This is a genomic window from Limimaricola sp. AA108-03 (assembly GCF_050847355.1).
Classification (GTDB): domain Bacteria; phylum Pseudomonadota; class Alphaproteobacteria; order Rhodobacterales; family Rhodobacteraceae; genus Limimaricola.
In genome coordinates this window covers 163493-217965 of the sequence record NZ_CP193755.1, presented here as the reverse complement: position 1 = coordinate 217965, position 54473 = coordinate 163493, and the positions used below count along the sequence as shown (strand labels likewise).

At 66.5% G+C, this 54473-nt stretch carries 63 protein-coding genes and 1 tRNA gene (2 of these 64 running past the window's edge); 11 read left to right on the top strand and 53 right to left on the bottom strand.

Going from position 1 to position 54473, the window contains the following annotated elements; genetic code table 11:
• The 41 genes from ACRAQ3_RS01165 to rpsL form a co-directional block, all read right to left on the bottom strand.
• Window positions 1-724 carry the 5' portion of an amino acid ABC transporter substrate-binding protein gene (locus ACRAQ3_RS01165; protein WP_085894957.1) on the bottom strand. The gene continues 296 nt to the left of window position 1, outside the view, so only the first 724 of its 1020 coding nucleotides appear in the window; it begins with the start codon at window positions 722-724; its stop codon lies off the left edge, out of view.
• 259 nt (window positions 725-983) lie between these two features.
• A complete protein-coding gene (locus ACRAQ3_RS01160; protein ID WP_432255366.1) occupies window positions 984-1691 on the bottom strand; it encodes an ATP12 family chaperone protein in 708 nt (235 codons plus the stop codon).
• On the bottom strand, window positions 1691-2362 hold the full coding sequence (locus ACRAQ3_RS01155) for an HAD-IA family hydrolase (protein ID WP_432255365.1): 672 nt from the start codon (window positions 2360-2362) through the stop codon (window positions 1691-1693). The genes ACRAQ3_RS01160 and ACRAQ3_RS01155 overlap by 1 nt, the downstream gene beginning before the upstream one ends.
• Window positions 2359-3417, bottom strand: a complete 1059-nt coding sequence (locus tag ACRAQ3_RS01150; protein WP_432255364.1) for an RluA family pseudouridine synthase — start codon at window positions 3415-3417, stop codon at window positions 2359-2361. The genes ACRAQ3_RS01155 and ACRAQ3_RS01150 overlap by 4 nt, the downstream gene beginning before the upstream one ends.
• Window positions 3414-3767 (bottom strand): fluoride efflux transporter FluC, encoded by a 354-nt coding sequence (locus ACRAQ3_RS01145; RefSeq protein ID WP_269395587.1) that lies wholly within the window; start codon window positions 3765-3767, stop codon window positions 3414-3416. Before ACRAQ3_RS01145 ends, ACRAQ3_RS01150 begins: the two co-directional genes overlap by 4 nt.
• Window positions 3768-3877: 110 nt before the next feature.
• Window positions 3878-5227 carry a replication-associated recombination protein A gene (locus tag ACRAQ3_RS01140; protein ID WP_432255363.1) on the bottom strand — a complete coding sequence of 450 codons (1350 nt, stop codon included), beginning with the start codon at window positions 5225-5227 and terminating at the stop codon, window positions 3878-3880.
• 91 nt (window positions 5228-5318) lie between these two features.
• Window positions 5319-5930 carry an autoinducer binding domain-containing protein gene (locus ACRAQ3_RS01135; RefSeq protein ID WP_432255362.1) on the bottom strand — a complete coding sequence of 204 codons (612 nt, stop codon included), beginning with the start codon at window positions 5928-5930 and terminating at the stop codon, window positions 5319-5321.
• A gap of 154 nt (window positions 5931-6084) precedes the next feature.
• On the bottom strand, window positions 6085-6504 hold the full coding sequence (gene rplQ, locus ACRAQ3_RS01130; RefSeq protein ID WP_432255361.1) for a 50S ribosomal protein L17: 420 nt from the start codon (window positions 6502-6504) through the stop codon (window positions 6085-6087).
• A gap of 109 nt (window positions 6505-6613) precedes the next feature.
• Window positions 6614-7630 carry a DNA-directed RNA polymerase subunit alpha gene (locus ACRAQ3_RS01125; RefSeq protein ID WP_269395583.1) on the bottom strand — a complete coding sequence of 339 codons (1017 nt, stop codon included), beginning with the start codon at window positions 7628-7630 and terminating at the stop codon, window positions 6614-6616.
• A 115-nt stretch (window positions 7631-7745) separates the two neighbouring features.
• The gene (gene rpsK / locus ACRAQ3_RS01120; RefSeq protein ID WP_072780049.1) at window positions 7746-8138 is read right to left on the bottom strand and encodes a 30S ribosomal protein S11; all 393 of its coding nucleotides are present in this window, start codon (window positions 8136-8138) and stop codon (window positions 7746-7748) included.
• A gap of 12 nt (window positions 8139-8150) precedes the next feature.
• Window positions 8151-8519, bottom strand: a complete 369-nt coding sequence (rpsM, locus tag ACRAQ3_RS01115; protein ID WP_085894966.1) for a 30S ribosomal protein S13 — start codon at window positions 8517-8519, stop codon at window positions 8151-8153.
• 213 nt (window positions 8520-8732) lie between these two features.
• On the bottom strand, window positions 8733-9395 hold the full coding sequence (locus tag ACRAQ3_RS01110; protein WP_085895442.1) for an adenylate kinase: 663 nt from the start codon (window positions 9393-9395) through the stop codon (window positions 8733-8735).
• Window positions 9395-10768, bottom strand: coding sequence for a preprotein translocase subunit SecY (gene secY / locus ACRAQ3_RS01105; RefSeq protein WP_085894967.1), 1374 nt, complete (start codon window positions 10766-10768; stop codon window positions 9395-9397). The genes ACRAQ3_RS01110 and secY overlap by 1 nt, the downstream gene beginning before the upstream one ends.
• Before the next feature lie 106 nt (window positions 10769-10874).
• Window positions 10875-11351, bottom strand: coding sequence for a 50S ribosomal protein L15 (gene rplO, locus ACRAQ3_RS01100; RefSeq protein WP_269395582.1), 477 nt, complete (start codon window positions 11349-11351; stop codon window positions 10875-10877).
• 134 nt (window positions 11352-11485) lie between these two features.
• A complete protein-coding gene (locus tag ACRAQ3_RS01095) occupies window positions 11486-12277 on the bottom strand; it encodes a DUF2182 domain-containing protein (protein ID WP_432255360.1) in 792 nt (263 codons plus the stop codon).
• Window positions 12270-12908 carry a DUF1326 domain-containing protein gene (locus tag ACRAQ3_RS01090; protein ID WP_432255359.1) on the bottom strand — a complete coding sequence of 213 codons (639 nt, stop codon included), beginning with the start codon at window positions 12906-12908 and terminating at the stop codon, window positions 12270-12272. Before ACRAQ3_RS01090 ends, ACRAQ3_RS01095 begins: the two co-directional genes overlap by 8 nt.
• Before the next feature lie 181 nt (window positions 12909-13089).
• A complete protein-coding gene (gene rpmD / locus ACRAQ3_RS01085) occupies window positions 13090-13275 on the bottom strand; it encodes a 50S ribosomal protein L30 (protein ID WP_017928033.1) in 186 nt (61 codons plus the stop codon).
• Window positions 13276-13286: 11 nt separating this feature from the next.
• A complete protein-coding gene (gene rpsE, locus ACRAQ3_RS01080; protein ID WP_021693348.1) occupies window positions 13287-13844 on the bottom strand; it encodes a 30S ribosomal protein S5 in 558 nt (185 codons plus the stop codon).
• A gap of 11 nt (window positions 13845-13855) precedes the next feature.
• Window positions 13856-14215, bottom strand: coding sequence for a 50S ribosomal protein L18 (gene rplR / locus ACRAQ3_RS01075; protein WP_269395579.1), 360 nt, complete (start codon window positions 14213-14215; stop codon window positions 13856-13858).
• 11 nt (window positions 14216-14226) lie between these two features.
• Window positions 14227-14760: a 50S ribosomal protein L6 gene (rplF, locus tag ACRAQ3_RS01070; RefSeq protein ID WP_085894971.1), complete on the bottom strand. Its 534-nt coding sequence runs from the start codon at window positions 14758-14760 to the stop codon at window positions 14227-14229.
• Between the two features lie 12 nt (window positions 14761-14772).
• Window positions 14773-15165 (bottom strand): 30S ribosomal protein S8, encoded by a 393-nt coding sequence (gene rpsH / locus ACRAQ3_RS01065; protein ID WP_085894972.1) that lies wholly within the window; start codon window positions 15163-15165, stop codon window positions 14773-14775.
• Between the two features lie 13 nt (window positions 15166-15178).
• Entirely contained in the window at window positions 15179-15484 is a 306-nt protein-coding gene (rpsN, locus tag ACRAQ3_RS01060; protein ID WP_017928028.1) for a 30S ribosomal protein S14, read from the bottom strand.
• Between the two features lie 21 nt (window positions 15485-15505).
• Window positions 15506-16069 (bottom strand): 50S ribosomal protein L5, encoded by a 564-nt coding sequence (rplE, locus tag ACRAQ3_RS01055; RefSeq protein ID WP_085894973.1) that lies wholly within the window; start codon window positions 16067-16069, stop codon window positions 15506-15508.
• On the bottom strand, window positions 16069-16374 hold the full coding sequence (rplX, locus tag ACRAQ3_RS01050; protein WP_269395578.1) for a 50S ribosomal protein L24: 306 nt from the start codon (window positions 16372-16374) through the stop codon (window positions 16069-16071). The genes rplE and rplX overlap by 1 nt, the downstream gene beginning before the upstream one ends.
• The gene (gene rplN / locus ACRAQ3_RS01045) at window positions 16374-16742 is read right to left on the bottom strand and encodes a 50S ribosomal protein L14 (protein ID WP_017928025.1); all 369 of its coding nucleotides are present in this window, start codon (window positions 16740-16742) and stop codon (window positions 16374-16376) included. Before rplN ends, rplX begins: the two co-directional genes overlap by 1 nt.
• A 76-nt stretch (window positions 16743-16818) precedes the next feature.
• Window positions 16819-17049 carry a 30S ribosomal protein S17 gene (rpsQ, locus tag ACRAQ3_RS01040; protein ID WP_085894975.1) on the bottom strand — a complete coding sequence of 77 codons (231 nt, stop codon included), beginning with the start codon at window positions 17047-17049 and terminating at the stop codon, window positions 16819-16821.
• 4 nt (window positions 17050-17053) lie between these two features.
• Window positions 17054-17269 carry a 50S ribosomal protein L29 gene (gene rpmC, locus ACRAQ3_RS01035; protein ID WP_085894976.1) on the bottom strand — a complete coding sequence of 72 codons (216 nt, stop codon included), beginning with the start codon at window positions 17267-17269 and terminating at the stop codon, window positions 17054-17056.
• Window positions 17270-17437: 168 nt separating this feature from the next.
• On the bottom strand, window positions 17438-17950 hold the full coding sequence (locus ACRAQ3_RS01030; protein ID WP_269395577.1) for a GNAT family N-acetyltransferase: 513 nt from the start codon (window positions 17948-17950) through the stop codon (window positions 17438-17440).
• 193 nt (window positions 17951-18143) lie between these two features.
• Window positions 18144-18557, bottom strand: coding sequence for a 50S ribosomal protein L16 (gene rplP, locus ACRAQ3_RS01025; RefSeq protein WP_085894978.1), 414 nt, complete (start codon window positions 18555-18557; stop codon window positions 18144-18146).
• Between the two features lie 14 nt (window positions 18558-18571).
• Window positions 18572-19279: a 30S ribosomal protein S3 gene (gene rpsC, locus ACRAQ3_RS01020; RefSeq protein ID WP_085894979.1), complete on the bottom strand. Its 708-nt coding sequence runs from the start codon at window positions 19277-19279 to the stop codon at window positions 18572-18574.
• Window positions 19279-19659 carry a 50S ribosomal protein L22 gene (gene rplV, locus ACRAQ3_RS01015; RefSeq protein ID WP_085894980.1) on the bottom strand — a complete coding sequence of 127 codons (381 nt, stop codon included), beginning with the start codon at window positions 19657-19659 and terminating at the stop codon, window positions 19279-19281. Before rplV ends, rpsC begins: the two co-directional genes overlap by 1 nt.
• A 3-nt stretch (window positions 19660-19662) precedes the next feature.
• Window positions 19663-19941 (bottom strand): 30S ribosomal protein S19, encoded by a 279-nt coding sequence (gene rpsS / locus ACRAQ3_RS01010; protein WP_085894981.1) that lies wholly within the window; start codon window positions 19939-19941, stop codon window positions 19663-19665.
• A 3-nt stretch (window positions 19942-19944) separates the two neighbouring features.
• Complete coding sequence (gene rplB / locus ACRAQ3_RS01005) at window positions 19945-20787, bottom strand: 50S ribosomal protein L2 (RefSeq protein ID WP_085894982.1); 843 nt, start codon at window positions 20785-20787, stop codon at window positions 19945-19947.
• A 149-nt stretch (window positions 20788-20936) separates the two neighbouring features.
• Window positions 20937-21233, bottom strand: coding sequence for a 50S ribosomal protein L23 (locus ACRAQ3_RS01000; RefSeq protein WP_085894983.1), 297 nt, complete (start codon window positions 21231-21233; stop codon window positions 20937-20939).
• Complete coding sequence (gene rplD, locus ACRAQ3_RS00995) at window positions 21230-21847, bottom strand: 50S ribosomal protein L4 (protein WP_085894984.1); 618 nt, start codon at window positions 21845-21847, stop codon at window positions 21230-21232. Before rplD ends, ACRAQ3_RS01000 begins: the two co-directional genes overlap by 4 nt.
• Window positions 21837-22652, bottom strand: coding sequence for a 50S ribosomal protein L3 (gene rplC, locus ACRAQ3_RS00990; protein WP_269395576.1), 816 nt, complete (start codon window positions 22650-22652; stop codon window positions 21837-21839). Before rplC ends, rplD begins: the two co-directional genes overlap by 11 nt.
• An 11-nt stretch (window positions 22653-22663) precedes the next feature.
• Entirely contained in the window at window positions 22664-22978 is a 315-nt protein-coding gene (gene rpsJ / locus ACRAQ3_RS00985) for a 30S ribosomal protein S10 (RefSeq protein WP_021693211.1), read from the bottom strand.
• Window positions 22979-23111: 133 nt separating this feature from the next.
• Complete coding sequence (tuf, locus tag ACRAQ3_RS00980; RefSeq protein WP_269395565.1) at window positions 23112-24287, bottom strand: elongation factor Tu; 1176 nt, start codon at window positions 24285-24287, stop codon at window positions 23112-23114.
• A 60-nt stretch (window positions 24288-24347) separates the two neighbouring features.
• A complete protein-coding gene (gene fusA, locus ACRAQ3_RS00975; protein ID WP_269395575.1) occupies window positions 24348-26471 on the bottom strand; it encodes an elongation factor G in 2124 nt (707 codons plus the stop codon).
• Between the two features lie 18 nt (window positions 26472-26489).
• Complete coding sequence (gene rpsG / locus ACRAQ3_RS00970) at window positions 26490-26960, bottom strand: 30S ribosomal protein S7 (RefSeq protein WP_085894988.1); 471 nt, start codon at window positions 26958-26960, stop codon at window positions 26490-26492.
• 14 nt (window positions 26961-26974) lie between these two features.
• Window positions 26975-27346, bottom strand: a complete 372-nt coding sequence (rpsL, locus tag ACRAQ3_RS00965; RefSeq protein ID WP_017930005.1) for a 30S ribosomal protein S12 — start codon at window positions 27344-27346, stop codon at window positions 26975-26977.
• Window positions 27347-27854: 508 nt separating this feature from the next.
• Between rpsL and ACRAQ3_RS00960 the strand changes: the two genes are divergently transcribed.
• Window positions 27855-28991: a TauD/TfdA family dioxygenase gene (locus ACRAQ3_RS00960; protein WP_432255358.1), complete on the top strand. Its 1137-nt coding sequence runs from the start codon at window positions 27855-27857 to the stop codon at window positions 28989-28991.
• 74 nt (window positions 28992-29065) lie between these two features.
• Window positions 29066-30064 carry a glycosyltransferase family 2 protein gene (locus tag ACRAQ3_RS00955; RefSeq protein ID WP_432255357.1) on the top strand — a complete coding sequence of 333 codons (999 nt, stop codon included), beginning with the start codon at window positions 29066-29068 and terminating at the stop codon, window positions 30062-30064.
• A 22-nt stretch (window positions 30065-30086) separates the two neighbouring features.
• On the opposite strand, the gene ACRAQ3_RS00950 is transcribed toward ACRAQ3_RS00955, so the two are convergent.
• From ACRAQ3_RS00950 to ACRAQ3_RS00905, 10 genes are all read right to left on the bottom strand, one after another.
• Window positions 30087-30683, bottom strand: a complete 597-nt coding sequence (locus ACRAQ3_RS00950) for a carboxymuconolactone decarboxylase family protein (RefSeq protein ID WP_432255356.1) — start codon at window positions 30681-30683, stop codon at window positions 30087-30089.
• 168 nt (window positions 30684-30851) lie between these two features.
• Window positions 30852-35093, bottom strand: coding sequence for a DNA-directed RNA polymerase subunit beta' (rpoC, locus tag ACRAQ3_RS00945; protein ID WP_269395571.1), 4242 nt, complete (start codon window positions 35091-35093; stop codon window positions 30852-30854).
• A 73-nt stretch (window positions 35094-35166) separates the two neighbouring features.
• A complete protein-coding gene (rpoB, locus tag ACRAQ3_RS00940) occupies window positions 35167-39306 on the bottom strand; it encodes a DNA-directed RNA polymerase subunit beta (protein ID WP_269395570.1) in 4140 nt (1379 codons plus the stop codon).
• A gap of 248 nt (window positions 39307-39554) precedes the next feature.
• Window positions 39555-39932 carry a 50S ribosomal protein L7/L12 gene (gene rplL / locus ACRAQ3_RS00935; protein WP_085894993.1) on the bottom strand — a complete coding sequence of 126 codons (378 nt, stop codon included), beginning with the start codon at window positions 39930-39932 and terminating at the stop codon, window positions 39555-39557.
• Window positions 39933-40001: 69 nt separating this feature from the next.
• A complete protein-coding gene (rplJ, locus tag ACRAQ3_RS00930) occupies window positions 40002-40514 on the bottom strand; it encodes a 50S ribosomal protein L10 (RefSeq protein WP_269395569.1) in 513 nt (170 codons plus the stop codon).
• 255 nt (window positions 40515-40769) lie between these two features.
• On the bottom strand, window positions 40770-41471 hold the full coding sequence (gene rplA, locus ACRAQ3_RS00925; protein WP_269395568.1) for a 50S ribosomal protein L1: 702 nt from the start codon (window positions 41469-41471) through the stop codon (window positions 40770-40772).
• A gap of 4 nt (window positions 41472-41475) precedes the next feature.
• Window positions 41476-41928 (bottom strand): 50S ribosomal protein L11, encoded by a 453-nt coding sequence (gene rplK / locus ACRAQ3_RS00920; RefSeq protein ID WP_269395567.1) that lies wholly within the window; start codon window positions 41926-41928, stop codon window positions 41476-41478.
• Between the two features lie 416 nt (window positions 41929-42344).
• Window positions 42345-42878, bottom strand: a complete 534-nt coding sequence (nusG, locus tag ACRAQ3_RS00915; RefSeq protein ID WP_085894997.1) for a transcription termination/antitermination protein NusG — start codon at window positions 42876-42878, stop codon at window positions 42345-42347.
• A gap of 185 nt (window positions 42879-43063) precedes the next feature.
• Window positions 43064-43264, bottom strand: a complete 201-nt coding sequence (gene secE / locus ACRAQ3_RS00910) for a preprotein translocase subunit SecE (protein ID WP_045320283.1) — start codon at window positions 43262-43264, stop codon at window positions 43064-43066.
• A gap of 79 nt (window positions 43265-43343) precedes the next feature.
• Window positions 43344-43419 (bottom strand) — tRNA-Trp (locus tag ACRAQ3_RS00905).
• A gap of 138 nt (window positions 43420-43557) precedes the next feature.
• On the opposite strand from ACRAQ3_RS00905, the gene ACRAQ3_RS00900 reads away from it, so the two are divergent.
• Entirely contained in the window at window positions 43558-44247 is a 690-nt protein-coding gene (locus ACRAQ3_RS00900) for a lysophospholipid acyltransferase family protein (RefSeq protein WP_432255355.1), read from the top strand.
• Between the two features lie 91 nt (window positions 44248-44338).
• Here the strand turns inward: ACRAQ3_RS00900 and tuf (ACRAQ3_RS00895) are convergent, their stop codons facing one another.
• Complete coding sequence (gene tuf / locus ACRAQ3_RS00895) at window positions 44339-45514, bottom strand: elongation factor Tu (RefSeq protein ID WP_269395565.1); 1176 nt, start codon at window positions 45512-45514, stop codon at window positions 44339-44341.
• Between the two features lie 140 nt (window positions 45515-45654).
• The gene (locus ACRAQ3_RS00890) at window positions 45655-47973 is read right to left on the bottom strand and encodes a DNA topoisomerase IV subunit A (protein ID WP_269395564.1); all 2319 of its coding nucleotides are present in this window, start codon (window positions 47971-47973) and stop codon (window positions 45655-45657) included.
• Between the two features lie 139 nt (window positions 47974-48112).
• Between ACRAQ3_RS00890 and ACRAQ3_RS00885 the strand changes: the two genes are divergently transcribed.
• From ACRAQ3_RS00885 to ACRAQ3_RS00850, 8 genes are all read left to right on the top strand, one after another.
• Window positions 48113-48616, top strand: coding sequence for an SH3 domain-containing protein (locus tag ACRAQ3_RS00885; RefSeq protein WP_432255354.1), 504 nt, complete (start codon window positions 48113-48115; stop codon window positions 48614-48616).
• A gap of 85 nt (window positions 48617-48701) precedes the next feature.
• The gene (locus tag ACRAQ3_RS00880; RefSeq protein WP_432255353.1) at window positions 48702-49532 is read left to right on the top strand and encodes an SDR family oxidoreductase; all 831 of its coding nucleotides are present in this window, start codon (window positions 48702-48704) and stop codon (window positions 49530-49532) included.
• Between the two features lie 75 nt (window positions 49533-49607).
• Window positions 49608-49811 carry a twin transmembrane helix small protein gene (locus ACRAQ3_RS00875; protein ID WP_432255352.1) on the top strand — a complete coding sequence of 68 codons (204 nt, stop codon included), beginning with the start codon at window positions 49608-49610 and terminating at the stop codon, window positions 49809-49811.
• Entirely contained in the window at window positions 49811-50383 is a 573-nt protein-coding gene (locus ACRAQ3_RS00870) for a cob(I)yrinic acid a,c-diamide adenosyltransferase (protein WP_432255351.1), read from the top strand. The genes ACRAQ3_RS00875 and ACRAQ3_RS00870 overlap by 1 nt, the downstream gene beginning before the upstream one ends.
• Window positions 50384-50473: 90 nt before the next feature.
• Complete coding sequence (locus tag ACRAQ3_RS00865) at window positions 50474-51430, top strand: calcium-binding protein (protein ID WP_432255350.1); 957 nt, start codon at window positions 50474-50476, stop codon at window positions 51428-51430.
• A gap of 159 nt (window positions 51431-51589) precedes the next feature.
• Window positions 51590-51859, top strand: coding sequence for a 30S ribosomal protein S15 (gene rpsO / locus ACRAQ3_RS00860; RefSeq protein WP_085895005.1), 270 nt, complete (start codon window positions 51590-51592; stop codon window positions 51857-51859).
• 185 nt (window positions 51860-52044) lie between these two features.
• Window positions 52045-54177: a polyribonucleotide nucleotidyltransferase gene (pnp, locus tag ACRAQ3_RS00855; protein ID WP_269395820.1), complete on the top strand. Its 2133-nt coding sequence runs from the start codon at window positions 52045-52047 to the stop codon at window positions 54175-54177.
• A gap of 185 nt (window positions 54178-54362) precedes the next feature.
• Window positions 54363-54473: the start of a hypothetical protein gene (locus ACRAQ3_RS00850; protein WP_432255349.1), read on the top strand. The gene runs 558 nt beyond the window's last position; only the first 111 of its 669 coding nucleotides appear in the window; the start codon lies at window positions 54363-54365; the stop codon falls past the right edge of the window.

Below are 54473 nucleotides of genomic sequence, written 5' to 3'. Positions count from 1 at the left end.
TCCAGCGCACGATGTCGCCCCACTCGTTGTCGCCATGGCGCACCAGCGGGCCGAGCGGCTCCTTGGAGATGATCTCGGGCAGGATCACGTGCTCGCCCGGGTTCTCGAAGGTGGCGCGGGTCGCGGCGAGGCCGGAGGCGTCGGTGGTGTAGGCGTCGCAGGCACCGGCGAGGTACTGCTGCTGCGCCTCGGCGTTGGTCTCGACTGGGACCGGTTCGTAGCTGATGTTGTTGTTGCGGAAGAAGTCCGCAAGGTTCAGCTCGGTGGTGGTGCCGGTCTGGATGCAGACGGTGGCGCCGTCGAGATCCTTGGCCGAGGACACGCCCAGCGCGGTCGGCACGATGAAGCCCTGGCCGTCATAATAGTTGACGCCGGCGAAATCGAACTTGAGATCGGTGTCGCGCGAGAAGGTCCAGGTGGTGTTGCGCGCCAGCATGTCGATCTCGCCCGAGGCTAGCGCGGTGAAGCGGGTCTGGCCGGTGGTGGGCACGAAGTTGACGGCGGTCGGATCGCCCAGCACGGCGGCGGCGACGGCGCGGCAGACGGCGACGTCGAAGCCCTCCCAGACGCCGTTGGCGTCGGGGGCGCCGAAGCCGGCCAGGCCGGTCACCACGCCGCAGTTCAGCTCGCCCCGCTCCTTGACATCGTCAAGCGTGGCGGCCTGCGCCGCTCCGGCGACGAGACCGGTGACGGTCAGCGCGCCGAAGAGTACGGATTTCTTCATGAATAACCTCTTCCTGAGTTGCGGCCCCTCTTGGCGGGGGCGGCATTCTTGTTGCCGGGCCGCCACGCGGCGCGGCGATCTGCAAGGACCGTTAAGATCCCGACGGCGCCAGTTGGGCAATCTTTCGCCGTCAGGTCAAGGGCTGGCCCCTGTCCTTGCCGGACACAGACGCGGGGTAAATAAGCAGGGGCGCATGCGAAACGGGCGGTTCACCGATGAACCGCCCGCTCAGGATGCGCAGAACCGGTCGAGGTGCCGCCTAGTGCAGCAGCCGCCAGAAGGCGGCCGCGTCGAGGAAGGCGGCGCGCTTGACCTGCGCCATCGCCTCCGCCTCCTCGTCGGCACCCCATTGTTCGATCTGCCATTCCTCGTCGAGCCGCGACAGGCGCCAGGCCTCCTCGGCCTCCAGACGCTCCTCGATGACCGCGAGCGCCAGCACCAGCGAGCCCGACAGTGCCACGAGATCGTGAAAGGCCGCGAGGGCGAATGGCTCCATCTCGCGCACCGGGGCCGACAGCCGGTCCAGCGCGGCCGCGTCCTGCGTTACCGGCATGACGCCGGACACGGTGGAGAGCCCCGCGCCGTAACGCTCCCTCGCCCAGTCGAGCAAGGGGTTCCACTCGACCGCCTGTCGGGCCACCAGCTCGGCCGGGCCGAGGGCCCGGTAGCACAGGAGGTCCGAACCGCCATAGGCCGCCAGCATCTCGGCCACCTCGGCACGCTGCAGGGCGACCTTGTCGATCGCCGAGTTCGAGGTGCGGGTGACCGGCATGCTGCGGGGATCGATCCGCTCCTCCTGGGCCTGCCACTCGGCGGCGACCGCCCGTGCCAGCGCCTGCGTCGGCAGCACCAGCGCCGCCTTGGCGGGGGTGCGCACCGGCCGGCTGTCGAGCAGCACCTGCCAGCCGCCGTCTGTGGGGGCGATGTCGGCCTCTTTCCAGAACCGCTTGGCCTTCCATTCGCTCATCAGGTCGTCTCCGTCAGCTCGTCGAGCGCGGGCGCGAGCCCGGCCCAGTCGTGGATGATCCGGTCGGCCATGAGCCCGGCCGCCGGCTGGTAGCCCCAGCCCACCCCGATCGAGGCCACGCCCGCGGCGCGCGCCATGTCCACGTCGAAGCGGGTGTCGCCCACCATCACGGCCCGCCGCGCCGCCACGCCGGTATCAATGAGCGCGGCCTGGATCATCGCCGGGTTCGGCTTGGAGGGGTGGTCGTCTGCGGTCTGTCGGCTGTGGAACATCCCCTCCAGCCCATGCGCCTCGATCAGCCGGTCGAGCCCGCGCCGCGACTTGCCCGTCGCCACCGCCAAAAGCGTGAAGGGCTCGCCCGCAAGCCGGTCGAGCGCCTCGCGCGTCCCGGGATAGAAGGGGCTGCTTTCGGGCCCATGCGCCTGCCGCAGATCGGCATAGGCGGTGCAGTAGGTCGCGATCATGCGAGCGCGGGTGTCACCGTCCCGGTCCCCCGCCAGCCGCAAGAAGGTCTCGGGCAGCGACAGCCCGACGCCCGACAGCACCCGCTCGCGCGGCGGCGTCTCCAGCCCCTCCGAGGCGAAGGCGGCCGCCATCGCGGCGAGGATGTCGCGCTGGCTGTCGACCAGCGTGCCGTCGACGTCGAAGATCACCAGCCGCAGGTCGCTCATGCCAGCGGGTCGTTCGGATCGAAGGGGTCCATCGGCGCCTCGCGCGCATCCCATCCGAAAAAGTCCCAGGTCCGCTCCATGTGCTCGGGCAGCGGCGCCACGAGTTGCAGCACCGCCTTGGTCACCGGGTGCTCGATCTTCAACGAGCGCGCATGCAGGTGCAGCTTGCGGTCGATCTCGGCGCCAAGGCCGGAGCCCCAGCCATCGCCGAGATTTTCCTGGCTCGAACCGCCATATTTGCCGTCGCCCACAACCGGGTGGCCGATCTCGGCCATGTGGGCGCGCAGCTGGTGGGTGCGCCCCGTCACCGGCACCAGCGCCATCCACGACACCCGCTGTCCCAGCGCGCTGATCGTGGCGAATTCGGTGGTGGCGCGCTTTGCGCCCGGCGTCTTGTCGACCTCGGCGGGGTGGATGCACTGCATCCGCTCGCCCTCGCCCCCCTTGCCATGGCCCATCGCCTTCACGAGGCCGTACTTGATGATGCCCGCGCGCGGCTGCGGCGCACCGGCGACGGCGGCCCAGTAGATCTTGCGTGTCTCGCGGTGCTTGAGGTTCTCGGTCAGCCCCTTGGCGGCGGTGCGGGTGCGCGCCAGCAGCAGCACGCCGGAGGTATCCTTGTCGAGCCGGTGCACGAGGCGCGGCTTGTCCTCGAAGCCGTCGCGCAGCGCCTCGGCGAGACCGTCGACATGCTTGGAAACGCCGGAGCCCCCTTGGGTCGGCAGGCCGGCGGGCTTGTTGATCGCGATGATGTGGTCATCGCGGTAGATCACGCAGCCGCGGATCATCTCCGCGTCCTTCTTGGAAATCTGGCTGCGGTCCACTGGCCGGCTCTCGACCTCGTGCGCCTCGGGAATGGGGGGCACGCGCACGCTCTGGCCGACCTCGAGCCGCGTCGCGGGCTTCACGCGACCGCCCTCGACCCGCAGTTCGCCCTTGCGGCACATCTTCTCGATCCGGGTCTGGACCAGATGGGGAAACCGCCGCTTGAGCCAGCGGTCGAGCCGCTGGTCGCCCTCGTCGGCCCCGACGGTGATGGTCTGCACGCCGCTCATGAAAGGCTCCTTGCGATCCAGAGGCCCAAAGCACAGGCCACGATTGAGAGAATGACCGATCCCGCCACATAGGCCAGCGCCGCGCTCATGCGGCCCGCCTCGACGAGGCGCAGCGCGTCGAGCGAGAAGGCCGAAAAGGTGGTGAAGCCGCCCAGCAGCCCGGTGATCAGCAGCGGCGCCAGAGGCGCGCCGCGACCCGCAAGCCACACGAACAGCGCGCCGATCGCGAAGCTGCCCGCGACGTTCACGGCGACCGTGCCCATGGGAAAGGCCACGGCCTGCCCCACGAGAAATCGCAGGCTCGCGCCCGCGGCGCCACCGAAGGCCACCAATGCAAGGGATGTCATCATCCGCGCGGTGTCGTTGTGCCGGCCCGGCTTGTCAAGCGCCGCCCCTGTTCATCTTTCCCAAATACGCCGGGGGAGGCCGCAGGCCGGGGGCAGCGCCCCCCCCTGCCGGGCTACCGCCCTTCGCCCCGCCTGCGCTTCTCGCGCAGGCCGGAGAAGAACTCGACCCGCTTGCGGAGTTCGCGCTCATGGCCGCGATCCACGGGGGTGTAGTAGACCGGGCGCTTCATGGTCTCGGGGAAGTAGTTCTGCCCCGAGAAGGCATCCTCGGCGTCGTGGTCGTAGTCGTAGCCCTTGCCATAGCCCTGTTCCTTCATGAGCCGGGTGGGGGCATTGAGGATATGCTTGGGCGGCGGCTCGGAGCCTGTCTTGCGCGCCTCGGCCATGGCCGCCTTGAAGGCGGCGTAGCCGGCATTGGATTTCGGCGCGAGCGCGAGGTAGATCACCGCCTGCCCCAGCGCCAGATCGCCCTCGGGCGAGCCAAGCCGCTCATAGGTCTCCCATGCATGCAGGCAGATCGTCTGCGCCTGCGGGTCGGCAAGTCCGATGTCCTCGACCGCCATGCGGGTGATGCGCCGCGCGAGATAGCGCGGGTCCTCGCCACCGGTCAGCATCCGCGCCAGCCAGTAGAGCGCGGCATCCGGATCGGAACCGCGCACGGATTTGTGCAGCGCCGAGATGAGGTTGTAGTGCTCGTCCCCGGACTTGTCGTATTTCGCGGCACGCTTCATCAGCCGGGTGGTCAGCGCCTCGACCCCGAGCCGCGTCTCGGTCTTCCACGCCGCCACCTGCTCGATCAGGTTCAACAGCGCCCGGCCATCGCCGTCCGCCATTTCGAGCAGCGCTTCGCGCGCCGCTCCGTCGAGCGGCAGCGATCGGCCCAGCTCCTTCTCCGCGCGCTGGGCAAGGCGCTCGAGATCGGCGAGGTCGAGCCGGGTCAGCACCAGCACCTGCGCCCGGCTCAGTAGCGCCGCGTTCAGTTCGAACGAGGGGTTCTCGGTGGTCGCGCCGACGAGGAGGATGGTGCCATCTTCCATATGCGGCAGGAAACCGTCCTGCTGCGCCTTGTTGAAGCGGTGGATCTCGTCGACGAAAAGCAGCGTGCCGCGCCCCTGGCCGCGCCGAAGCTTGGCCGCCTCGAACACCTTCTTCAGATCGGCCACGCCCGTGAAGATCGCGCTGACCTGCACGAAGGCGAGGTCGGTGGCGTCCGCCAGAAGCCGCGCAATGGTGGTCTTGCCGACGCCCGGCGGGCCCCAAAGGATCAGCGAGGAAAGCGATTTGGCGGCGAGCATGCCGCCCAGAGGGGCCTCGGGCCCCAGCACCTGCTCCTGCCCGATGACATCACCGAGGCTGCGCGGTCGCAGCCTGTCGGCCAGCGGCCGGTGCCCCGACGGTTCGGGCGCAGCCGCCGGAGCGCGCTCCTGCTGGCTGTCGGGCAGGTTGTCGAACAGATCGGCCATGCCCCAAATCTAGTACGCCTGTGGATAACTGCCAAGGGATTTGGTATCGCTACCGAAATCTTGGGGGAGGTAGGCAGGGAACAGCCGATCCTCAGAGCAGGCGGTAATCCCGCGCCCGCTGCACGGCTTCGGTGGTGGTCCGCGCGAGAAGCGTCGAGCGCGCCGAGGCGAGACGCGCCTTCAGCGCGCTCTCGGAAATGCCGAGCTTGGCCGCGGCGGCGGCATAGCGATCTCCCTCGGCGACGCAGCGCAGCGCCTCGACCTGCGCCTTGCTCAGCGCGGTGGGTGGCTCGGTGATCTCGTGCAACTGGATGATCAGCCGCTCGAACTCGGCCATCTCGTCATCCGTGAACTCGCGATCCGCGCGGCTGGCCGAGGCAATCGTCCGCGACTTCATCGGGCCGCAGGAGACCGCGAAGCCATAGACCATGCCGAAGCTGCGCGCCTGCCCGAAGATGTCGAAGGGATCGGGGATCTCGATCTCGCTCCAGCGGCAGCGCCCGGTGGTGCTGAAGCCCCAGGCGATCACCGGATCGCGCAGGGCGTAGGCTTCCTCGGTATAGCGCTCGGTCCAGGCCTCGGGATAGGTCTGGTGGCTCAAAAGCGGCAGCGCGAAACGGATATGCAGAGCGAAGAAGAATCCCCCGGGGGCAAGAGCCTCGAGCTTGCGCGTCTGGATGTCGATTCCGGCTCTGAGAGACATGGCGCCCTGATCAGCTGATATATTTAAAGGATAACAGGCATCTATGCCTTGGATACGGCGCCATTCCGCGCCCAAACCCATGACGTGACGGCAGAATCGAAAACGCCTCGCCCTTTGCGGGGCGAGGCGTTTCCATATCACTACCGTGGCGCGATCACTCGACCGCGGCGTCTTCGGCCTCGAGCCGGGCGCGGTCGGCCGCGCCCTTGGCGTCGACGTCGCGATCGACGAATTCGATGATCGCCATCGGCGCCATGTCGCCATAGCGGAAGCCGGCCTTCAGCACGCGGACATAGCCACCCTGACGCTCGGCGTAGCGCGGCCCGAGGACCTCGAACAGCTTGGCGACGTGGGCGTCCTGCTTGAGCTGCGCCGCGGCCTGACGGCGGGCGTGCAGGTCACCGCGCTTGCCCAGCGTGACGAGCTTCTCGATCACGCGGCGCAGGTCCTTCGCCTTGGGCAGCGTGGTCTTGATCTGCTCGTGCTCGATCAGCGAGCCAGCGAGGTTGGCGAAGAGCGCCTTGCGGTGCTCGTGGGTACGGTTCAGGCGGCGGTAGCCACTTCCATGACGCATTGGGTGTCTCCTTTAGCGTTTTGCTTTGTCCGGCGGCCGATGCGTGTCGACCGCTCTCCTTGGGGCGGGATGCCCGGGTGCGGGGAGGGTTTCCCCTCCCCTACGAGTCTCAGAACTGGTCTTCGAACTTCTTGGCCAGATCTTCGATGTTGTCCGGCGGCCAGTCCTCGACGTCCATGCCGAGATGCAGGCCCATGCCCGAGAGCACCTCTTTGATCTCGTTCAGGGACTTGCGGCCGAAGTTCGGGGTGCGGAGCATCTCGGCTTCGGTCTTCTGGATCAGGTCGCCGATATAGACGATGTTGTCGTTCTTCAGGCAGTTCGCCGAACGCACCGACAGCTCGAGCTCGTCGACCTTCTTGAGCAGCAGCGGGTTGAACTCGAGACCGTCATCGAGCGCGCCGGCCGAGGCCGATTCCGGCTCGTCGAAGTTGACGAAGATCGACAGCTGGTCCTGCAGGATGCGGGCGGCATAGGCCACGGCGTCATCCGGGGTCAGCGAGCCGTCGGTCTCGACCTTCATGGTCAGCTTGTCATAGTCGAGCACCTGCCCCTCGCGGGTCGGCTGCACGTCGTAGGACACCTTCTTGACCGGCGAGTAGATCGCGTCGATGGCGATCATGCCGATCGGCGCGTCCTCGGGCTTGTTGCGGTCGGCCGCGACGTAGCCCTTACCGGTGTTGACGGTCAGCTCCATGTAGAGGTTGGCGCCGTCGTCGAGATGGCACAGCACGTGATCCTTGTTGAGGATCTCGATGCCCGCGGATTCGGAGATGTCACCGGCGGTGACGACGCCCGGGCCGGTCGCCTGGACGGAGAGGCGCTTGGGGCCCTCGACTTCCATGCGGATCGCGACGCCCTTGAGGTTCAGCACCACGTCGGTCACGTCCTCGCGGACGCCCGAGATCGAGGAGAACTCGTGCAGCACGTTGTCGATCTGAACGGAGGTGATGGCCGCACCCTGGAGCGACGACATCAGCACGCGGCGCAGCGCGTTGCCGAGCGTCAGGCCGAAGCCGCGCTCGAGCGGCTCGGCGACCACGGTGGCCTGCCGTGCCGGATCGTTGCCCGGCTTGACGTCGAGCTGCGTCGGCTTGATCAGCTCGGCCCAATTCTTGTGGATCATGCGTCCCTCCATTCCTGTCCGTGCTCCATGGTCCCGAAGAGCCGGACGCCCGAGGTTTCAAAATGACGGATCGGGGCCGCGCAGACAGGCGCGGCCCCGAACAAGTGGTATTGCCTCAGACGCGGCGGCGCTTCGGCGGGCGGCAGCCGTTATGGGCGATCGGCGTCACGTCGCGGATCGACGTGATGTTGAAGCCGACGGCAGCCAAGGCGCGCAGCGCGCTCTCGCGGCCCGAACCGGGGCCCTGCACTTCGACTTCCAGCGTCTTCACGCCGTGTTCCTGCGCCTTGCGGCCCGCGTCTTCGGCGGCCAGCTGGGCGGCGTAGGGGGTCGACTTGCGCGAGCCCTTGAAGCCCATGGTGCCGGCGGACGACCAGGAGATCGCGTTGCCCTGCACGTCCGAGATCAGGATCTTGGTGTTGTTGAACGAGCTGTTCACATGCGCCACGCCTGCGGCGATGTTCTTGGAGACCTTCTTCTTGCCTCCGCGACGGGTATCACGTGCCATGGATGCGTCCCCTTATTTCTTCTTGCCGGCAATGGCCTTTGCGGGGCCTTTGCGGGTGCGAGCATTGGTGTGGGTACGCTGGCCGCGGACCGGCAGGTTGCGACGGTGGCGCAGGCCACGGTAGCAGCCGAGATCCATCAGGCGCTTGATGTTCATCGTGGTTTCGCGACGCAGGTCGCCTTCCACGGTGAGGTTGGCGTCGATGTGCTCGCGGATCGCCAGAACCTCGGCGTCGGAGAGATCGTTGACCCGGCGGGTCACGTCGATGCCGACGGCTTCGCAGATCTGGCGGGCGGTGGTGTCACCGATGCCGGTGATATAGGTGAGGGCGATCGGAACCCGCTTCGCGGTCGGGATGTTCACGCCGGCAATACGTGCCACGTTTAGCGTCCTTTCGTTGCGGCTCCGTGATGCCGGAGCCTTTTTTCACAACTGAGGCCCGGAAAATCCGGGCCGCATCCTGCGAGGTGATCCGCGCGGATCCGGGAGCGACCCGACAATTCGCGCGAAATGATTCCCTTTCGGGATGGGGCTGTCTATGGGCTGCCGGGCAGAGGGTCAAGCCCCCTGCCCCTGGGCTGGCCGGAACCGGCCTCAGGCGTCCTGGGTCTGCTGACCGAGAAGACCGGCGATCTCGGCCGAAACCTCCTCGATCGCGGCCAGACCGTTGACGCTCTCGAGCTGGCCCTTGGCGTGGTAGTAGCCGATCAGCGGCGAAGTCTGCTTGTAATAGGCCAGAAGCCGGGTGCGCAACGCCTCCTCGTTGTCGTCGGCACGGCGCTTGATCTCGGTCGAACCGCAATTGACGCAGACGCCGTCCGCCGGCACCGGGCGGGTCACGTCATGATAGACCTCACCGCAATTGCCACAGGTGGAACGACCGGTGATGCGCGAGACCAGCACCTCGTCATCGACCCGCATCTCGATCACGTGGTCGAGCTTCTGTCCCAGTTCCGCGAGCAGCGCGCCGAGCGCATCGGCCTGCGCCAGGGTGCGCGGGAAGCCGTCGAAGATGTAGCCGCCCGAGGCGCTGCCGGAGGTCAGTTTCTCGCGGATCAGCCCGATGACGATCTCGTCGGTCACCAGCTCGCCGCGATCCATGACGGCGGCGACGCGCTGGCCCATCTCGGTGCCGGAGGAACGCGCCTCGCGCAGCATGTCACCGGTCGAGAGCTGCACCATGCCACGCTCTTCGACCAGACGCTTGGCCTGCGTGCCCTTGCCCGCGCCCGGCGGCCCCAGAAGAATGATGTTGATCATCGACGTGCTGGCCCCCTCGCCTTGGTCTTGTTCGTCTTGCCGCCGCGCCGGCCGCGCAGCTGCGATTTCTCGATCAGCCCCTCGTACTGATGCGCGAGCAGATGGCTCTGGACCTGCTGGATCGTGTCCATGCCGACCGAGACAATGATCAGGATCGAGGTGCCACCGAAGTAGAACGGGATCGCCAGCTGGCTGCGCAGGATCTCGGGCAGCAGCGCCACGAGGGCGAGATAGGCCGAGCCCAGCACCAGAATCCGGTTCAACACGTATTCCAGGTATTCCGAGGTCCGCTTGCCGGGCCGGATGCCGGGGATGAAGCCGTTCTGGTTCTTCAGGTTGTCGGCCACGTCATCGGTCTTGAACGCCACTTCGCGGGTATAGAAGTAGGTGAAGAAGATGATCATCGCCGCGAAGAAGATCAGGTAGAGCGGCTGGCCCGGCCCGAAATAGGCGAGGATCGTCGACATGACCGGGCCGGTGGAGCCGCCCGAGAAGGTCGAGAGCGTGGTCGGCAGCAAGAGCAGCGCCGAAGCGAAGATCGCCGGGATCACGCCGGCCGGGTTCACCTTGATCGGCAGGTGCGAGGAGCCGCCATCATAGACCTTCATGCCGACCTGGCGGCGCGGGTACTGGATGTGGATCTTGCGCAGGGATCGCTCCATGAACACCACGAAGGTCAGCACCCCGATCACCATGGCGATCACCAGAAGGATCACCGCGGGGGAGATCGCGCCGGAGCGGCCCTGGCTCAGGAACTGTGCCAGCGCTGCCGGGATCTCGGCGATGATGCCGACGAAGATGATCAGCGAGATGCCGTTGCCGATGCCGCGCGCGGTGATCTGCTCGCCCAGCCACATCAGGAACATGGTGCCGCCGACAAGGGTGATCATCGTCGAGGCACGGAAGAACAGGCCCGGATCGGTGACGAGGTCGCCCGCCTCGAGCGAGACGGCAAGGCCGTAGGCCTGGAAGGTCGCCAGCACCACGGTGAAGTAGCGGGTGTACTGGTTGATCTTCTTGCGCCCCTGCTCGCCCTCTTTCTTGAGCTGCTTGAGCGGCTCGTACATCGAGGCCATGAGCTGCACGATGATCGAGGCGGAGATGTAGGGCATGATGCCGAGGGCGAAGATGCCCATCCGGCTCAGCGCGCCGCCGGTGAACATCGACAGGATGCCGCCGATGCCGGAGGCCGCGCCTTCCATGAAATTGCGCAGCGCGGCGCCGTCGATCCCCGGCACGGGGATGAAGGTGCCGAGCCGGTAGACGATCAGGAGACCGATCGTGAAGAGGATCCGCTGACGGAGCTCGGTGGCCTTGCCGAAGGCCCCCCAGCTCATGTTGGCGGCCATCTGTTCTGCTGCTGATGCCATCGGGGCTCTCTTGTCATGTCAGCGCCGCCGGACCGGGGTCTTCCGGTCGGCGGCGCGGGAACAGTCGGTGACGGGGGCGGGGAGCGCAAGGCCCCCCGGCCACCGATTATTCGGCGGCGGCCGCCGGCGCGGTGACGGTGAGCTTGCCGCCCGCCTTCTCGACCGCCTCGATCGCGCCCTTGGACGCACCGGTGACGGCGATGTTGGCCTTGGAGGTGAACTCGCCCTTCGACAGGACGCGGATGCCATCGCGCTTGCGACGGATCAGGCCCGACGCGACCAGCGCGTCCTCGGTGATGTCCTGAGCGGCGTCGATCTTGCCGGCGTCGATGAACTTCTGGATCAGGCCCAGGTTGACGACGGCGTATTCGCGGCGGTTCGGCTTGTTGAAGCCGCGCTTGGGCAGGCGCTGGTAAAGCGGCATCTGGCCGCCCTCGTAGCCCTTGATGGCCACGCCCGAACGGGATTTCTGACCCTTGATACCACGGCCGCCCATCTTGCCGGTGCCGGAGCCCGGACCACGGCCGACGCGCTTGGCTTTCTTGGTCGCGCCCGGATTGTCGCGCAGTTCGTTGAGTTTCATGTCGCTTCTCCTTGATGCCGGAACTGCCCCCCAGCGACGGATGGGGCAAACACGGCGTGACGAATGGGATTCGGCCCACAGAGGGGCACCGGCGGCGTATACGACCCTCGGGCCCGGGTTTCAAGCGCCCTGCCCTATGGCAGGAGCACGAGCCCCCCGGATATCAGGAGCAGCGCACCGGTGATCCGCCGCCATGCCGCTCCGCCGGGAGCCAGCTTTTCGAGCAGCACCAGCAGTGCCAGACCTGCAATCCAGAGCGGGCTCATCACTCCGCCCACGAAAAGCAGCAGCATCAGCGCCCAGCAGCAGCCAAGGCAGTACCCGCCGTGACCGAGGCCCACTGTCAGTGCGCCGCGCCAGCCCTGCCCGCGATGCCGGATCAGCCAGTCGACCGGGGATCGGCAGTGCCGCAGGCAAGCCGCCTTGGCGGGGCTGAGTTGCCAGATCCCGGCGGCCAGCAGCAACGGGCCGGACAACCCGTCGCTGGCGCTTGCCATCCCTGCTGTCAGCAGCCCGGCCCGCGACAGCAGGAACTGCGCCACCGTCGCAGCGAGGCTGAAGCCGAGCCAGACCAGCAGGTAGCCCGCCACGAAGATCGCGGTCGCAGGGAAAGGCGCGGTGCCGCTGGCGCGCCGGTTCAGCGCGGCCGCCAGCAGGATCACGGGCGTGGCCGAGGGCAGCATCATCGCCACCATCATCACCCACCACATGACGATCATCGCCAAGCCATGACCTAGGGACCAGTCCGGGCTTACAGGGGCCGCCTCGCCTCCGTGCCCGGGCATCATGCCGTCGCGCGGCATCACGCCACCCCCCGCAAGCGTGTAGGCCCATGCCAAAAGGCAGATCGCCGCCACTAGAACGATGCAGAGCCCACGGTCGCGCCGCAGCAGTCCCGCCAATGTGGCGGGCGCCGTTTCAGGCATGGACGACGCCCTGACCGCTGTGGTGCAGCCGGTTGAACTGCCCATAGCTGTCGGAGAGGTCCAGCGCGATGGCGCTGTCGGCGCCGCTGCGCGAGGTGGCGCTGCCGATCTCGGCCAGCTCGAACTCGATGCCGCCGGGGATCTGGATCCGCACCCGATGCTCGCCATCCGAATGCGGCGGACGGATCGGCCGACCCTCGCCGGTGAGCACCCCGGGGATCGAGAGCCGGGCGCGGCGGGCCTCGATGTCGAGGTCGAGATCGATCGGCCGATACAGCGTCGGGTGGAGGAGGTCCGACATGGCCCGGAACACCCACCAATGGGTGGCCGCCTCCTCGGTCTCCTCGCCATGCAGCACGCGTTCGAGCGCGTCGCGCTGGTCGGCTGCCGCGCGCTCGTCGATCACCGCCTGCAACTCCCCGCCCCCTTCGAAGATCGGACCAGGCCATGCGTAGAGCAGCGCGATCCTCAGCCCGTCGAGACGGATGTCGCCGAAATGGCCGGTGTCGATGCTGAGCGCCTCGAAGCCCCTGCAATGGCCATGGGTGGGCAGATCCTCGAACTGGCACGGGCAGCCATAGCCGCAATTGCAGTTTCCGAAGGAACTGCCCTCGATGGACCAGTCTATCATGGCCGCCTCCCCTGCTGGGAACCGCCCGCCCGCACGAGGCGGGATCGAGGTCGGGCCGGACCGCCGCGCGGCCGCGAACCTGACGCAATCATAGCAGCGCCGTCCGAGTCGCGGGAGATCCCATGCGAAAGGGGCGCCGCGGTTTCCCGCGACGCCCCTCCATCCGCGCTGAGCCGGTGGCTCAGGCTTTCTCTTCGACGATCTGCACGAGGTGCGGGATCGAGTTCACCATGCCGCGCACCGAGGGGGTGTCCTCAAGCTCGCGGGTGCGGTGCATCTTGTTGAGGCCCAGGCCTTTCAGCGTGGCACGCTGCGAGGCGGGGCGACGGATCGGCGAGCCGATCTGCTTGACGACGATGGTTGCCATGTCCGCTCTCCTCAGGCTTCGGCGACTTCGGCGCCGGCCTCTTCGGGCTTGCGCAGAATGTCGGCGACCTTCTTGCCGCGACGCTGGGCGACCGCACGCGGCGACTGCTCGGCGCGGAGGCCGTCCAGCGTGGCGCGGATCATGTTGTACGGGTTCTGCGAGCCGAGCGACTTGGACACGACGTCCTGCAGGCCCAGCATCTCGAACACCGCACGCATCGGGCCGCCGGCGATGATGCCGGTACCCGCCGGAGCGGCACGCATCACGACGCGGCCGGCGCCGTGGCGGCCTTCCATGTCGTGGTGCAGGGTCCGACCCTCGCGCAGCGGCACGCGGATCAGGTTGCGGCGCGCCTGCTCGGTGGCCTTGCGGATGGCCTCGGGGACCTCCTTGGCCTTGCCCTTGCCGAAGCCGACGCGGCCCTTCTGGTCACCGACGACGACGAGCGCCGCGAAGCCGAAGCGCTTGCCGCCCTTGACGGTCTTCGAGACCCGGTTGATCGCCACGAGACGATCGGCGAATTCCGGGTTCTCGTCGCGGTCGCGGCGACGGTTGTCACGTTCTGCCATGTTACGTCTCCTCAGATCTTCAGGCCGGCGTCACGGGCCGCATCAGCGAGCGCCTTGACCTTGCCGTGGAACAGGAAGCCGCCGCGGTCGAAATAGGCTTCGGACACGCCGGCCGCCTTCGCACGCTCTGCGATCGCCGCACCGACCTTCGCGGCCGCCTCGACGTTGTTCTTCCCGACGATGCCCAGATCCTTCTCGAGCGAGGAGGCCGAGGCGAGAGTGACGCCGTTGACGTCGTCGATCAGCTGCACGCTGATGTTCTTGTTGCTGCGGTGCACGGAGAGGCGCGGCCGCCCCGCATTCACCTTGCGCAGCTTGCTCCGGACGCGCTGACGGCGCTTCAGGAACAGTTCCCGTTTGCTGTTTGCCATTTTTCGCGTCCTTACTTCTTCTTGCCTTCCTTGCGGAAGATGAACTCGCCCTTGTAGCGGATACCCTTGCCCTTGTAGGGCTCGGGCGCACGCCACTCGCGAATGTTCGCCGCAACCTGGCCAACCTGCTGCTGGTCGATACCCTCGACCACGATCTCGGTCTGCTTGGGCGCCGTGACCGTGACGCCCTGCGGCACCTCGAAGTTCACGTCGTGGCTGTAGCCGAGCGCCAGCTTCAGGGTGTTGCCCTGCATCTGCGCGCGGTAGCCCACGCCCTGGATCTCGAGCTCTTTCTTGAAGCCCTCCGAGACGCCGGTGACGAGGTTCTGCACCATCGAGCGGGACATGCCCCACTGCTGACGGGCGCGCTTGGACAGGCCGCGCGGCGTGACCGAGATCGCGCCGTCCTCGAGCTTCAGCGTGACGTCGTCGGTGGCGGTGAAGCTGCGGGTCCCCTTGGGGCCCTTCACCTCGACCGTCTGGCCGGAGACGTTGGCGGTCACGCCGCTGGGCAGAGCGACCGGGCGTTTACCGATACGAGACATTCCGGACCCTCCTTAGAATACGGTGCAAAGCACTTCGCCGCCGACATTGGCTGCGCGTGCGTTTGCATCCGACATCACGCCGCGGGGCGTGGAGACGATCGAGACGCCGAGACCCTGACGCGGAGCCGGGAGGTCCTGGACGCTCATGTAGACGCGGCGGCCGGGCTTGGACACGCGCTTGAGCTCGCGGATCACCGGTGCGCCTTCGTAGTAGCGCAGGCTGATCTCGAGCGCGGGGTGCCCGTCCTTGCCGGTCGTCTTCTCGTAGCCGCGGATGTAGCCCTCGTCCGCGAGGACGTCGAGCACCCAGGCGCGCAGCTTGGAGGCGGGGGTGATGACGGTGGACTTGTGACGCATCTGCGCGTTGCGGATGCGGGTCAGCATATCACCGATGGGATCGTTCATCTGTGGACCCTCCTTACCAGCTCGACTTGACCATGCCGGGGATTTCCCCGTTCGAGCCGAGCTCGCGCAGCATGATCCGGCTGAGTTTCAGCTTGCGGTAATAGGCGTGCGGACGCCCCGTCAGCTGGCAGCGGTTGTGAAGACGGGTGGGCGAGCTGTTGCGCGGCAGTTGCGCGAGCTTCAGGTTCGCCTTGAAGCGCTCTTCCACGGGCTTGTCTTTGTCGTTCGCGATCGCCTTGAGCTCGGCGCGCTTGGCGGCATACTGCGCCACCAGACGCTCGCGCTTCTTCTCGCGTTCGATCATGGATTTTTTGGCCATATCTCTCTTTCCTCCCGCGGATCAGCTGTTGAACGGCATGTTGAAATGCTTCAACAGCGCCTTCGCTTCCGCGTCGGTCTTCGCGGTGGTGCAGATGACGATGTCCATGCCCCAGACCTCATCGACCTTGTCGAAGTTGATCTCCGGGAACACGATGTGCTCCTTCAGGCCCATGGCGTAGTTGCCACGGCCGTCGAAGCTCTTGCCCGAGACGCCGCGGAAGTCGCGGATCCGGGGCATCGCCACGGTGATCAGGCGATCGAGGAATTCGTACATCCGGTCGCCACGCAGGGTCACCTTCGCACCGAGCGGCATGTCCTCGCGGACGCGGAAGCCGGCGATCGACTTCTTGGCCTTGGTGACGACGGCGCGCTGACCGGCGATCGTCGAAAGATCGTCCTGGGCGGACTTGGCTTTCTTGGAATCGCGGACGGCCTCGGCCCCGGCGCCGATGTTCAGGACGATCTTGTCCAGGCGCGGGATCTGCATGTCGTTCTTGTAGCCGAACTCTTCGCGGAGCTTGGCCTTGATCTCGTCGGCGAAGGTCGCCTTGAGACGCGGGGTGTAGTTCGCGGTATCGAGCATCAGATCACGTCCCCGGTGGTTTTGGCGAAACGCACCTTCTTGCCGTCTTCCTCGCGGAAGCCGACGCGGGAGGCTTTGCCGTTGGCATCGACGATGGCCAGGTTCGACAGCTGGATCGGCATCGCCTTGGGCTGGCGGCCGCCCTGGTCGGTCTGGCTCTGCTTGACGTGGCGGATCGCGACGTTGATGCCCTCGACCACGGCCTTGCCGGCCTTCGGGTCGACGGACTGGATCTCGCCGGTCTTGCCCTTGTCCTTGCCGGTCAGGACGACGACCTTGTCACCTTTGCGGAGTTTGGCAGCCATTACAGCACCTCCGGCGCGAGCGAGATGATCTTCATGAAGTTCTTCGCGCGCAGCTCGCGAACCACCGGCCCGAAGATACGGGTGCCGACCGGCTCGTTGTTGTTGTTGAGGATGACGGCCGCGTTGCGGTCGAAGCGGATCGAAGTGCCGTCTTCGCGGCGAACTTCCTTGGCGGTGCGCACGACGACGGCCTTGCGGACGTCACCTTTCTTCACGCGGCCACGGGGGATCGCTTCCTTGACGGACACCACGATGATGTCGCCGACCGACGCATACCGGCGGTGCGAACCGCCGAGGACCTTGATGCACTGCACCCGGCGTGCGCCGGAGTTGTCAGCGACATCCAGATTGGTCTGCATCTGGATCATGGGTTTCTCCCGACCTTTGGGGGGCTCTCGATGGCCTTCTCCCCAGGGTTTCGTTCAAGCTGGAAGATGAGGCGCCTTACTCGGCGATCACTTCCCAGCGCTTGGTCTTGGACTTCGGGGCGCACTCCTGAATGCGGACGGTATCGCCGACATTGAAGGTGTTCGCCTCGTCGTGAGCCCGGTACTTCTTGGACTTACGGATCGTCTTCTTCAGAACCGGATGCGTGAAACGACGCTCGACCGAAACGGTGACGGTCTGCGCGTTCTGGTTCGAGGTCACGACGCCTTGCAGGATGCGTTTGGGCATGGGCTCAGGCCTCCGTGCCGGCGGCCGCGGCCGCCTTCTGGTTCAGAATGGTGTGGATACGGGCGACGTCACGCTTGACGACGCGCATCCGCGCGGTGTTCTCGAGCTGGCCGGTGGCCTGCTGGAAGCGCAGGTTGAACGCTTCTTTCTTCAGATCGACAAGCTGCTCGCGGAGCTGGTCCGCGGTCTTGTCGCGGAGTTCCTTGGCATGGAGCGCCATGGGGCTTTCCTTTCGACATCACCGGAAGGCCCCTTTCATCATCGAGAGGGTCACCCTGATTCCGGTGGACTAGGTGAATGAGCGCTGTCCCTAGACGACATGGGCACAGGATGCAAACCCTTTCTCCCGCAAGGGCGCCGCAGCCGCGGACCGGGGTCATGGTTCGGGCTACACGCGGTGGCGGTGCCGCCATATCTCGGTGTCGGGCCAGCGGGCATGGTGTCTCTCGAAGCGCGCACCCAGCCGTCGGGCGACCGCCTTCGAGCGGTGATTGGCGGGATCAATATAGCTGGCCGGGGGCGGCCAGCCCAGATCCTCCAAGAGATCGCGCACCGCCATGGCCGCCTCGGTGGCGTAGCCCCTGCCCTCATGGCCCTCCCAGAGAAGCCAGCCGATCTCGGCCTCGTCCCAGCCTTCGGGATGCCAGACGCCGGCCAGTCCGATCGGAACATCGTGGTGCAGCAATGTGTAATTGCCGAACCCCTTGATGTCCCAAAGTGCCAATTCGACGCAGAACGCCTTGAACGCCTCCGGACGGTCCAGCGGCCCCAGAGCCATCGCCGAGCGTGGGCTGGCGTAGAAGCCGATATAGGGCTCGAGATCGCAGGGCTCCGGTCGCCGCAGCACCAGCCTCTCGGTCCGCAGCCGTTCGGGGATCAGCGCTCCATCGATGCCGGACATGGCGCCTCCTCGCGGCGAGGCGCATGCGCCGCGCCGCCGCTCGTAGCATGAGGCATCATACCAGAATGGCACTCGGGCAAGGCGGCTTGTGACCAGGCATCCACTTTGGTCAGAGGCGCGGAACGAGAAAGCCCCCGCCGAGCGCTCGGCGGGGGCCTCTTTGTCGTCGTCGGAGCCGGAGCTCCGGACCGGCTTACCAGTCCTCGCGAACCACGGTGCGGGTCTTGATCGGCAGCTTCATCGCAGCAAGGCGAAGAGCTTCGCGGGCGATTTCCTCGCTCACGCCGTCGATCTCGAACATCACCCGGCCCGGCTTGACCTTGGCGGCCCAGAAATCGACCGAACCCTTACCCTTACCCATCCGGACTTCGGTGGGCTTGGAGGTCACGGGCGTGTCCGGGAAGATCCGGATCCAGACCCGGCCCTGACGCTTCATGTGACGGGTCAGGGCGCGGCGGGCGGCCTCGATCTGACGCGCGGTGATGCGCTCGGGCTGCACGGCCTTCAGGCCATAGGCGCCGAAGTCCAGGTTGAAGCCACCCTTGGCCTCACCGTGAATGCGGCCCTTGTGCTGCTTGCGGAACTTGGTGCGCTTCGGTTGAAGCATGTCTCAGCCCTCCCTTACCGGCGGCCGCCGGCGCCGCGAGGCACGGGGCCTTCCTGCAGCTCGGCCTGTTTGCGGTCACGCGCCTGCGGATCATGCTCCATGATCTCGCCTTTGAAGATCCAGACCTTGATCCCGATGATGCCATAGGGGGTCTCGGCTTCGGACAGCGCGTAGTCGATGTCGGCGCGCAGCGTGTGCAGCGGCACGCGGCCCTCACGGTACCATTCGGTCCGCGCGATCTCGGCACCGCCGAGGCGGCCCGCGACGTTGACGCGGATGCCCAGGGCACCCATGCGCATCGCGTTCTGCACCGCGCGCTTCATGGCGCGGCGGAACGAGACACGACGCTCGAGCTGCTGGGCGATGGACTCGCCGACGAGCGCAGCGTCGAGCTCGGGCTTGCGGACCTCGACGATGTTGAGGTGCAGCTCGGACTTCGTCAGGTTCGACAGCTTCTTGCGCAGCGTCTCGATGTCCGCGCCTTTCTTGCCGATGATGACGCCCGGCCGCGCGGCGTGGATCGTGACCCGGCACTTGCGGTGCGGGCGCTCGATGATCACGCGGCTGATGCCGGCCTGCTTGGCTTCCTTCTTGATGAAGTCCTTGATCTTGAGGTCTTCGAGAAGAAGATCGCCGTAGTCCTTGGTGTCGGCGTACCAGCGGCTGTCCCAGGTCCGGTTGACCTGGAGCCGCATGCCGACGGGATTGACCTTGTTACCCATTAGGCTTGCTCCTCGACCTGGCGGACCTTGATGGTGAGTTCCGAGAACGGCTTGACGATCTTGCCGAACCGGCCACGGGCCCGCGGACGGCCGCGCTTCATGATCAGGTTCTTGCCGACCCAGGCCTCGGCGACGACCAGCTCGTCGACGTCGAGGTTGTGGTTGTTCTCGGCGTTCGCGATCGCGGATTGCAGGCACTTCTTGACGTCGCCGGCGATGCGCTTCTTCGAGAAGGTCAGGTCCGACAGGGCCTTCTCCACCTTCTTGCCGCGGATCATCGCGGCAACGAGGTTGAGCTTCTGAGGGCTGGTGCGCAGCATCCGGGTCTTGGCCATCGCCTCGTTATCGGCGACGCGGCGGGGATTCTTGTCCTTGCTCATGGCTTACTTCCGCTTCGCTTTCTTGTCGGCGGCGTGACCGTGATAGGTGCGGGTCGGCGAATACTCACCGAACTTCTGACCGATCATGTCTTCGCTGACGTTGACGGGGATGTGCTTGTGACCGTTGTACACACCGAAGGTCAGTCCCACGAACTGGGGCAGGATCGTCGAACGGCGCGACCAGATCTTGATCACTTCGTTGCGGCCGGACTCGCGCGACGCTTCGGCTTTCTTGAGCACGTAAGCATCGACGAAAGGGCCTTTCCAAACAGAACGAGCCATGTGTTAACGGCCTTTCTTGCGAGCGTGGCGCGAACGAAGGATGAGCTTCGACGACGCCTTGTTCTTGTCACGGGTGCGCGCACCCTTGGTCGGCTTGCCCCACGGCGTCACCGGGTGACGGCCACCGGAGGTCCGGCCCTCACCACCGCCATGCGGGTGGTCGATCGGGTTCATCGCGACGCCGCGAACGGCGGGGCGCTTGCCGAAGTGGCGGTTGCGACCGGCCTTGCCGAGATTCTGGTTCGAGTGATCCGCGTTCGAGACCGCGCCGACCGTCGCCATGCATTCCTGGCGCACGAGCCGCAGCTCGCCCGAGGAGAGACGGATCTGGGCGTAGCCGCCGTCGCGACCGACGAACTGGGCGTAGGTGCCCGCCGAACGTGCGATCTGACCGCCCTTGCCGGGCTTCATCTCGATGTTGTGAACGATCGTGCCGATCGGCATGCCCGAGAAGGGCATCGCGTTGCCGGGCTTGATGTCGACCTTGGCGCCGGCCACGACCTTGTCACCGATCGAGACGCGCTGCGGCGCCAGGATGTAGGCCTGCTCGCCGTCCTCGTACTGGATCAGCGCGATGAAGGCGGTACGGTTGGGGTCGTATTCGATGCGGGCGATGACCGCCTGCATGTCGAACTTGTTGCGCTTGAAATCGACGATCCGGTAGAGGCGCTTCGCACCACCACCACGACGACGCATCGTGATCCGTCCGGTGTTGTTCCGGCCGCCCGACTTGCTCAGACCCTCGGTGAGGGCCTTGACGGGGCGTCCTTTCCAAAGCTCCGAACGGTCGATCAGCACCAGCCCGCGCTGGCCCGGCGTCGTCGGCTTGTACGACTTGAGTGCCATGCTTTGTGTCTTCCGTTGCTTTGCGGGCCACCAGGGCCCGGTCGTTGAAGGGCCCCGAAGGTCCCCGATTCAAAGGGCCCCGAAGGTCCCCCGGTTGTCAAAAGGAGCGGCCCCGGACGAATCCGGGGCCGCGCCGATGGGGTCACCTATTAGAGACCGGTCGAGACGTCAATGCTGTTGCCCTCTTCGAGGGTCACATAGGCCTTCTTGACGTCCTTGCGGGTGCCCAGCGTGCCGCGGAACCGCTTGACCTTGCCCTTGGTGACGACGGTGTTGACCGCCTTCACCTTGACCTGGAACAGGGCCTCGACGGCTTCCTTGATCTGCGGCTTGTTGGCGTCGATCGCCACCTCGAAGACCACCGCGTTGGCCTCGGAGGCCAGTGTCGCCTTCTCGGTGATGACCGGCTTGCGGATCACGTCGTAATGTTCGGGTTTCGCGCTCATTTCAGGCGAGCCTCCAGAGCTTCGACAGCCGCCTTGGTGAGCACGAGCGTGTCACTGCGGAGGATGTCGTAGACGTTGGCGCCCATCGAGGGGAGCACGTCCAGGTTGGCGATGTTGCGCGCGGCCTGGGCGAAGCCCTCGTTGATCGCCGCGGCGTCGATGACCAGCGCCCGCTTCCAGCCGAGGTTGGCGACCTGCTTGGCGAGCACCGAGGTCTTGCCCTCGGTCTCGATGCTGTCGAGAACCACCAGCTCACCGGCCTTCACCTTCGCCGAGAGGGCGTGCTTGAGGCCGAGCTTGCGGAACTTCTTGGTCAGGTCGTGCTCGTGGCTGCGCGGCGTCGGGCCCTTGTAGGTGCCACCGTGACGGAAGATCGGCGCGCCCTTGGAGCCGTGACGTGCGCCACCGGTGCCCTTCTGGCGGTAGATCTTCTTGGTCGAGTAGCTGACCTCGGAACGGCCCAGCGTCGAGTGCGTGCCCTGCTGGGTACGCGCACGCTGCCAGCGCACGACGCGGTGCAGGATGTCGGCGCGCGGCTCGAGACCGAAGATCGCGTCGTCGAGATCGACGGAGCCCGCGGAGGCGCCGTCCAGCTTGATCGCTTCAGCCTTCATTGTTCTCACCCTTCTCAGCGGTGTCGATCGCGGCCTGCTCGGCCTCGGCAGCGGCCTTGGCGGCGGCTTCCTCGGCAGCCGCGGCCTCGGCGGCGGCCTCGTCGGCGAGACGCTTGGCTTCGTCGGCATGGCTCTTCAGCGCGGCCGGGAAGACCACGTGCTCGGCCAGCGGCTTCTTCACGGCATCCTTGACCGTGACCCAGCCACCCTTGCCGCCCGGCACCGCGCCCTTGACCATGATCAGGCCACGCTCGGCGTCGGTCTTGACGACCTGGAGGTTCTGGGTGGTCACGCGGGCGGCGCCCATGTGACCGGCCATCTTCTTGCCCTTGAAGACCTTGCCCGGGTCCTGACACTGACCGGTCGAACCGTGCGAACGGTGCGACACGGACACGCCGTGGGACGCGCGCAGACCGCCGAAGTTGTGGCGCTTCATCGCACCGGCAAAACCCTTACCGATGGAGACACCCGACACGTCGACGAACTGGCCTTCGAAGTAGTGCGCGGCGATGATTTCCTCGCCCACCTCGATCAGGTTCTCGGGGGCGACGCGGAACTCGGCGACCTTGCGCTTGGGCTCGACCTTGGCGGCGGCGAAGTGGCCGCGCATCGGCGCGCTGACGCGCTTGGCCTTGGCGGTGCCGGCGCCGAGCTGAACGGCGGTGTAGCCGTCACGCTCGATCGTGCGCTGCGCCACGACCTGTAGGTTGTCGAGCTGGAGCACGGTCACCGGGACCTGCTTGCCGTCCTCGAGGAACAGGCGGGTCATGCCCACCTTCTTGGCGATGATTCCGGAACGCAACATCGTTACCTCCCTCAGACCTTGATTTCGACGTCGACGCCGGCGGCCAGGTCGAGCTTCATCAGCGCGTCCACGGTCTGCGGGGTCGGATCGACGATGTCGAGCAGCCGCTTGTGGGTGCGGATCTCGAACTGGTCACGGGATTTCTTGTCGATGTGCGGTCCACGGAGCACCGTGAACTTCTCGATCTTGTTGGGCAGCGGGATCGGCCCGCGGACCGAGGCGCCGGTGCGCTTGGCGGTGCTGACGATCTCCGCGGTGCTGGCATCCAGCACGCGGTAGTCGAAAGCCTTGAGCCGGATACGGATATTCTGGCTTTGGGCGGCCATGTTGTTCCCCTTCAAGGGTTCGGGTTGAGAGGTCGGCCGGGCGGAATTGCCGGTCCACGTCGAACCCGTCGGAAAAGTGGTGCGGGGCGGGCGAAACACCCGCCCCGCGGCGACGTCCCGGTAAGGGGCGTCCTTACTCGATGATTTTCGACACGACGCCGGCGCCGACGGTGCGGCCGCCTTCGCGGATGGCGAAGCGCAGGCCGTCTTCCATGGCGATCGGCGCGATCAGCTCGACGTTGAACTTCAGGTTGTCGCCGGGCATCACCATCTCGGTGCCCTCGGGGAGGACGACGGTGCCGGTGACGTCGGTGGTCCGGAAGTAGAACTGCGGCCGGTAGTTCGCGAAGAACGGGGTGTGGCGGCCGCCTTCTTCCTTGGTGAGGATGTAGGCCTCGGCCTCGAACTTGGTGTGCGGCGCCACCGACTTGGGCTTGCACAGCACCTGGCCGCGCTCGACGCCGTCACGGTCGATGCCGCGCAGCAGCACGCCGACGTTGTCGCCCGCCTCGCCGCGGTCGAGCAGCTTGCGGAACATCTCGACGCCGGTGCAGGTCGACTTCTTGGTGTCGCGGATGCCGACGATCTCGATCTCGTCGCCGACATTGATCACGCCACGCTCGACGCGGCCGGTCACCACGGTGCCGCGGCCGGAGATCGAGAACACGTCCTCGATCGGCATCAGGAACGGCAGGTCGACGGCGCGCGCCGGGGTCGGGATGTACTCGTCGACCGCCTTCAGCAGCGCCTTGATCGAGTTCTCGCCGATCTCCTCGTCGCGGCCTTCCATGGCGGCGAGCGCCGAGCCCTTGATGATCGGGATGTCGTCGCCCGGGTAGTCGTAGGACGACAGCAGCTCGCGGATTTCCATCTCGACGAGCTCGAGCAGCTCCTCGTCATCCACCTGGTCGACCTTGTTCATGTAGACGACCATGTAGGGGATGCCCACCTGGCGGCCGAGCAGGATGTGCTCGCGGGTCTGCGGCATCGGGCCGTCGGCGGCGTTCACCACCAGGATCGCGCCGTCCATCTGCGCCGCGCCGGTGATCATGTTCTTCACGTAGTCGGCGTGGCCGGGGCAGTCGACGTGGGCGTAGTGCCGCGTCTCGGTCTCGTACTCGACATGCGCGGTCGAGATGGTGATCCCGCGGGCCTTCTCCTCCGGCGCGCCGTCGATCTGGTCGTAGGCGCGGAAGTCACCGAAATACTTGGTGATCGCCGCCGTCAGCGTCGTCTTGCCGTGGTCCACGTGACCGATGGTCCCGATGTTCACGTGCGGTTTGGTGCGTTCGAATTTTGCCTTGGCCATGATTGGCTCCTTCAAATTGTCAGGCGTCGTGATGGCGGGGCCCGAGAGCCCCGCCGACCGTCACGCGTACTTCTTCTGGATCTCTTCCGAGATGTTCTGCGGCACCGGCTCGTAGTGATCGAAGATCATCGAGAACTGGGCACGTCCCGAGGTCATCGACCGCAGCGTGTTGATGTAGCCGAACATGTTGGCGAGCGGCACGAAGGCGTTGATCACGTTGGCGTTGCCGCGCGTGTCCTGCCCCTGCACCTGGCCCCGACGCGAGGTCAGGTCGCCGATGACGCCACCGGTGTACTCCTCGGGCGTCAGCACCTCGACCTTCATCATCGGCTCGAGCAGCTTGGCGCCGGCCTTGCGCAGACCTTCACGCATGCACATCCGCGATGCGATCTCGAAGGCGAGCACCGACGAGTCGACGTCGTGGAACTTGCCGTCCAGCAGCTCGACCTTGAAGTCGATCACCGGGAAGCCCGCGAGCGGACCGGAGTCCATCACCGACTTGATGCCCTTCTCGACGCCCGGGATATATTCCTTGGGCACCGCGCCGCCGACGATCTTCGACTCGAACGAGTAGCCCTCGCCCGGCTCGGTCGGCATGATGTTGAGCTTCACCTCGGCGAACTGGCCCGAACCACCCGACTGCTTCTTGTGGGTGTAGGTGTGCTCGACGGCGTGACCGATGGTCTCGCGGTAGGCCACCTGCGGCGCGCCGATGTTCGCCTCGACTTTGAACTCCCGCTTGAGACGGTCGACCAGGATGTCGAGGTGGAGTTCGCCCATGCCCTTCATGATCGTCTGGCCCGACTCGAGGTCGGTCTCGACGCGGAAGGACGGGTCTTCGGCGGCGAGGCGCTGGAGACCGGCGGACATCTTCTCCTGGTCGGCCTTGGTCTTCGGCTCGACCGCGATCTCGATGACCGGATCGGGGAAGGTCATGGTCTCGAGGACGACCTGGTTCTGGGGATCACACAGGGTGTCGCCAGTGGTGGTCTCCTTGAGGCCCGCGAGCGCGATGATGTCGCCGGCAAAGGCTTCCTCAATCTCTTCGCGGTTGATGGCGTGCATCATCATCATCCGACCGACACGCTCTCGCTTGCCCTTGGTCGAGTTCATCATGGTGTCGCCCTTCTTCACCACGCCCGAATAGATGCGGGTGAAGGTCAGCGAACCGACGAAGGGGTCGTTCATGATCTTGAACGCCAGGCCCGAGAAGGGCTCGGAGTCGTCGGCATGACGCGGGATGTTGCGGGTCTCGGTCTCGTCGTCCGGCGAGAAGCCCATATAGGCGGGCACGTCGAGCGGCGAGGGCAGGAAGTCGATGACGGCGTTCAGCAGGGGCTGCACGCCCTTGTTCTTGAACGCGGAACCAGCGGCCACCGGCACGAAGGCGAGCGACAGCGTGCCCTTGCGGATCAGCTGGCGCAGGGTCGGCTCGTCGGGCTCTTCGCCCTCGAGATAGGCCTCCATCGCGGCATCGTCCTGCTCGACGGCATTCTCGATGAGCGTGGCGCGCCACTCGGCGGCGACGTCCTGAAGCTCGGCACGGATCGGCTGACGGACCCAGGACGCGCCCAGGTCTTCACCCTTCCAGACCCACTCTTCCATCTTGATCAGGTCGACGATGCCTTCGAGGTTGTCCTCGGCGCCGATCGGCAGCGCGATCGGGACCGGGGTCGCCCCGGTGCGGTCCTTGATCATCTTCACGCAGTTGAAGAAGTCGGCGCCGATCTTGTCCATCTTGTTGACGAAGACGATGCGCGGGACCTTGTAGCGGTCGGCCTGACGCCAGACGGTCTCGGTCTGCGGCTCGACGCCGGCGTTGGCGTCGAGAAGGCAGATCGCACCGTCGAGCACGGCCAGCGAACGCTCGACTTCAATGGTGAAGTCGACGTGGCCGGGCGTGTCGATGATGTTGAAGCGGTACTTGGTATCCGAAGTGCCCTCGGCGGTCGGATCTTCCTGGCGCTGCCAGAAAGTGGTCGTCGCCGCGGACGTGATCGTGATGCCGCGTTCCTGCTCCTGCTCCATCCAGTCCATGGTCGCGGCGCCGTCATGGACTTCGCCGATCTTGTGGGACTTGCCGGTGTAGAAGAGGATCCGCTCGGTCGTGGTGGTCTTGCCGGCATCGATGTGGGCCATGATGCCGAAGTTGCGGTAGCGCTGCAGAGGATAGTCGCGTGCCATGTCTGGACTCCTTCCCGCTTACCAGCGGTAGTGGCTGAACGCCTTGTTCGCGTCGGCCATCTTGTGAGTGTCTTCGCGCTTCTTCACCGCGGTGCCGCGGCCGTTCACTGCGTCGAGCAGCTCGCCGGCCAGGCGCTCTTCCATGGTGTTCTCGTTGCGCTTCGCGCTGGCATCGATCAGCCAGCGGATCGCCAGCGCCTCGCGGCGCTCGGGGCGGACTTCGACGGGGACTTGGTAGGTCGCACCGCCGACCCGGCGCGAGCGGACCTCGACCGACGGCTTGATGTTGTCGAGCGCCTCGTGGAACACCTCGACGGGCTCCTTCTTGAGACGGGTCTCGACCCGGTCGAACGCATTGTAGACGATGCGCTCGGCGACGGCTTTCTTGCCGTCGATCATCAGGTTGTTCATGAACTTCGTGACGACCCGGTCGCCGAACTTGGCATCGGGCAGGATCTCACGTTTCTCGGCGGCGTGACGACGCGACATGGCGCTCTCTCTCCTTACTTCGGACGCTTCGCGCCGTACTTCGAGCGGCGCTGCTTGCGGTTCTTGACCCCTTGGGTGTCAAGCACGCCGCGGAGGATGTGGTAACGGACGCCCGGAAGGTCTTTCACCCGGCCGCCACGGATCAGGACCACCGAGTGCTCCTGAAGGTTGTGGCTTTCGCCCGGGATGTAGCTGATGACCTCGAAGCCATTGGTCAGACGCACCTTGGCGACTTTCCGCATGGCCGAGTTCGGCTTCTTCGGCGTCGTGGTGTACACCCGAGTGCACACGCCACGCTTTTGCGGGCAGGACTCGAGGTGCTGCGACTTGGACTTGGTGACTTTCGGCTGCCGCGGCTTGCGGATCAGCTGCTGGATCGTTGGCATTGGGCGTCTTTCCCCGTTTCCTGCACATGTGTCACGGACCGGACGGCCCGCCGATTTCGATTCCTCGCACTTCACGCGTCCGTAAAGCACAAAAACCCGCGAACGCGCCCCTCTTCCGGACACGATGCGGTGGGTCTCCAGAGGATCGGGGCGCAAGGCCCGGATCGTGACCACTTCAGCTCTGATATCAGGGCGGAAAGCGGACTGCCCCCGGCCCAAGTGGTGGCCGTATAGGGGGAGTCGCGGAGGGTGTCAACTGCGCCGGGGGCCACCCGCCCCCGGGGCTGCTCCGGAGCCGCCCCGGAGCCGCGATGACAGGCGTTCGCGCCCATGCTAGTGTGCCCGCCGGAGATCGTTTCAGCCAGATGGAAAGGGCCGGGCCGCAGATGTGTGTCGTTCTGGGAAGGCGTCCGGGCCATCCGCATGCGAAGGCCTATGACTGGTGGCCGCCGCCAAGGCAAGCCGTGCCGACCAAGACCGATTCCCACTGACATCACGGAGACGATCCATGCCACAGATGGCACGAGCGCGCCTCGAGGCGCGGCAACTCTGGCTCGACTGGGCCGATGGCGGCAGCGATGCCTTTCCCTATATCTGGCTGCGGGATACCGACCCGGCCGGGTTTCACCCGCGCACCGGCGAGCGGGTCTTCGACCTGACCTCGGTGCCGCTCGATCTCGCGCCGGTGGCGGCGCGGGTGGAGGACGAGGCGCTGGTGCTGGACTGGCCCGGTGACGCCGCACCGAGCCGGTTCGACCTGAACTGGCTGCGCGAGAACCGCCCGGGCCGGCGGCGGCCCGACCCGGCCCATGTCTCCGCTAGCAGCTGGCGCGGCGATCTTGGCGCGGCCGGGATACCGCGCGCCCGCGCCTCGGATGTCGCCGAGAGCGACGCGGCCCTCGCCGACTGGCTACGGCGCAGCAAGGCCATGGGCCTCTCGATCGTCGAGGGCCTGGCGGATGACGTCGAGGCGGGCTGCCGCATCGCCCGGCGCATCGGCTTCCTGCGCGAGACCAATTTCGGCGTCACCTTCGAGGTGGTCTCGAAGCCCGACCCGAACAACCTCGCATACACCGCGGATGCGCTGCCGCTGCATACCGACCTGACCAACCAGGAGCTGCCGCCGGGCTGGCAGTTCCTGCACTGTCTCGCCAACGAGGCCGAAGGCGGCGGCTCGGTGTTCTGCGACGGCGTCGCCGTGGCCGAGGATCTGGCGCTCGAGGACCCCGAGGGGTTCGAGCTTCTCGCCAGCGTCGACATCCCGTTCCGCTTCCACGATGCGGAGACCGACATCCGGGCCCGCAAGACGGTGATCCGGCGCGGCGAAGGCGGCCGCGTCGATGAGATCTGCTTCAACGCGCATCTGGCGGACATCCTCGACATCGATCCAGCGATCATGGCGGACTACTACGCCGCCTATCGTCGGCTGATGCAGATGACCCGCGACCCGGCCTATCTGGTGACGCTGAAGCTGAAGGCCGACGAAATGGTGGTGTTCGACAATCGCCGCGTCCTGCATGGGCGCGCCGCCTTCGACCCCTCGACCGGCTTTAGGCACCTGCGCGGCTGCTATGTAGACCGGGGCGAGTTCGACAGCCGGATGCGGGTGCTCGCCCGCGCCGCCGCCCGGACCGAACCCGCCTGAGGATAGGCGGAGGGCGCTAGGTGCGCCCTCCACCCGGGGTGGACGGTGGCAGCCATCCGTGCATCATCGGCCGCATGTCCGATCCTTCCGAACGCTTTCTCGTCTTTGCCGGCATGCGCGACGAGGGCGCGTTCCTCGTCGAATGGATCTCATGGTACCGGATGCTGGGCTTCGAGATCCTCGTCGGGGTCAATGACTGCACCGACCACTCCCCTGCCCTGCTCGACGCCTTCGCACAGGCGGGCTGGCTGCGATGGTTCGAACACCGCCCGCCGGAGGGCACACCGCCCAAGCAATCCGCGCATCGTCACGCGCAGCGGCACCCCGCCACGGCCGAGACCGACTGGCTGCTGATCTGCGATGTGGACGAGTTCCTCGTGCTGCACCGGGGCGACGGCACGATCGCATCCTATCTCGACGATCTGGGCCGCGACTTCCTGGGGGTCGCGTTCCACTGGCAGTGCTTCGGCACGGGCGGCTGGAAGCGCTACCAGCCGGGCCTCGTGCATCGGCAGTTCCGGCGGCGCGGCCCCTCGCAGCGCCCCGCCAACGTTATGGTCAAGACGCTGTTCGGCACCCCGCGCCGCTTCGGACGCTGGAGCGATCACATGCCCTGGGCGTTCGACGGGGAATGGGACCGGGGCAGGAACCGCATCGTCGACAGCGAAGGGCGGATCATCGAGGAGCTTCTCACCGGTCCGCATCCGGTCCGCTATACCGATGTCTCACAGGTGACGCATCGCTATGCGCAGATGAACCATTACGTGCTGCGCTCGGTCGAACAGTTCGAGGCCAAGCGCGGCACGCTCTCGGCCACGGCGGCCAAGGATCGTTATACGCAGGCGTTCTTCGAGGCACGCGACCGCAACGGGCGACGGGATCTCTCGGCGCTGGCCCATGCCACGGCCTTCGACCGCGTTCATGCCGAGGCGATGGCCCTGCCCGGCGTCGCAAGGCTGCATCACCTGTGCTGCGCCGATCTGGTGGCGCGGCTCTGCGCGCATCAGGGCCGCGCGCCGCAGGACGATCGAAGATGGCGTGCGGAGATCGCGGCGGCCGAGACGGCGGGTTGAGTGTTTCACGTGTGGCGGCGGCCTAGCCCTCGGGTTCCTGGATCGCCCGCCCCCGTGCCAAGGCCGTGCGCAGCGCCTCGGGCAGTTCCATGAAGGCCGGGTCGGGCTGCGTGCCGAGCGCGTCGAGATACTTGCTGAAATAGCAGCGAAGCGCCGCCGCCGCGGCGGCCTGTGCGATCTCATCCTCCGACAGCCCATGCGCCCTGAGCCCCGCGATCCGCGCCGGGCCGATCGCCGTGGCATCCTCGACGATATCGGCGGCATAGCCCATCAGATCGGCCTCCTGCGGGGTGATCGAGGTATGGCCCCGCTCGGTCGCGATCCGCTCCAGCTCTTCGGGTGTCATGCCGTTGTCGAGCAACACCTTGCCATGGGCCAGCGCGCAGTACGAGCTGCGCAGCGCCAGCGCGGCGGCCAGCGTGACCAGCTCGTAGCGCCGCAGCCCCATCCGTTTCTTGAGCGCCGACGTCATGGCCTCGAAATGATCCGCCAGTTCCGGCAACCGCACGCAGGTCCGGTGCAGGTTGTAGATCCGCCCATGCTGTTTCTTGGCAGCCGCATAATAGGCGGCGGCGGGGCCGGACGCCTCCGCCTCCCCGATTTCGGCGATGAAGCTCATCTGCGCCTCCATGACAGGACCTTGGGCCCGGCCGAGCGGCCATGGGCCCCCGCATACAGTATCCGCCCGCGCGACGATCCTGCCAACGGGCATGCGCGAAGCCCGCAGCAAAAAAGGGCCCCCGGTTTCCCGGGGGCCCTTCGGCGTTTCACGATGATCGGCCGGCGATCAGTCGCGGCTGTCCTCGGCGCGGGCCGAGATCGTGTCGAACTGGTCGTCCGACATCGGCTGCTCCGAGGGAGCCGCCAGCGCCGCGGCCTGCTCGGCCGCCTCGCGCTTCTGCTCGATCACCGAATGATCGCGGTCGTGGGCGATCTTGCGGACGCGGCTGGTCGCGCCGCCGGTACCCGCCGGGATCAGGCGGCCGACGATGACGTTCTCCTTGAGACCCACCAGCTTGTCGCGCTTGCCCTGGACCGAAGCCTCGGTGAGCACGCGGGTGGTTTCCTGGAACGACGCCGCCGAGATGAAGCTGCGGGTCTGCAGCGACGCCTTGGTGATGCCGAGCAGGACCGGCACGCCCTGGGCCGGACGGCCGCCCTTGGAGATCGCCTTCTCGTTGGCCTCGTCGAACTCGGCCTTGTCGACATGCTCGCCCTTCAGCAGCGTGCTCTCGCCCGAGTCCATGATCTCGATCTTCTGCAGCATCTGGCGAACGATCACCTCGATGTGCTTGTCGTTGATCTTCACGCCCTGCAGTCGATAGACGTCCTGCACCTCGGCGATCATGTAGTCGGCCAGAGCCTCGACGCCCATGATGGCGAGGATGTCGTGCGGCGCGGGGTTGCCGTCCATGATGTAGTCACCCTTCTGCACGAAGTCGCCTTCCTGCACCGGGATGTGCTTGCCCTTGGGCACCATGTACTCGACCTTGTCGCGCCCTTCCTCGGTGGGCTCGATCGCGATGCGACGCTTGTTCTTGTAGTCCTTGCCAAAGCGCACATAGCCATCGATCTCGGCGATGATCGCGTGGTCCTTGGGACGACGTGCCTCGAACAGTTCCGCCACCCGCGGCAGACCGCCGGTGATGTCCTTGGTCTTGGCGCCCTCGCGCGGGATCCGCGCCACAACGTCGCCGGCCTGGATCTGCTGGCCGTCCTCGACCGAGAGGATCGCGTCCACCGACATCGGGTAGGTCACCGGGTTGCCGCTGTCGGTGCGGACCGGTTCGCCATCCTCGCCCACCACGATGATCTCGGGCTTGAGCTCGTTGCCCTTGGGCACCGAACGCCAGTCCGTGACGATCCGCTGGGTCATGCCGGTCGCGTCGTCGGTGTCCTCGCGCACGGCGATGCCGTTCACTAGGTCGACGAAGCGCACGGTACCGGCCTTCTCGGCGATGATCGGCAGGGTGTAGGGGTCCCACTCGAACATCTTCTCGCCGCGCTTCACCTCGGCGCCCTCCTTGAGGAAGACCTTGGTGCCGTAGCCGATCTTGTGGCTGGCGCGCTCCTCGCCATCCTCGCCCATGATCGCGATGACCATGTTGCGGCCCATGACGATCTGCTCGCCCGCGGCGTTCTCGAGGAGGTTGGCGTTGCGGAACTCCACCTTGCCCGACTGGCTCGCCTCGAGGAAGGACTGCTGGCCACCCTGCGCCACACCGCCGATGTGGAAGGTCCGCATCGTCAGCTGGGTGCCCGGCTCACCGATCGACTGCGCCGCGATGATGCCCACGGCCTCGCCCTGGTTCACCATGGTGCCGCGCGCGAGGTCACGCCCGTAGCACATCGCGCAGACGCCGTCCTCGGCCTCGCAGGTGAGCGGGCTGCGGATGCGCATCTTCTGCACCGCGGCCTGCTCGATCAGGTCGGCCTTGCGCTCGTCGATGAGCTCGCCCGCCGCGACCAGCACCTCGTCGGTGCCGGGCTTGAGCACGTCATCAGCCGAGACCCGGCCCAGCACGCGCTCGGAGAGCGGCGAGACCACCTCGCCGTCATTGACCGCCGCTTCCGCGGTGATCGCCCGGTCGGTGCCGCAGTCATGCTCGCGCACGATGCAGTCCTGCGCCACGTCGACGAGACGACGGGTCAGGTAGCCCGAGTTCGCGGTCTTGAGCGCGGTGTCCGACAGACCTTTCCGCGCGCCGTGGGTCGAGTTGAAGTACTCGAGCACGGTCAGGCCTTCCTTGAAGTTCGAGATAATCGGCGTCTCGATGATCTCGCCCGACGGCTTGGCCATCAGGCCGCGCATGCCGCCCAACTGCTTCATCTGGGTGACCGAGCCACGCGCACCGGAGTGGGCCATCATGTAGACCGAGTTGGGCTCGGCCTCGGCACCGGTCTCGTCCTTCTTGTTGGCCGAGATGGTGGTCATCATCGCTTCGGTGACCTTGTCGTTGCACTTCGACCAGGCGTCCACGACCTTGTTGTACTTTTCGCCCTGGGTGATCAGGCCGTCCATGTACTGCTGCTCGAAATCCTTGACCTGGTCGCGGGTCTCGTCGACCAGCGTCCACTTCGCGTCGGGGATGACCATGTCGTCCTTGCCGAAGGAGATGCCCGCCTTGAAGGCCTCCTTGAAGCCCGCGGACATGATCTGGTCGCAGAAGATGACCGACTCCTTCTGGCCGCAATAGCGGTAGACGGTGTCGATGACCTGCTGGACTTCCTTCTTGCGCAGCAGGCGGTTCAGCAGCTCGAACGGCGCCTTGGCGTTGAGCGGCAGCAGACCGCCGAGCCGCAGGCGGCCCGGGGTGGTCTCGAAGCGCTTGACGACCTCGTTGCCCTCTTCGTCGATCTGCTTGATCCGCGCGGTGATCTTGGCGTGCAGATGCACCTCGCCGGCGTTCAGCGCGTGCTCGACCTCGTCGATCGAGTTGAACGACATGCCCTCGCCCTTCATGCCTTCACGCATGATGGTCGTGTAGTAGAGGCCGAGAACCATGTCCTGCGACGGCACGATGATCGGCGCGCCGTTGGCGGGCGACAGCACGTTGTTCGTGGACATCATCAGGACACGCGCTTCCAGCTGGGCTTCCAGCGAGAGCGGCACGTGCACGGCCATCTGGTCACCGTCGAAGTCGGCGTTGAAGGCCGAGCAGACCAGCGGGTGAAGCTGGATCGCCTTGCCCTCGATCAGCTGCGGCTCGAAGGCCTGGATGCCGAGACGGTGCAGGGTGGGCGCGCGGTTGAGCATCACGGGATGCTCGCGGATCACCTCGTCGAGGATGTCCCAGACCTCGGGCCGCTCCTTCTCCACGAGCTTCTTCGCCTGCTTCACGGTCGAGGAGAGACCCTTGGCCTCCAGCCGCGAGTAGATGAAGGGCTTGAACAGCTCGAGCGCCATCTTCTTGGGCAGGCCGCACTGGTGCAGCTTCAGCTCGGGGCCGGTCACGATGACCGAACGGCCCGAGAAGTCGACCCGCTTGCCCAGAAGGTTCTGGCGGAAGCGGCCCTGCTTGCCCTTGAGCATGTCCGAGAGCGACTTCAGCGGACGCTTGTTGGCGCCGGTGATGACGCGGCCGCGGCGGCCGTTGTCGAACAGCGCGTCCACGGATTCCTGCAGCATCCGCTTCTCGTTGCGCACGATGATGTCGGGCGCGCGCAGCTCGATGAGCCGCTTGAGGCGGTTGTTGCGGTTGATCACCCGGCGATACAGGTCGTTGAGGTCCGAGGTCGCGAAGCGGCCGCCATCGAGCGGCACCAGCGGGCGCAGCTCGGGCGGGATCACCGGGATCACGGTCAGCACCATCCACTCGGGACGGTTGCCGCTTTCGATGAAGCTCTCGACGATCTTCAGGCGCTTGATGATCTTCTTGGGCTTCAGCTCGCCGGTCGCCTCCTTGAGGTCGGCGCGCAGCTGCTCGGCCTCGCCCTCGAGGTCGATCTGGGCCAGCATCTCGCGGATCGCCTCGGCGCCGATATTGGCCGAGAACGCGTCGGCGCCGTACTGGTCCTGCGCGTCGAGGAACTGCTCCTCGGTCATCAGCTGGCCATAGGTCAGGTCGGTGAGACCCGGCTCGATGACGACGTAGTTCTCGAAGTAGAGGATCCGCTCGAGATCACGAAGCGTCATGTCCAGCATGAGGCCGATCCGGCTCGGGAGCGACTTCAGGAACCAGATATGGGCGACGGGCGCGGCCAGCTCGATATGGCCCATGCGCTCGCGACGGACCTTCTGCAGCGTCACCTCGACGCCGCATTTCTCGCAGACGACGCCGCGATACTTCATGCGCTTGTACTTGCCGCACAAGCATTCGTAGTCCTTGATCGGCCCGAAGATGCGGGCGCAGAACAGGCCGTCGCGCTCGGGCTTGAAGGTCCGGTAGTTGATCGTCTCGGGCTTCTTGATCTCGCCGAAGGACCAGCTGAGGATCCGTTCCGGCGAGGCCAGCGATACCTTGATCTCGTCGAAGGTCTTGGCCGGGGTCAGCGGATTGAACGGGTTGTTCGTGAGTTCCTGGTTCATTTCAAATCCTTGAATCTAGGCAGAGGGCGACGGCGTGCCGCGCACCCCGTCGGGGGTGCGCGGCGGAACGCCGTTACTCGTCCTCCGCGTCCAGGAGTTCCATGTTGAGGCCGAGGCCCCGGACTTCCTTCACGAGGACGTTGAACGATTCCGGCACGCCGGCCTCGAAGTTGTCCTCGCCCTTGACGATGCTCTCATAGACCTTGGTCCGGCCCGCCACGTCGTCCGACTTCACGGTCAGCATTTCCTGCAGCGTGTAGGCGGCGCCGTAGGCTTCCAGTGCCCAGACCTCCATCTCCCCGAAGCGCTGGCCGCCGAACTGCGCCTTGCCGCCCAGCGGCTGCTGGGTGACGAGGCTGTACGGCCCGGTCGAACGCGCGTGGATCTTGTCGTCCACGAGGTGGTGCAGCTTGAGCAGGTACTTCACGCCCACCGTCACCTTGCGCGAGAACTTCTCGCCGGTGCGGCCGTCGAACAGGTCCGACTGGCCCGAGCTGTCGAAGCCGGCGCGCTTGAGCGCGTCGTTGACGTCGGGCTCCTTGGCGCCGTCGAAGACCGGGGTGGCGATCGGAACGCCGCGATGCACGTTGGTCGCGATCTCGGCGACGCGCTCCTCGTCCATGCCGGCGATGCCCTCTTCGTAGACATCGTCGCCATAGGCGATGCGCAGCGCCTCGCGCACCGGGGTGAGATCACCCGAGCGGCGGTACTCCTGCAGCGCCTCGTCGACCTGGATGCCGAGGCCGCGCGCGGCCCAGCCCATGTGGGTCTCGAGGATCTGACCGACGTTCATGCGCGACGGCACGCCCAGCGGGTTGAGACAGAAGTCGACCGGCGTGCCGTCGGCGAGGAACGGCATGTCCTCCATCGGCACGACGCGGGAGATGACGCCCTTGTTGCCGTGACGGCCGGCCATCTTGTCGCCCGGCTGCAGCTTGCGCTTCACCGCGACGAAGACCTTGACCATCTTCATCACGCCCGGCGGCAGGTCGTCGCCACGACGCACCTTCTCGACCTTGTCCTCGAACCGCGCGTCGAGCGTGCGCTTCTGGATCTCGTACTGCTCGTTGAGCGCCTCGACGATCTTGGCGTCGTCCTCGTCCTCGAGGGCGAGCTGCCACCACTGGCCGCGCGACAGCGTGCCCAGCAGTTCCTCGTCGATGGTCGAGCCGGCCTTGACGCCGCGCGGCCCCTTCACCGCGGTCTTGCCGAGGATCAGGTCCTTGAGACGCGCGTAGATGTTGCGGTCGAGGATCGCCAGCTCGTCGTCGCGGTCACGCGCCAGACGATCGACTTCCTCGCGCTCGATCTGCAGCGCCCGCTCGTCCTTGTCGACGCCGTGGCGGTTGAACACCCGGACCTCGACGATGGTGCCGAAATCGCCCGGCGGCAGACGCAGCGAGGTGTCGCGCACGTCGGAGGCCTTCTCGCCGAAGATGGCGCGAAGCAGCTTCTCTTCCGGCGTCATCGGCGATTCACCCTTCGGGGTGATCTTGCCCACGAGGATGTCGCCCGGCCCCACTTCGGCGCCGATATAGACGATGCCCGCCTCGTCGAGGTTGCGCAGGGCCTCCTCGCCGACATTGGGGATGTCGCGGGTGATCTCTTCCGGCCCGAGCTTGGTGTCGCGGGCCGCGACCTCGAATTCCTCGATGTGGATCGAGGTGAAGACGTCGTCGCGCACGATGCGCTCGGAGATCAGGATCGAGTCCTCGTAGTTGTAGCCGTTCCACGGCATGAACGCGACGACCACGTTCTTGCCGAGCGCCAGCTCGCCCATGTCGGTCGAGGGACCGTCGGCGATCACCTCGCCCTTGCCGACCCGGTCACCCACCTTCACCAGCGGACGCTGGTTGATGCAGGTGTTCTGGTTCGAACGCTGGAACTTCCGCATCCGGTAGATGTCGACCCCGGCATCGCCGAGTTCGAGATCCTCGGTGGCGCGGATCACGATCCGGGTCGCGTCGACCTGGTCGATGATGCCGCCCCGGCGCGCCATGATCGCGGCGCCGGAATCGCGGGCCACGACCTCCTCGATGCCCGTGCCGACCAGCGGCGCCTCGGCCTGCAGCAGCGGCACGGCCTGACGCTGCATGTTCGAACCCATCAGCGCGCGGTTCGCGTCGTCGTTCTCGAGGAACGGGATCAGCGAGGCCGCGACCGAGACGAGCTGCTTCGGGCTGACGTCGATCAGGTCGACGCTCTCGGAAGGCGCGAGCATGTAGTCGCCCGACTGGCGGGTGTTCACCAGCTCGTTGACGAACTTGCCGTTCTCGTCGAGCGAGGCGTTGGCCTGGGCGACGGTGTGGCGCATCTCCTCGGTGGCCGAGAGGTAGTTCACCTCGTCGGTCACCTGCCCGTCCACGACCTTGCGGTAGGGGGTCTCGATGAAGCCGTACTTGTTCACCCGCGCGAAGGTGGCGAGCGAGTTGATCAGGCCGATGTTCGGGCCTTCCGGCGTCTCGATCGGGCACATCCGGCCGTAATGGGTCGGGTGCACGTCGCGCACCTCGAAGCCGGCGCGCTCGCGGGTCAGACCGCCCGGCCCGAGCGCCGAGAGACGACGCTTGTGCGTCACTTCCGACAGCGGGTTGGTCTGGTCCATGAACTGCGACAGCTGCGAGGAGCCGAAGAACTCGCGCACCGCGGCGGCGGCGGGCTTGGCGTTGATCAGGTCCTGCGGCATCACCGTGTCGATCTCGACCGAGGACATGCGTTCCTTGATCGCGCGCTCCATGCGGAGCAGGCCGACGCGGTACTGGTTCTCCATCAGCTCGCCGACCGAGCGCACCCGGCGGTTGCCGAGGTGGTCGATGTCGTCGATCTCGCCCTTGCCGTCACGCAGCTCCACCAGCGCCTTGATGCAGGCGACGATGTCTTCCTTGCGCAGCGTGCGCTGGCTGTCCTCGGCGTCGAGGTTCAGGCGCATGTTCATCTTCACGCGGCCCACGGCCGAGAGATCGTAGCGCTCGGCGTCGAAGAACAGCGTGTCGAACAGCGCCGAGGCGGCGTCGACGGTCGGCGGCTCGCCGGGGCGCATGACCTTGTAGATCTCCATCAGCGCCGATTCGCGGTTCCAGGCCTTGTTGTCGGCGGCGACCGTGTTGCGGATGTAGGGGCCGACATTGACGTTGTCGATGTCGAGAACCGGGATGTCGGTAATGCCCGCATCCATCAGGTCCTTGAGCGTGCCGCCCGTGATCTCGCCGTCCTTGTCGGTCTCGATGGTCAGCTCGTCGCCGGCCTCGACATAGATCGCGCCGGTGTCCTCGTCGATGATGTCGCGGGCGACGAACTTGCCGACGATGTTGTTGAACGGCACCAGCAGGTCGGTGACCTTGCCCTCGTCGATCAGCTTCTTGACGGCGCGCGGCGTGACCTTGTCGCCGGCCTTGGCGATCACCTCGCCGGTGGCGGCGTCCACGAGGTCATAGGCCGGGCGGGTGCCGCGTACGCGCTCGGGGAAGAACTTGGTGACCCAGGAGCGGGCCTTCTTGTCGAAGCTGTATTCGACCGTGTTGTAATAGGCATCCATGATGCCTTCCTGGTCGAGTCCCAGCGCGTAGAGCAGCGTGGTCACGGGCAGCTTGCGGCGCCGGTCGATGCGCGCGAAGACGAGGTCCTTGGCATCGAATTCGAAGTCGAGCCAGGAGCCGCGATAGGGGATGATCCGGCAGGCGAAGAGCAGCTTGCCCGAGGAATGCGTCTTGCCCTTGTCGTGGTCGAAGAACACGCCGGGGCTCCGGTGCATCTGGGACACGATCACCCGCTCGGTCCCGTTGACGATGAAGGTGCCGTTCTGGGTCATCAGGGGCATGTCGCCCATGAAGACGTCCTGCTCCTTGATGTCCTTGACGGACTTGGCGCCGGTGTCCTCGTCGACATCGAACACGATCAGCCGCAGCGTCACCTTGAGCGGCGCGCTGTAGGTCATGTCGCGGGCCTGGCACTCCTCGACGTCGTATTTCGGCTTTTCCAGCTCGTATTTCACGAATTCGAGCGTGGCGGTCTCGTTGAAGTCCTTGATCGGAAAGACCGACTGGAACACGCCCTTGATGCCTTCGCCGTCAGTCGGCTGCGGCTGGTCACCCGATTTCAGGAACAGGTCGTAGGAGGATTTCTGCACCTCGATGAGGTTCGGCATCTCCAGCACTTCGCGGATCTTGCCGTAATACTTGCGCAAACGCTTCTGGCCGAGGAAGGACTGAGCCATGGGTGTCGTCACCTTTCAGGTCTCTGCGGATCGGCGCGACCGGCGGGGAAGGCCGCGTCATCCTTGCGAGAGGGGAGTTCCGGTCCATTCGCGATCACCGTCCCACCGATGACCTCCCGACCGTGGAACCTGCCCGAGACGAGGGTCGCGCGCGACCCCCTTCCAAGACGGGTTCGGCTGGACCCGCGAAATTCGCGGATCCAGCCAATTCTTGAGGCGTGGCGCGCTGGACGCGCGCCCGCCCGGGATCAGGCCAGCTCGACCTTGGCGCCAGCGGCTTCCAGCTTCGCCTTGATCTCTTCGGCTTCCGCCTTCGGCGCGCCTTCCTTGACCTTGCCGCCGGCCTCGACGAGGTCCTTGGCTTCTTTCAGGCCGAGGCCGGTGATGCCGCGGACTTCCTTGATCACGTTGATCTTCTGAGCGCCGGCGTCTTTCAGGACGACGTCGAACTCGGTCTTCTCCTCGGCAGCGGCGCCAGCGTCGCCACCGGCCGGGCCAGCCATCATCACGGCGCCGCCGGCGGCGGGCTCGATGCCATACTCGTCCTTGAGGATGGTTTTCAGTTCCTGCGCCTCGAGAAGGGTCAGACCAACGATCTCTTCGGCGAGTTTCTTCAGATCAGCCATTTTACTTTTCCGTTCGTTCAATTGTGTTCCAACGCGAGGGCTTTCAAGCCCCCGAGGTGTCGGGTTGCCTTAGGCAGCCTTCTCTTCGATGGTCGAGAGAATGCTTGCGATGTTGCTTGCGGGCGCGCCAATGGCACCGGCGATGTTCGATGCCGGGGCACCGATGCAGCCGACGATCGAAGCGATGAGCTCCTCACGCGACGGCATCTGGGCCACGGCCTTCACACCGGCCGGATCCAGGGCCGTGTCTCCCATCGCGCCGCCGAGGATGACCAGCTTGTCGTTGGTCTTCGCATAGGCGTCGACCACCTTGGCAGCCGCCACGGGGTCTTCGGAGTAGGAGAGCACGGTCATGCCCGTGAGGTAATCGGCGATGCTTGCGCAGGGCCTTCCCTCAAGGGCGATCTTGGCGAGCTTGTTCTTGGCAACACGCACGGACCCGCCCGCGTCACGCATTTTCGCGCGCAGGTCCTGCATCTGGGCAACCGTCATGCCTTCGTAGTGGGCAACCACCACGACGCCAGAGCTTTCAAAGATCTGGCCGAGTTCCTCGACCACTTTCTCTTTCTGGGCTCTATCCACGGTTTACTCCAAGTTTGGGGGTTTCCCCCCGGCTCTGTCTGACCCCCTGATCGTCCGGGGGCCGTTCGGGTCCGCTTCAGGGTCCCGAGGCCGCGATCGCCCGAAGGAAAGCAATGTGCTTTCGAACGGAAATCCAACTCTCGTTTCCCATCTCGGGAAGGCCTTAGCGGGGTCTCCCCCTGCCCTCCGTCTCGGACAGGACGGGGCGCGAACGCCCCGCCATTCATCCCCGCCGCGGCAGGGGTGAAATCTCTATCAGGCCGCGCCGGTGGCCGAGGCCAGATCGACGCTGACGCCCGGGCCCATGGTCGAGGAGAGCGCCACCTTCTTGAGGTAGGTGCCCTTGGCGCCGGCCGGCTTGGCACGGCTCACCGCCTCGACGAAGGCGCGGATGTTCTCTTCGAGCTTCGAGGCTTCGAACGAGGCCTTGCCGATGCCGGCATGGATCACGCCCGCCTTCTCGACGCGGAACTGCACCTGGCCACCCTTGGCAGCGTTGACCGCATCGGCGACGTCCATGGTGACGGTGCCGATCTTCGGGTTCGGCATCAGGTTGCGCGGGCCGAGGATCTTGCCGAGGCGACCGACGATCGGCATCATGTCCGGCGTCGCGATGCAACGGTCGAACTCGATCTTGCCGGACTGCACGGTCTCCATCAGGTCCTCGGCGCCGACGATGTCGGCCCCGGCCTTCTTGGCCTCTTCGGCCTTCTCGCCACGGGCGAAGACGGCGACGCGCACGGTCTTGCCGGTGCCGTTGGGCAGGGTGACCGAGCCGCGGACCATCTGGTCGGCATGGCGCGGGTCGACGCCCAGATTCATTGCGATCTCGACGGTCTCGTCGAACTTCGCGCTGGCGTTGGACTTGATCAGCGAGATGGCTTCGGAGAGCTCGACGTTCTCCTTGCCGGCGAAGGCCTCGCGGGCGGCGCGGGTGCGTTTACCGAGTTTTGCCATGATCTTAGCCTTTCACCTCGATACCCATCGACTTGGCAGAGCCAAGGACGGTCTGCATCGCACCCTCGATCGAGGTCGCGTTCAGGTCCTTCATCTTCGCTTCCGCGATCTCGCGCACCTGGGCGAGGGTCACGGTGCCGGCGGTCTCCTTGCCGGGCTGCACGGCGCCCTTGGGGCGGTTGCGCTTGCCGACGGGCTTGAGACCGGCCGCCTTCTTGAGGAAGAACGACGCCGGCGGCGACTTGATCTCCATCGTGAAGGACTTGTCCTGGTAGTAGGTGATCACGGTCGGGCAGGGCGAACCCTTTTCCATATCCGCGGTCTTCGCGTTGAAGGCCTTGCAGAATTCCATGATGTTGATGCCGCGCTGACCCAGCGCCGGACCCACCGGCGGGGACGGGTTGGCTTCACCTGCCTTAATCTGGAGCTTCAGCTGCCCCATCACTTTCTTGGCCATCGGGCCTCTCCTTGTCGCAACACCCTCCGGACGCGTCCGGACGGCTCTGGTTGGCGTGGTGCGGCTCGACCGGGCGCGCCCGGCTCGCCTCCCACATCCGCGAGGCGCGCGTGGCGCGAATCGCGGCCGGAGATCGGCCGAAACCGTCCCCGGGGAAGGTCGCCGCATAGCCCGGCAGCGGCCGGGCGTCAACCCCGCACCCGATGCCCGTCGATCGCCCTCCGCGATGAGACCCGCGGGTCGAGACCCGATCCCGAGGGCTACCCAAAGAGCTCCGCCCTTTCGAAGTGAACGGTGGAACGCCCTTCGCGACCCGATCTCTCGGTTGCAGGCGATACCGCCCTACCCCGGAAACGAAGAAAGGGGCCCGCGTGGGCCCCTTTCGGAAAACATGACGCGTGCCGGACGGCGGACGCTCAGCCCTGCTTGGCCACTTGGGTGAACTCCAGCTCGACCGGGGTGGCGCGGCCGAAGATCGAGACCGTGACCTTGAGGCGCTGGTTGTCCTCGTCCACCTCCTCGACCAGACCGTCGAAATCCTCGAACGGGCCATCCTTGACCTTCACCTTCTCGCCGACCTCGAAGCGGATCAGGGTGCGCGGGCTTTCCTCGCCCTCCTGCACCCGGCCGAGGATCGCCTCGACCTCGGCGTCGCGCATCGGCATCGGCCGCCCCTGCGGCCCGAGGAACCCGGTGACCCGGTTGATCGAGGTGACGAGGTGGTAGCCCTTGTCGGACATCTCCATGTGCACCAGCACGTAGCCGGGCATGAAGCGGCGCTCGGTCGAGACCTTCTTGCCGCGACGGACCTCGATCACCTCCTCGGTGGGGACGAGCACCTCGTCGATCACGTCCTCGAGCCCTTGCTCGGCGACCTTGGTCCTGATCTGCTCGGCGATCTTCTTCTCGAAGTTCGAGAGCACGGAAACCGAATACCAGCGTTTCGCCATGTTGCCCGACACCTTCCGTCGCAGCCGGCGAAACGCCGGAGCCTCGTTGCAATTCCCGGCCCCCGATCGGGGCCTCTCAAACGGCAAAGCGGCGCGCACTCGCGCGCCGTTTCCCAAGTCCGCCGGTCAGTAGCGCCCGGCGCGGCGCAGATCAAGCCCCACGGCCCGATGCCCGATGGGCGGGATCAGCCGGCCAGCCCTTCCAGCACCGCCTGGAGACCGGAGCGGATGCCCAGATCCACGAGACTGAAGAACAGCGCGGCGACGGCGGCGAGGATGAAGATCATCACCGTGGTCAGCAGCACTTCGCGGCGGGTCGGCCAGACCACCTTGGCGATCTCGGCGCGGGTCTGCTGCGCGAACTGGACGGGGTTGGTTCTGGCCATCATCTACACCTTTCCGGGGATCGATGCGGGACATACGGGGACGCCGCGCGATCTGCAAGCGGGCGCGCCGCGGTGGTCCTGGCAGGGGCAGGGGGACTCGAACCCACGACCCTCGGTTTTGGAGACCGATGCTCTACCAACTGAGCTATACCCCTAAGACCGCCCTCCGAGTAGTCGCAATTCGCGCCGGGATCAAGGGCCCCGGAACGCATTCGGATACCAAAGCCCCCTCCCCCGCCCTTGCCCTTGCGGCGGTGGCTTGCAAGATGCGCGACGCAGCCCGGAGGAACCCCATGTCGATCGGCAAGAGACTGGCCAAGAGCGCCGCCGTGACCCGCGGCATGGGAGGAATCGCCCATGCTTGGCTCGCGCATTGCCAGCGCAACACGTCGTGGGAGCTGCGCGGCGAGGACGGGTTGCGCGCGGCACTGGCCGAGGGTCCGGTGCTGCTGGTGCTGCGCCATTCGCGGCTGATGCTGGGGCCGTTCCACTGGCCGCGCGAGGCCGGCGATCTCTCGACCCTGCACGACACCTCGCCGATCGCGCGAATCGCCGGCGATACGCATCGCAGGCGCGGGCTGACGCCGGTGGCGATGTCGCGACGGCTTTCGAATCTCGCGATGTCGCGCATGGTGATGGAGCGGCTGCGCGCCGGTGCCAGCATCGGCATCACCGCCGACGGCCCGCTGGGTCCCGCCGGCGAGATCAACGACCCGCCGCTCGACTGGGCCCGGATCACCGGGCGACCGGTGTTCTTCTATGCCTACTCCACCGAAAGGCAGAGCCGGGCGAACAGCTGGGACCGGCTGCTGCTGCCGCGCCCGGGTGGCCGCGGCGCGGTGGTGTTCCGGCCCTGGGACCGGCAGATGCCGCGCAAGGCGGACGAAGCGGCGCGCGAGGCGGCACGCGCCGCGATGAAGGCGACGCTCGACGCGACCACGGCCGAGGCCGACGCGATGCTGGGCCTGCCCCCGGGCGACTGAGTCCCACCCCTCGAACGCGAAAAGGGCCGCCCCTCGGGGCGGCCCTTCGATCGTGACGGGACCGGGCGGCGATACCGCCCGGAAACCGGGATCACTCGATGATTTTCGACACGACGCCGGCGCCGACGGTGCGGCCGCCTTCGCGGATGGCGAAGCGCAGGCCGTCTTCCATGGCGATCGGCGCGATCAGCTCGACGTTGAACTTCAGGTTGTCGCCGGGCATCACCATCTCGGTGCCCTCGGGGAGGACGACGGTGCCGGTGACGTCGGTGGTCCGGAAGTAGAACTGCGGGCGGTAGTTCGCGAAGAACGGGGTGTGGCGGCCGCCCTCTTCCTTGGTGAGGATGTAGGCCTCGGCCTCGAACTTGGTGTGCGGCGCCACCGACTTGGGCTTGCACAGCACCTGGCCGCGCTCGACGCCGTCACGGTCGATGCCGCGCAGCAGCACGCCGACGTTGTCGCCCGCCTCGCCGCGGTCGAGCAGCTTGCGGAACATCTCGACGCCGGTGCAGGTCGACTTCTTGGTGTCGCGGATGCCGACGATCTCGATCTCGTCGCCGACATTGATCACGCCACGCTCGACGCGGCCGGTCACCACGGTGCCGCGGCCGGAGATCGAGAACACGTCCTCGATCGGCATCAGGAACGGCAGGTCGACGGCGCGCGCCGGGGTCGGGATGTACTCGTCGACCGCCTTCAGCAGCGCCTTGATCGAGTTCTCGCCGATCTCCTCGTCGCGGCCTTCCATGGCGGCGAGCGCCGAGCCCTTGATGATCGGGATGTCGTCGCCCGGGTAGTCGTAGGACGACAGCAGCTCGCGGATTTCCATCTCGACGAGCTCGAGCAGCTCCTCGTCATCCACCTGGTCGACCTTGTTCATGTAGACGACCATGTAGGGGATGCCCACCTGGCGGCCGAGCAGGATGTGCTCGCGGGTCTGCGGCATCGGGCCGTCGGCGGCGTTCACCACCAGGATCGCGCCGTCCATCTGCGCCGCGCCGGTGATCATGTTCTTCACGTAGTCGGCGTGGCCGGGGCAGTCGACGTGGGCGTAGTGCCGCGTCTCGGTCTCGTACTCGACATGCGCGGTCGAGATGGTGATCCCGCGGGCCTTCTCCTCCGGCGCGCCGTCGATCTGGTCGTAGGCGCGGAAGTCACCGAAATACTTGGTGATCGCCGCCGTCAGCGTCGTCTTGCCGTGGTCCACGTGACCGATGGTCCCGATGTTCACGTGCGGTTTGGTGCGTTCGAATTTTGCCTTGGCCATCTGCGCTGGCGCCTCGCGTGTTCGGGGGCCTCCCTGGCCCGGTTCGACATCGCGGGCGATGTATTTGCATCGGAGAGGGAAATCAAGCGCCAAGAGGCGCGCGGCTTGCACCGCGCGCCTCTTCCCCCGACGAAACGGGATCAGTTGAAGCGGTTGTCGCGCGGGAAGCCGCGCGGCGCCATGCGCCCGGCGGTGGCGCGCTTGGCGGTCCAGTCGGCGAGGTCGCTCTCGGTCCGGGTTCGGCCCGCCGGATCCTTCCAGGACAGCCCCGCCTCCAGCACGAAAGTGGTGGCGTCCGAGAGCCCGCCATCCTTGTACTTCTGCAGCCGTACGCCCTTGCCCCGGGTCATCTCGGGCAGCTCGTCGAGCGGGAACACCAGCACCTTGCGGTTGTCGCCCACCACGGCGACGGCGTCGCCGGTGACCGGCTTGCAGATCTTCGCCACCACCTCGTCCTTGACGTTCAGCACCTGCTTGCCGGCGCGGGTCTGCGCCAGCACCTCGTCCTCGTTGACGATGAAGCCGTCGCCCGCCGAGGAGGCGACCAGAAGTCGCCGCTCCGGACGGTAGAGATGCAGCGCCACGATCTGCGCCTCGTTCGGCAGGTCGACCATCAGGCGCAGCGGCTCGCCCATGCCGCGCCCGCCGGGCAGGCTGCTGGCCGAGACGGTGTAGAAACGCCCGTTCGAGCCGAACACCAAGAGCCGGTCGGTGGTCTCGGCATGCAGCACGAAGCGGCCCTTGTCGCCATCCTTGAACTTCAGCTCGCTATCGAGCGCGATATGGCCCTTCATCGCGCGGATCCAGCCCATCTCGGAGCAGACGATGGTGATCGGCTCGCGCTCGATCATCGCCTCGATCGGCACGTCGGGGATCTCGGTGCCCTCGGCGAAACCGGTGCGTCGCTGGCCGCCGGGCGAGGCATGGCCCATCAGCTTGCGGGTCTCGCGCAGCTGGTCGGCGATCGACTTCCACTGCTTGTCCTCGGAGGCGAGCAGGTCCTCGAGCCCGGCCCGCTCCTGCATCAGCGCGTCCTGCTCCTTGAGAAGCTCCAGCTCCTCCAGCCGGCGCAGGCTCCTGAGCCGCATGTTGAGAATCGCCTCGGCCTGCACCTCGGTGAGGCCACCGCCGCCAAGGCTCTCGGTCAGCGGCGAGCGGTAGTCGCGCTCGGAGACGGCGCGGACGTGGTCGCGGTCCCAGTCCTCGGCCATCAGCGCCTGTTTGGGCTGATCGTCGTAGCGGATGATGTCGATCACCCGGTCGAGATTGAGGAAGGCGGTGATGAAGCCCTCGAGCACCTCGAGCCGGTGGTCGATCTTTTCCAGCCGGTGCTGCGAGCGGCGCTGCAGCACCTCGCGCCGGTGATCGAGGAAGGCGCGCAGCACCTCCTTCAGCGAGCAGACCTTGGGCGTCAGCCCGTCGATCAGCACGTTCATGTTGAGACCGAAGCGGATCTCGAGATCGCTGTTCTTGAACAGCATCCCCATCATCATCTCGGGCTCGACCGTCTTGGCGCGCGGCTCCAGCACGATGCGCACATCCTCGGCGCTCTCGTCGCGCACATCCGCCAGAAGCGGGATCTTGCGGGTCTGGATCAGCTCGGCGAGGCGCTCGATCAGCTTCGATTTCTGCACCTGATATGGGATCTCGGTGACCACCACCTGCCACTGGCCGCGGCCCAGCTCCTCGACCTCCCAGCGCGCGCGCAGCCGGAACGAGCCCCGCCCGGTGCGGTAGGCCGTGAGGATGTTCTCGCGCGGCTCGACCAGCACGCCACCGGTCGGGAAGTCGGGGCCGGGCACGAGATCGACGAGCTTCTCATCGGAGACGCCCGGCGTCTTGATCATGTAGAGGCAAGCCTCGATCAGCTCGTGCAGATTGTGCGGCGGGATGTTGGTCGCCATGCCGACCGCGATACCGGACGAGCCGTTGGCCAGCAGGTTCGGGAAGGCCGCGGGCATCACGACGGGCTCTTCGAGCGTACCGTCGTAGTTCGGACGGAAATCGACCGCGTTCTCGGTCAACCCTTCCATCAGCGCCTCGGCGGCCGCCGTGAGGCGGGCCTCGGTGTAGCGCGCGGCGGCCGGGTTGTCGCCGTCGATGTTGCCGAAGTTGCCCTGCCCGTCCACGAGCGGGTAGCGCACCGCGAAATCCTGCGCGAGGCGGGCCATCGCATCATAGATCGCGGCGTCGCCATGCGGGTGATAGTTGCCCATCACGTCGCCAGAGATCTTCGCGGATTTGCGGAAGCCCCCGGTCGAGGAGAGCTTCAATTCGCGCATCGCATAGAGGATGCGGCGGTGCACGGGCTTCAGCCCGTCGCGCGCATCGGGCAGCGCCCGGTTCATGATCGTGGAGAGCGCATAGCTCAGATAACGCTCGCCTATGGCACGGCGCAGCGGCTCGGTCAGGTCCTGCTCCGGCAGGGCCGGGAGGGCGTCGTCAAGGGGGTCTGGCATGAAAAGCTTCCTATCGACGGGAACCATCGGCGTAAAGTCGCGGTTGGGCAGGCAACGGATCAGCGAGATCCTGCGCCGCGGAGAGCGTCACATGAGAGTGACCAAACCGGCGGGGTGTTGAGCAGAACAAGAGGTTGTCATGAAACATGTTTTCGGCATCGGTGCCACTTTTCTCCTGCTCGGCGTGGGCTATTATGAAATGTCCGGCGGCGCCGATTTCCGGCCGCAGACGATGATCGGCGCGGTGCAGGCCAGCACCCCGTCCCCCGAGATGATCGCCCGCCACGACGTCGAGCGCAGCGAGTCGGGCATTCCGGTCACCGCGATGCGCGAATTTCCCGAGAATGTCGAGTTGATCTCGGCCTCCTTCATGCCGAAGCCGGCCAAAGCCGAGCCGGTCGAGACCGTGGCCACTCCGGCCGTTGCCGAAACCATGTCGGATATCGAACTGCGCCAGATCAGCGGCGATTGGGTAAACATGCGCCAAGGCCCCGGCACCGGCCACGCCGTGCTCGACACCCTGCCCCGCGGGACCGAAGCCCGGCTGATCGAGAGCGCCGGTGGCTGGGCCAGGATCGAGATCACCTCGACCGGCGAGACCGGCTGGATGTCCGAGCGGCTGCTCGCCCCCGTCGAAGGCTGAGCCCGAAATCCATTTGCCGGGAGAGGCGCCCCCGAGGGGCGCCTTTTTCGTTGCACCCCGTCCCCTGCCCCGCCATGAGACCCGCATGGACACCCCCCGCACCCTCCTCGTCACCGGCTCCTCCTCCGGCATCGGCCTTGCATGCGCGCGCCACATGCGCGACCGGGGCTGGCGTGTCTTCGCAAGCTGCCGGGCGGAAGCCGATTGCGCGCGGCTGCGGGCCGAGGGCTTCGACGCGCCGCGGCTCGATTATGCCGATCCGGACAGCGTGGCGGAAGGGCTGGCCGCGGTGCTGGAAGCCACTGGCGGACGGCTCGACGCGCTTTACAACAACGGCGCCTTCGCCTGCCCCGGCGCGGTCGAGGACCTGCCGCGCGAGGCGCTGGCGGAAATCTTCGAGACCAACCTGTTCGGCTGGCACGACCTGACCCGGCAGGTCATCCCGGTGATGCGGGCCCAAGGCGCGGGCCGGATCGTCAACTGCTCCTCGGTGCTCGGCCTAGTGGGGGTGAAGTGGCGCGGCGCCTATGTCGCGACCAAGTTCGCGCTGGAGGGTCTGACCGACGTGCTGCGGCTCGAGATGGCCGGGACCGGCATCCACATCTCGCTGATCGAGCCGGGCCCCGTCACCTCGCGGATCCGCGCCAATTCGATTCCGCATTTCGAGCGCTGGATCGACTGGAAGGGTTCGGCCCGGCGCGCGGAATACGAAGGCCTGCTGCAACGGCTCTATGCCGAGCGTGGCCCCGACCGGTTCGAATTGCCGCCCGAAGCGGTGGCCGACAAGCTCGCCCATGCGCTCGAGGCGAAGCGGCCGCGACCGCGTTACTACGTCACCACGCCCACGCATGTTTCCGGCACGTTGCGGCGGCTGTTGCCGACGCGGGCGCTCGACTGGGTGGTGGCGCGGGGGTGAACCCGCGACACCGCGCCCCGCTTTGCCTCGAGCCGCCCGGCCGCTAGATGGTAGAGCAACCGCGAAAGGCGCCCCATGTTCGAAGATCCGCTATTCATTCTCGTCGTTCTTGCCGTCCTGATCGTCGCCGGCATCCTGATGTTCGGCGTCGGCACCTTCGGAAAGGGTGGCGATTTCAACCGCAAACACGCCAACAAGATCATGCGCTGGCGCATCGGCGCGCAATTCGTCGCGGTGCTGCTGATCCTGCTCTACGTGTTCCTGCGGGGGGTGAACTGATGGTCGTGCTGAACCGCATCTACACCCGCACCGGCGACAAGGGCGACACCGCGCTGGGCGATGGCAGCCGGGTGAACAAGGACGCGCTGCGGGTCGAGGCCTATGGCACGGTCGACGAGACCAATGCCACGATCGGGCTGGCGCGCCTGCATGCCGAGGATGAGATGGACGCCGCGCTGGGCCGCATCCAGAACGACCTGTTCGATCTGGGAGCCGATCTGTGCCGCCCGGACCCCGACCGGGATTCCGAGGCGAAATACCCGGTTCTGCGCATGACCGCCGGCCAGACCGAGCGGCTGGAGCGCGAGATCGACGCGATGAACGAGGCGCTGGAGCCGCTCCGCAGCTTCGTTCTGCCGGGCGGCTCGGCGCTGGCCGCGCATCTGCACCTGTGCCGCACCGTCTCTCGCCGGGCCGAGCGGCTGGCGGTGGCGCTGGGTCGCGCCGAGGCGGTGAACGAGCATGCGGCGCGCTATCTGAACCGGCTTTCGGACTGGTTCTTCGTCGCGGCGCGGATCGCCAATGATTCGGGCCGCGCCGACGTGCTGTGGCAGCCCGGCGCCAACCGCTGATCCCCCGCCCTTAACCCTGCCGGACGGTTCCGGGCCGTCAGTCCTTCGCCGCATGCTAGCCTGCGCTTCGCCCTCGTCGCAGAGATTGCCATGCTCGCCCTGCTCGGACTGCTCGGCCTTGCCCTTGCCGGCGCGGCGTTGCTGCCGCCCATGATCACCGAGGGCGGCTCCGAATCCGATAGCGACGAGATCGACATCGACGGGCCCGACGCGCCGCCGAAGACCGTACCGCTCGACGCAGCCTTCGCGCTGGATGGCGATTCCGCCCTCGAAGCCGCGACACCCTTGCCGCAGCGCCTGTCTGACACGGGCAGCGAGGCCCCCGACGTGATCTTCGGCGACATCGTCGACGCGGGGATGGCCGACCATGTCGAGGCCGGCGCGGGACACGATCATGTCGATCTGCGCGATGGCCCCGACCGGGCCGATGGCGGTGCCGGGGATGACGAGATCCATGGCGGGCGCGGCGAGGATACGCTTGCGGGCGGCACCGGCGATGACGCGCTGTGGGGACATGTCGGCGACGACCTGCTTCGCGGCGGTGCCGGAGACGACGCGATCCGCGCCGGCGCCGGGCATGACCGGCTGTTCGGAGGTGCGGGTCACGACGCGCTGGGCGGCGATCTGGGCGATGACATGCTGCGTGGTGGCGCAGGACGCGACGTGCTGCATGGCGGCGCCGGCGACGATCGGCTCGACGGCACCGGCGACGGCTCGGGCGTCGGGGCGGGCGATTTCCTCAATGGTGGCGCGGGCGACGACGTCATCGCGGCAGGCGCTGGCGACACCGCGCATGGCGGAGCCGGCGGTGACATCTTCGCGCTGCGCAGCGCCGAGGCGGGCGATCCGGCGGTGATCGCCGATTTCGATGCCGCGCTGGATCGGATCGTGGTGCTGCATCCCGAGGGCGCCGCGCCGGAACTGACGCTGGAGCCGCGGCCGGAAGGGTTGCTTCTGCGCGCCGACGGCGCGGCGCTGCTGCGGCTCGCCGGGATCGACGCGCTCGCGCCGGGCGCGGTGCTGCTGCTCACCGATCCCGTCGCCTGAGTCCCGCCGCGACCCCGCGCCACAGCAAACCACTTTCCTTTTCGGGCGATTTCCCCTATGGGCACCCATCCGTCTTCCTATATGGAGGCGGTACTCCATGGGCCCTGCTGGACGACATCCCGGCTTGCGCCATCACTCTCATCCCGAAAGGAGACCCCGATGTCGATCACCGTGGAAGACAAGGCCAAGGTCATCAGCGACTTCGCCACCAAGGACGGCGACACCGGTTCGCCCGAGGTGCAGGTCGCGATCCTGACTTCGCGCATCGCGACCCTGACCGAGCACTTCAAGACCCACAAGAAGGACAACCACGGCCGCCGTGGCCTTCTCAAGCTGGTCGCCCGCCGCCGTAAACTTCTCGACTACGTGAAGAACAAGGACGTCGAGCGCTACCAGGCCCTGATCGGCCGCCTCGGCATCCGCCGCTAAGGTTTTCGGGGACCGCGCCACGGCGCGGTCCCTTTGCTATCCGGGATGGCGCGGACCGGGCTCGACCCGCGTCACGGAAACACGAGAGCCAGGGGCATCCGGCCCCTCCGCAACCCGCCCCCAGGGACTGTTCACGCATTAGGGGGGCACAAGGGCCCGAAGGTCGGGCCAGAATGGAAAAGACGATGTTTCACGACGTGAAAAAATCGATCCAGTGGGGCGAAGAGACGCTGACGCTGGAAACCGGCAAGGTCGCGCGCCAGGCCGACGGCTCGGTCATCGCGACGCTGGGCGAAACCAGCGTGATGGCCAACGTCACCTTCGCCAAGGCGCCGAAGCCGGGTCAGGACTTCTTTCCCCTGACCGTCCACTACCAAGAAAAATACTACGCCGCCGGCAAGATCCCGGGCGGCTTCTTCAAGCGCGAGGCGCGCCCGACCGAGAAGGAGACGCTGACCGCGCGCCTGATCGACCGGCCGATCCGCCCGCTCTTCGTGCCGGGCTTCAAGAACGAAGTGCTGGTGATGTGCACCGTGCTGAGCCACGACCTCGTCAACGATCCCGACGTCGTCGCGATGATCGCGGCCTCGGCCGCGCTGACGATCTCGGGCGCACCCTTCATGGGTCCGATCGCCGGTGCCCGCGTCGGCTATGTCGATGGCGACTACGTGCTGAACCCGACCGTCGATGACATGCAGAACCTGCGCTCGAACCCCGAGCAGCGCCTCGATCTGGTGGTCGCGGGCACCAAGGACGCGGTCATGATGGTCGAGTCCGAGGCCTACGAGCTGACCGAGGACGAGATGCTCGGCGCCGTGACCTTCGCGCATGAGCAGATCCAGCCGGTGATCGACCTGATCATCGATCTGGCCGAGGAATGTGCCAAGGAGCCCTTCGACTTCACCCCCCCGGACTACTCGGCGCTCTACGACGCCGTGAAGGCCGCCGGCGAAGAGAAGATGCGCGCCGCCTTCGCGATCACCGACAAGCAGGAGCGCACCGCCGCCGTCGCCCAAGCCCGCGAGGACATCAAGGCCCAGCTCACCGAGGAGCAGCTCGAGGACGCGAATCTCGGCTCGGCACTGAAGAAGCTCGAATCGAGCGTGCTGCGCGGCGACGTGGTCAAGAAGGGCCAGCGCATCGACGGCCGCAACCTCGACACCGTCCGCGACATCGTCGCCGAGACCGGCCTGCTGCCGCGCACCCATGGCTCGGCGCTGTTCACCCGCGGCGAGACCCAGGCGCTGGTCGTGACCACGCTCGGCACCGGCGATGACGAGCAGTTCATCGACGCGCTGCACGGCAACTTCAAATCGAACTTCCTGCTGCACTACAACTTCCCCCCCTACTCGGTGGGCGAAGTGGGCCGCGTCGGCTCCCCCGGCCGTCGCGAGATCGGCCATGGCAAGCTCGCTTGGCGCGCGCTGCAGGCGGTGCTGCCGGCGCCGACCGACTTCCCCTACACGATCCGCCTCGTCTCGGAGATCACCGAATCGAACGGCTCGTCCTCGATGGCGTCGGTCTGCGGCGGCTCGCTGGCCATGATGGATGCGGGCGTGCCGCTGAAATCGGCGGTGGCCGGCGTTGCGATGGGCCTCGTGCTCGAAGAGGACGGCTCCTATGCGGTGCTGACCGACATCCTCGGCGACGAGGATCACCTCGGCGACATGGACTTCAAGGTTGCGGGCACCGAGACCGGCATCACCTCGCTGCAGATGGACATCAAGGTCGCGGGCATCACGCCCGAGATCATGAAGAAGGCGCTGGCGCAGGCCAAGGCCGGCCGCCTGCACATCCTGGGCGAGATGAACAAGGCGCTCTCCGGCGTCGGTGAGTTCTCGGTCCACGCGCCGCGCATCGAGACGATGCAGATCCCGACCGACAAGATCCGCGAAGTGATCGGCTCGGGCGGCAAGGTGATCCGCGAGATCGTCGAGGTCTCGGGCGCCAAGGTCGACATCAACGATGACGGCGTGATTAAGATCGCCTCGGCCAATGGCGAAGCGATCCAGAAGGCCTATGACATGATCTACTCGATCGTGGCCGAGCCCGAGGAAGGCAAGATCTACAAGGGCACGGTCGTGAAGCTCGTCGATTTCGGCGCCTTCGTGAACTTCTTCGGCAAGCGCGACGGCCTCGTGCATGTCAGCCAGATCGAGAACCGCCGTCTGAACCATCCCTCGGACGTTCTGAAGGAAGGCCAGGAGGTCTGGGTCAAGCTGCTGGGCTTCGACGATCGCGGCAAGGTGCGCCTGTCGATGAAGGTCGTGAACCAGGAGACCGGCGAGGAAGCCAAGGAAGATGCGCAGGCCGACTGATCCGGTTTGCATCGATACGGAAAAGGGGCCTTCGGGCCCCTTTTTTCATGCCCGATCCCTGCGCGTCGCCAGTCCTGCGGCGCCGCGACCACATGCATTGGTTATCGATAGGGGCAGGCCGCCCTTGGGTTGCGGCCGCCCTGTCGTCCTCGGCAGATGCGCCAGCAAGACAACAAGGATCCCCCATGCGTCCCAGCCTCCCCCTCGCCGCCGTTTTCCTGCTCGTCGCCACGACGGTTCAGGCGCAACCACTCACCGACAGCGTCGAGGGTGCCTCCACCGGCTTCGGCGTTTCC

Coding starts and splice junctions, on each gene's coding strand:
- ACRAQ3_RS00955 (WP_432255357.1), top strand. CDS start 29,066: ATGTCCGATCCTTCCGAACGCTTTCTCGTCTTTGCCGGCATGCGCGAC.
- ACRAQ3_RS00960 (WP_432255358.1), top strand. CDS start 27,855: ATGCCACAGATGGCACGAGCGCGCCTCGAGGCGCGGCAACTCTGGCTC.
- ACRAQ3_RS00870 (WP_432255351.1), top strand. CDS start 49,811: ATGGTCGTGCTGAACCGCATCTACACCCGCACCGGCGACAAGGGCGAC.
- ACRAQ3_RS01030 (WP_269395577.1), bottom strand. CDS start 17,950: ATGTCCGGCATCGATGGAGCGCTGATCCCCGAACGGCTGCGGACCGAG.
- rplL (WP_085894993.1), bottom strand. CDS start 39,932: ATGGCTGATCTGAAGAAACTCGCCGAAGAGATCGTTGGTCTGACCCTT.
- rpmC (WP_085894976.1), bottom strand. CDS start 17,269: ATGGCGCTCCATGCCAAGGAACTCCGCGACAAGACCGCGGACCAGCTC.
- ACRAQ3_RS00885 (WP_432255354.1), top strand. CDS start 48,113: ATGAAACATGTTTTCGGCATCGGTGCCACTTTTCTCCTGCTCGGCGTG.
- rplN (WP_017928025.1), bottom strand. CDS start 16,742: ATGATCCAGATGCAGACCAATCTGGATGTCGCTGACAACTCCGGCGCA.
- rplX (WP_269395578.1), bottom strand. CDS start 16,374: ATGGCTGCCAAACTCCGCAAAGGTGACAAGGTCGTCGTCCTGACCGGC.
- tuf (WP_269395565.1), bottom strand. CDS start 45,514: ATGGCCAAGGCAAAATTCGAACGCACCAAACCGCACGTGAACATCGGG.
- ACRAQ3_RS01150 (WP_432255364.1), bottom strand. CDS start 3,417: ATGAGCGGCGTGCAGACCATCACCGTCGGGGCCGACGAGGGCGACCAG.
- rpsS (WP_085894981.1), bottom strand. CDS start 19,941: ATGGCTCGTTCTGTTTGGAAAGGCCCTTTCGTCGATGCTTACGTGCTC.
- tuf (WP_269395565.1), bottom strand. CDS start 24,287: ATGGCCAAGGCAAAATTCGAACGCACCAAACCGCACGTGAACATCGGG.
- rpsE (WP_021693348.1), bottom strand. CDS start 13,844: ATGGCAGAACGTGACAACCGTCGCCGCGACCGCGACGAGAACCCGGAA.
- ACRAQ3_RS01135 (WP_432255362.1), bottom strand. CDS start 5,930: ATGTCTCTCAGAGCCGGAATCGACATCCAGACGCGCAAGCTCGAGGCT.
- rpsG (WP_085894988.1), bottom strand. CDS start 26,960: ATGTCGCGTCGTCACGCCGCCGAGAAACGTGAGATCCTGCCCGATGCC.
- rplK (WP_269395567.1), bottom strand. CDS start 41,928: ATGGCCAAGAAAGTGATGGGGCAGCTGAAGCTCCAGATTAAGGCAGGT.
- ACRAQ3_RS00880 (WP_432255353.1), top strand. CDS start 48,702: ATGGACACCCCCCGCACCCTCCTCGTCACCGGCTCCTCCTCCGGCATC.
- secY (WP_085894967.1), bottom strand. CDS start 10,768: ATGGCATCAGCAGCAGAACAGATGGCCGCCAACATGAGCTGGGGGGCC.
- ACRAQ3_RS01160 (WP_432255366.1), bottom strand. CDS start 1,691: ATGAGCGAATGGAAGGCCAAGCGGTTCTGGAAAGAGGCCGACATCGCC.
- rplD (WP_085894984.1), bottom strand. CDS start 21,847: ATGAAGGCTGAAGCGATCAAGCTGGACGGCGCCTCCGCGGGCTCCGTC.
- ACRAQ3_RS01125 (WP_269395583.1), bottom strand. CDS start 7,630: ATGATCCACAAGAATTGGGCCGAGCTGATCAAGCCGACGCAGCTCGAC.
- rplV (WP_085894980.1), bottom strand. CDS start 19,659: ATGAGCAAGGACAAGAATCCCCGCCGCGTCGCCGATAACGAGGCGATG.
- rplB (WP_085894982.1), bottom strand. CDS start 20,787: ATGGCACTCAAGTCGTACAAGCCGACGACGCCGGGCCAGCGCGGGCTG.
- rpsL (WP_017930005.1), bottom strand. CDS start 27,346: ATGCCAACGATCCAGCAGCTGATCCGCAAGCCGCGGCAGCCGAAAGTC.
- rplQ (WP_432255361.1), bottom strand. CDS start 6,504: ATGCGTCATGGAAGTGGCTACCGCCGCCTGAACCGTACCCACGAGCAC.
- ACRAQ3_RS00890 (WP_269395564.1), bottom strand. CDS start 47,973: ATGCCAGACCCCCTTGACGACGCCCTCCCGGCCCTGCCGGAGCAGGAC.
- rplA (WP_269395568.1), bottom strand. CDS start 41,471: ATGGCAAAACTCGGTAAACGCACCCGCGCCGCCCGCGAGGCCTTCGCC.
- rpsJ (WP_021693211.1), bottom strand. CDS start 22,978: ATGGCCGCCCAAAGCCAGAATATCCGTATCCGGCTCAAGGCTTTCGAC.
- rpsQ (WP_085894975.1), bottom strand. CDS start 17,049: ATGCCCAAACGCATCCTGCAAGGCGTCGTGACCTCGAACCAGAACGCG.
- rpoB (WP_269395570.1), bottom strand. CDS start 39,306: ATGGCTCAGTCCTTCCTCGGCCAGAAGCGTTTGCGCAAGTATTACGGC.
- rpsH (WP_085894972.1), bottom strand. CDS start 15,165: ATGAACGATCCCATCGGTGATATGCTGACCCGCATCCGCAACGCGCAG.
- pnp (WP_269395820.1), top strand. CDS start 52,045: ATGTTTCACGACGTGAAAAAATCGATCCAGTGGGGCGAAGAGACGCTG.
- fusA (WP_269395575.1), bottom strand. CDS start 26,471: ATGGCACGCGACTATCCTCTGCAGCGCTACCGCAACTTCGGCATCATG.
- ACRAQ3_RS01095 (WP_432255360.1), bottom strand. CDS start 12,277: ATGCCTGAAACGGCGCCCGCCACATTGGCGGGACTGCTGCGGCGCGAC.
- rpsC (WP_085894979.1), bottom strand. CDS start 19,279: ATGGGTAACAAGGTCAATCCCGTCGGCATGCGGCTCCAGGTCAACCGG.
- rpsK (WP_072780049.1), bottom strand. CDS start 8,138: ATGGCACGTGATACCCGTCGCGGAGGCAAGAAGAAGGTCTCCAAGAAC.
- nusG (WP_085894997.1), bottom strand. CDS start 42,878: ATGGCGAAACGCTGGTATTCGGTTTCCGTGCTCTCGAACTTCGAGAAG.
- rplO (WP_269395582.1), bottom strand. CDS start 11,351: ATGAAACTCAACGAACTGCGCGACAATCCGGGCGCGACCAAGAAAGCC.
- ACRAQ3_RS01145 (WP_269395587.1), bottom strand. CDS start 3,767: ATGATGACATCCCTTGCATTGGTGGCCTTCGGTGGCGCCGCGGGCGCG.
- secE (WP_045320283.1), bottom strand. CDS start 43,264: ATGGCCAGAACCAACCCCGTCCAGTTCGCGCAGCAGACCCGCGCCGAG.
- rpsN (WP_017928028.1), bottom strand. CDS start 15,484: ATGGCCAAAAAATCCATGATCGAACGCGAGAAGAAGCGCGAGCGTCTG.
- rplE (WP_085894973.1), bottom strand. CDS start 16,069: ATGCTCGATACCGCGAACTACACCCCGCGTCTCAAGGCGACCTTCGCC.
- ACRAQ3_RS01000 (WP_085894983.1), bottom strand. CDS start 21,233: ATGAGCGCGAAACCCGAACATTACGACGTGATCCGCAAGCCGGTCATC.
- ACRAQ3_RS01155 (WP_432255365.1), bottom strand. CDS start 2,362: ATGAGCGACCTGCGGCTGGTGATCTTCGACGTCGACGGCACGCTGGTC.
- rplC (WP_269395576.1), bottom strand. CDS start 22,652: ATGTTGCGTTCCGGAATCATCGCCAAGAAGGTGGGCATGACCCGCCTG.
- ACRAQ3_RS00900 (WP_432255355.1), top strand. CDS start 43,558: ATGTCGATCGGCAAGAGACTGGCCAAGAGCGCCGCCGTGACCCGCGGC.
- ACRAQ3_RS00875 (WP_432255352.1), top strand. CDS start 49,608: ATGTTCGAAGATCCGCTATTCATTCTCGTCGTTCTTGCCGTCCTGATC.
- rplP (WP_085894978.1), bottom strand. CDS start 18,557: ATGCTTCAACCGAAGCGCACCAAGTTCCGCAAGCAGCACAAGGGCCGC.
- ACRAQ3_RS01140 (WP_432255363.1), bottom strand. CDS start 5,227: ATGGCCGATCTGTTCGACAACCTGCCCGACAGCCAGCAGGAGCGCGCT.
- rpoC (WP_269395571.1), bottom strand. CDS start 35,093: ATGAACCAGGAACTCACGAACAACCCGTTCAATCCGCTGACCCCGGCC.
- rplR (WP_269395579.1), bottom strand. CDS start 14,215: ATGGCAAACAGCAAACGGGAACTGTTCCTGAAGCGCCGTCAGCGCGTC.
- rpmD (WP_017928033.1), bottom strand. CDS start 13,275: ATGGCAACCATCGTCGTCAAGCAGATCGGCTCGCCGATCCGTCGCCCC.
- ACRAQ3_RS01090 (WP_432255359.1), bottom strand. CDS start 12,908: ATGATAGACTGGTCCATCGAGGGCAGTTCCTTCGGAAACTGCAATTGC.
- ACRAQ3_RS00950 (WP_432255356.1), bottom strand. CDS start 30,683: ATGAGCTTCATCGCCGAAATCGGGGAGGCGGAGGCGTCCGGCCCCGCC.
- rplF (WP_085894971.1), bottom strand. CDS start 14,760: ATGTCTCGTATCGGTAAACGCCCGGTCGCTCTGCCCAGCGGCGTGACC.
- ACRAQ3_RS00865 (WP_432255350.1), top strand. CDS start 50,474: ATGCTCGCCCTGCTCGGACTGCTCGGCCTTGCCCTTGCCGGCGCGGCG.
- rpsO (WP_085895005.1), top strand. CDS start 51,590: ATGTCGATCACCGTGGAAGACAAGGCCAAGGTCATCAGCGACTTCGCC.